Genomic DNA, 54973 nt, shown 5'->3' on the forward strand with positions numbered 1-54973 from the left:
GGATGCATATATTGCAGAAATTACTCAACGCTTGAATCATCGTCCAAGAAAAAGACTCGGCTTTAAAAGTCCGAGTCAGGTATTATGGCAACAACATGGTGTTGCACTTCAAATGCTAATCTAAGAAATCCAAACAATTAAAAAACCAGCAATTGCTGGTTTTTTTATCTTTTATTTTAAACACAGCCGGTGCATTTGCTTGCTAAAAATCCACGCACTCTACAAGATTTCTTAAAATTTTCTGCTAAGATGGAATGAACTTCAATGATAACATTAGATTGGAATAATACATGAGTAAGGCCTTACCGATTGCTGTCGCTGTTCTTCTGGGCGGTGCCGCGCTAGTACCTGTTTACTATGCATCTCAACACCCTGCGACCCAAACTACAAAAGCATCTAAAGATGCCTCTGCGGTTGCCAAAATCAGCTATGCACTCGGTTATGAAGTGGCCCATCAAACGCCACCTGAACTTGATATTAATAGCTTTGTGACCGGCGTACGTGAAGGACATGCCCGTACTGCGCCGGCTTATACAGAAGAAGAATTACAAGCGGCTTATGAGCAGTTCCAGAAAGAAATGCAGGAAAAACAGCTGAACAGTGCCAAAGAAGCCCAAGCTTCTAGCGATACTTTCCTGACTGAAAATGCAAAAAAACCAGGAGTCAAAACCACTGCTTCTGGCCTGCAATATCTGGTTACTCAGGAAGGTAACGGTAAATCTCCGGCAGCCAGCTCGGTGGTTAAAGTTCACTATAGCGGCAAACTGGTCGATGGTACGGTATTTGACAGCTCAGTTGAACGTGGTGAACCTATTGAGTTCCCTTTAAATCAGGTGATTCCAGGCTGGACCGAAGGCCTGCAACTGATGAAAGAAGGCGGGAAAGCGACCCTGTATATCCCTTCACAACTGGGCTATGGTGAACAAGGTGTTCCGGGCACCATTCCACCGAATAGCACCCTGATTTTTGATGTTGAACTGATCGAAGTAAAATAATACGGTTCAGGGAGGGCATTGGCTCTCCCTTATTTTTGAGATACTAGAATGAAAATACAATTTAGCCTTGCTGCCCTGCTGTTATGCTCGGGTAGCCTGTATGCCAAAGAAATTACAACAAAAAGTACCCAAGCCGAACAGGTCGGCTATAGCTTTGGCTATCTGATTGGACGTAGCAATATTGACGCCTTGCAAGGGATTGATCTAGATGCGTTTAGCCAGGGATTAAAAGCGGCGGCGGCTGGCCAGAATGCCAGTATCAGCGATGAAGAGATGGCACGAGTACTCAGCCAGTTCAAACGCCAGAGCGAGGCCAAAGAGCTGATTCAGCTAAAACAGCAGGCAGATGAAAATGCCAAGATAGGTCAGGCTTTTTTAAAAGAAAATGCGAAAAAACCCGGAGTGAAAACCACCAAATCCGGGCTGCAATATGTAGTGCTACAGGAAGGCAAAGGCAAGTCACCGACTGCCAACAGCAATGTCCGGGTGCATTATGAAGGCCGTTTACTGAATGGTACGGTGTTTGACAGCTCGATTGCCCGCACCCAGCCTGTGGTATTTCGAACGACACAAGTTATTACCGGCTGGACTGAAGGGCTACAGCTCATGAAAGAAGGTGCCAAATACCGCTTCTTTATTCCTGCGGAACTGGCCTATGGACAAGTAGGTTCAGGAGATGTTATCGAACCAAATAGCACCCTGATTTTTGATATTGAACTGATTGAAGTCATTAAATAAAAACGTCTGTACTTAAAAAATGAAAAGGCCGAGTTTGCATGATTGGGCCTTTCCCTTTGTTAAGCGTAGCCATGAATTAATCTGCTGTTTTCATGTCATCTTCACATTAGTTTTGCTATTTTTATGCTTTAATCAATGTACTTCACAAGAATAAAGGAGCTGAGTATGGCCACCATCAAGACTCGCGAAATTCACTATACTGCTCAGGATGGGCAGTCACTTATTGGTTATTTTGCTGCACCTGAGTCCGATATTCCTGTCGCTGGCGTTATTGTGGCACCCGAGTGGTGGGGACGGAATGCATATACCGAACAGCGTGCCCGCGAACTTGCAGAACATGGCTATGCGGCCTTGGCCCTTGATATGTACGGCGAGAAAAAAGTGACCACCCAGTCTGATCAGGCCTATGAATGGATGATGCAGACCTTTGAAGATCCAGATACCATTGTTAACCGTGCTGCGGCTGGCTTACAAGTACTGGCTGAACAGGCTGAAGTCAATCCAGAAAAACTTGCTGCGATAGGCTTCTGCTATGGGGGTAAAGTGGTGCTGGATCTGGCACGCTCGAATGCACCGCTCCAAGCAATTGCGACTTTCCATGCCAACCTTTCACCTAAGGCACCGGCGCAGCAAGGCCAGGTTCAGGCCGAAATTTTAGTCATGCATGGTGAGCTGGACAGCATGGTCACGCTGGATGATGTGGCAAGCTTTAAACATGAAATGCAGCAAGCCAAAGTAGTGCATGAAGTGATCGTGTTTGAAAATGCCAAACATGGCTTTAGCAATCCATTGGCTGATGAGCGTGCCAAAGCCAATGCTGTCGATCTGGGCTATAACGCAGAAGCAGAAAAGCAAAGCCTGGCTGCCATGTATGAGCTACTTGCGCGTCGTCTAGGCTAATACCTATTTTGCTAACGCTGTCCCTACCCGGCTTAAAACAGGATTAGGGAACCGGTCTTATGCTTGAAGAATATAAAATAAATCCGACCAGAGGAGATACTCATCATGACTGAAGTCCATTGCCCTTATTGTAATTATGATGAATATGATGTCATTGCCCAAAATGAATATAGTGTGGTCATTCCGGAGCCGCATTCATTGTCTAAAGGCCATTGTGTGATTATTCCACTGCGTCATGTCTCTTCATTTTTTGAAGTCACCGATAAAGAACGAAAAGCCATGATGTCTTTACTGGAACAGGCACGGAATGAGCTGAGAATTCGCTACCAGCCTACTGGTTTTCATATTGGCTTTAATGATGGTGAAGTCTTTCACGAAAAGGTGGATCATCTGCATATTCATATTATTCCACGTTATGAAGATAAGGCCTTAAAGCTGGATGAACGCTGGGGTATTGAAAAATAAAGCCCTAATCTCTGCTAAGTGAACGCTTCGCGAAGTGTTCACTTTGATTCTGCCTTTCATTGCTTTGCTTTGCTTCAAGCAGCACAGTTTCGCTGACTTTTCAATTTTTAGCTCCCGCTCTTCAGTTATACTAGGCACCATTTCCTTTCCCCTGTTTGTTTGCTTTCATGTTTGTATTTTCAAATGCCCTGTTAGAATGGTTTGATGTGCATGGCCGTCATGACTTGCCTTGGCAGACCGCAGATGATCCTTATAAGGTCTGGGTCTCTGAAATTATGCTTCAGCAGACTCAGGTGAAAACCGTACTGCAATATTTTGAGCGTTTTATTCAGCGCTTCCCGACTGTGCAGGACTTGGGTACAGCGTCTTGGGATGAAGTCGCGCCTTACTGGGCCGGGTTAGGCTATTATGCCCGCGCCCGTAATTTACATAAGGCAGCCGGCATGGTCACGGTACAGGGACATTTCCCCGCTACACTCGAAGAATGGATGGCATTGCCCGGAATCGGCCGCTCAACCGCCGGTGCCCTGATGTCTTTGGGCTTACGCCAATACGGCGTAATTATGGATGGCAATGTCAAACGGGTGCTGGCACGTTTTTTTGCTATTGAAGATGATCTGTCCAAACCCGTTCATGAACGTGCCCTTTGGCAACTGGCAGAACAGCTCTGTCCTGTCGAGCGGAATCATGACTATACTCAGGCCATTATGGATCTCGGTGCAACCATCTGTACCCCTAAAAAGCCTTTGTGTCTGTATTGCCCGATGCAGCAGCATTGCAAGGCGCATCAGCAGGGCCTGGAAAATGAATTACCCTTTAAAAAAGCCAAGAAACCCGTTCCTGTCAGATCGGCTCAGGTCCTGTTGATTCAGGCAGATGCAGAATGGCTCTGGCAACAGCGTCCTCATAGTGGGCTGTGGGGTGGACTCTGGTGTCTGCCAATTATTGAAACTGAACATGAACTTGAGCAGCGCTGCCAACAGCTTGGCTTAAAAAGTGTCATTCAAAAAGTCCGGATCAGTCATAGTTTTACCCATTTCACCTGGCAGCTTGAAGCAGTCATCTTTATGGTCGAAGCAGACCAGCAGGAACATCTGTCGCTTGAGCTGCAAGGTAGCTGGATGAGCCCCGAAGCGGCCATCAATGCGGGTATTCCGACCGCCATGAAAAAATTGATTTCTACCGTAAATCTATGACATAGTCTAAAGCAGGAAAAAACCATACTGGCCTTATTTAAGGATGAAGATCTTGCGCCACTCCCTTGCCTTCTGCTGGCTATTGCTGAGCATGTTATTTCTGGCGGCCTGTAGCAGTGCCCCGAAACACCCTTCTGCTGCACAGCTAAATCCTGCGCTGGTACAAAAGCTGAACGGTATGCCGCTGCCCGCCTCCTTGCCAATTCCGGTGGATCGAATCCGGGCATCTGAACTCCAAGATACTTGGGGGGCTTCTCGTAGTCGGGGTCGTCTGCATGAAGGGATTGATATTTTGGCTCCACGTGGAACCAAAATTCGCAGCACGACACCGGGGTTGATTGCAGATTTACGAAATAACAATTTGGGTGGTAAAGTAGTCTGGATTTTGGGTCCCAGCGGGACCTGGCATTATTATGCACATCTTGATGGTCATAAACGTGGCTTGAAAGTCGGTGATTATGTCAAAAAAGGCGATGTTATCGGTTATGTCGGTAATAGTGGCAATGCTCGCCATACCGCACCGCATCTGCACTATGGCCTTTATCTGAATGGCAAAGGGCGTGGTGTGGTTAATCCCTACCCCTATTTACGTTAATTTTAGGAAATTTACATGTCAGAAGCGTTGATCAACCGTCTGGTCGAATTTGCTGAGTCAGGCAATCAACAAAAAATTGTATTGAATGGTCAAAGCTATCAGGGCTGGGTCATGGAAATTACTGAAGAAGCGCTTCTGATCACTACCGGCTATGCAGACAAAGCCGGCAAAGACATGTGGATTCCGTTTGCTGATCTGGCACAGGCAGAACTGTCCTACTGGGATAATCAGCAAGATCAGTGGACTGCCTTTAAACTGTAACAATCCCTCAAATCACGGATAGGACCCGAATTTAACAATCCCAAGGACTAGAGCGCGCTGAAAGTGAGTATATTCAACCCGGAACTCTAGTTCTTATGTCTGATCAAACTCCCATATTCTGCTTCATCGCCGTTCAAGGATCTTCTTTAATACCAGAGCATGATTTTTCTCTTTATCTTGGGCAGCAGTAATTAAAGTGATATCTTTTTCTTGAGCTAGACTTCTAATTTTATCCAGCTGCGCAGTTTGATTTTCTAGTTCTTGCTGATACTTCTGTTGAAACTCATCCCAATGCTGCTCCATATCTTCATGAAACCATGTTCTCAAAGCATTCGATGGGGTGAGGTCTTTGGCCCAGATATCAATTTTAGCCTCTTCCTTTTTTACTCCTCGTGGCCACAATCGGTCAATCAAGACTCTTAAACCATCCTGAGCGGAAGCTTCGCTATAAATTCTTTTTATAAAAATTGCCATTTTATTATTCTCCCGAGGTTGTGCAGCGATTTATCAAAAAATGGAGGCTTCTATCGATAGCGTGCTTCAGCCAAGCAAACAGCATCGTTAAGGCGCTGTTCAAGTACAATGGGCTATCAATAAAAACGCTTATAATTGAAGCAATATCCCATTTCCTTAAGATGGGGATAAAAGAATTTTTTGTCAATTTCATTCAGGATACTGAAATAAAGTGCAGCAGACAGGAATGAAAGCAATAAAAAGTCGTATTTTATTGCTTAAGTTCTCAAAATGATTTAATCCTGAAAAGAAGTTTTACGCAGTTTAGTTAAAGTGTAGCCTATTGAATCATGGCCAAAGCAAGCCGGATTAAAGGCAATTTGGCAGGTATTTGGCAACGTTATTATAAAAATCAGGAGCGTCGCATGACCCTTCAACGCTGTAGCTGGTGTTCCAATGATCCGCTTTACATGGCCTACCATGATCAGGAATGGGGACAAGCGCTGTATGATGAAAAGCGTCTGTTTGAGATGTTGTGCCTGGAAGGCCAGCAGGCCGGTTTGGCCTGGATCACGGTGCTCAAAAAACGTGAAGCTTATCGTCAACATTTCTTTCAACATTCCATTCAGACTATCGCGTTGTTTACCGAGGAACAACTCCAGAGCAAACTTGCAGATGCGAGCTTGATACGGCATATCGGCAAGCTCACCGCGATTCGTGATAATGCCCGCGCCTGGCAACGCCTCTGCCAACAGGGCATCCATATGGTGGACTGGCTCTGGTCTTTTGCCGAGCCAGCGCAAATCAACCATGATGTTCCAGATTATCGACAAGCACCCGCACAGACCAGCCAAAGCCGGCAGATGTCCAAGGCCTTAAAACAGGCAGGTTTTAAATTTGTCGGCCCGACCACTTGTTATGCCTTTATGCAGGCTGTCGGCATGGTCAATGATCATGAAAATCACTGTGACTTTAAAATCCTATCTTCCCCTTCCAATAAGAGCTAAAAAATATGTCGAATACCATTCAAGCCTATGCTGCCATGTCTGCAGGTGCCGCACTGGAACCTTATCAGTTTGATGCCGGTGAACTGCAACCCCATCAGGTCGAAGTCCAGGTAGAATATTGTGGTCTCTGCCACTCTGATATTTCAGTGATCAATAATGACTGGGGTTCTTCCGTCTATCCGGTGGTGGCCGGACATGAAATCATCGGCACCATTCGTCAGCTGGGTGCTGAAGCCAAAGGATTAAAAATAGGCCAGCGCGTTGGCATTGGCTGGACCTCAGAAAGCTGCCAGTATTGTGATCCGTGTCTTTCAGGCCAGCAGGTCTTGTGTACGGGTGGACAGGTGGCGACCATCGTCGGTCATGCCGGAGGTTTTGCCGATAAAGTACGTGCCGGCTGGCAATGGGTGATTCCGCTTCCGCAGGATCTGGACCCGGAAAGTGCCGGCCCGCTGCTCTGCGGCGGTATTACGGTCTTTGACCCGATGCTCAAGCATCAGATTCAGGCCCTTCATCATGTGGGGGTGATTGGTATCGGCGGTTTGGGGCATATGGCAATCAAGCTGCTCAAAGCCTGGGGCTGTGAGATTACGGCCTTTACTTCCAGCCTGGATAAAATAGAAGAGCTGCATGCCATGGGCGCCGATCATGTAGTCAATAACCGTGATCCTGCCGCCATTAAAGCGCTGCGAGGTAAATTCGATTTGCTGCTCAGTACGGTCAATGTGCCCTTAGACTGGAAGGCTTACTTGGCGACACTGGCACCTAATGGCACTCTGCATATGCTGGGTCTGCCTTTGGAGCCGATGCAGATTTCTGCCAGTTCCCTGATTGGGGGGGCTAAATCCGTTACCGGTTCACCAACAGGCTCTCCGGCGGCCTTGCGTCAGTTGCTCCAGTTCGCTGCACGTAAAAATATTGCCCCCCAGATTGAACTTTTCCCGATGTCAGAAATTAATGCTGCAATCGAACGCCTGCATTCTGGTCAGGCACGTTACCGGATTGTAATCAAGGCCGATTTCTAATTATTTAGCGCAATAGGCCACGACAGAGTCATCTGACATACAGACTGGAATCATATCACTCGCCAAAGCGGATTGTGACAGCAGTGGTATATTCCAGCAGGCCTCGCACTTGAGTGGAGAGCAATTTAGTTCAATTTCACTCTTCGGCGAAAATGATCCATCACCTCTTCATTACATAAGGATCATCATATTCAAGGGCAATACAACATCCCCGTTGGATATGCTCACTCTGGGGCTGGCTGGGTGTTCCATATACCAGTTCTCTAAGCTATCAATTTATTTCAGAATGAGATTCAACTCTTCTATCTAAAGCCTGCTTCAAGCAGACTTTTTTATGGCCTGTTTAACGCAAAGCTTCGGGTAAAACAGAGCTGGATACAGGTTTGGCAAGCTCGGTTTTCATCTTGTGTAGCATCTGATAAGGCTGCTGCTGGACAAACATATTCACGAAAGTCAGAGGAATGGAACCTTCCGGATTGGCATAGCCATAAGTTGAAACCTTGACTTTATGATTGTCTAGCTTCTGGAAAGTCCAGTCGCCCTGATAATCAGTTAAACGAACATAGTTTGGATTTAGGGCATAGCCTGTTGAAATCGCCTTATTCCTGATGGTGATCTGACCATTGGCATTCTTGATCATTTTGCCCTGTACCACCAGGTCGCGGTCTTTGAGAGGAAAGGGAAAATCCAGCACCATATACAAGGTAAAATCACCTTTGATGTTGTCGCGTGACAAGAGCTTGATACTGCCCATATAGGGAACCCATTTTACTGCCTGCTCGACATCCAGAATCAGGGAAACTGCTTTCTCAATCGGTACATCATAGGAGGTTTCAGCTTTATACAAAAAGACCGGGTGACGTTCATCTTGATAAGTCCAGACCTTGATATTGTTTTTATGAATGGAGAGTTTGGCATTGTCTATAGATTTTGCCTGTGCCATGGCAATGAATGCCATAGCACAGCACATCAATATCATTTTTTGCATTGTAGGATTCATCTTATTTTAGTTTTAATCTTTTTATAAATGATTTTGACGGATTTTTAAACCTTTATATCGTTAAAACCCAGCACATCTTTCATATCATATTTGCGTGCTTCACGACCCACGACCCATGCTGCTGCACGTACCGCCCCTGAAGCAAAGTTCATACGGTTGGTGGCTTTGTGGGTAATTTCTACACGTTCCCCTTCGCCAATAAACATGGCGGTATGTTCACCAACAATATCACCGCCACGAATAGTCTGGAAACCAATACTTTGACGTTCACGCGGACCCGTATGTCCTTCACGATGATAAACCGCATCTTTTTTCAGATCGCGGCCTAAAGCATCTGCAATCGCTTCACCCATCATCAAGGCCGTACCTGACGGTGCATCGACTTTATGACGATGATGCGCTTCAATAACTTCGATATCTACGCTATCCCCAAAAACCTTGGACGCCAGCTCAAGGAGTTTAATAGAAACGTTTACACCGACTGAATAGTTGGCTGCATATACCACCGGTGTCTCTTGTGCCGATGCATCTAAGTAGGCTTTTTGCTCGTCATTCATCCCGGTCGTGCCAATCACGATGGCTACACCATGTTCACGGCAAATTTTTAAATGCTGGACTGTGGCCGCAGGCGCAGTAAAGTCAATCACGACGTCACAGTTCTGGACGACCTCTTCAAGATTGCCTACGACTTTGATGCCCAGGCGGCCCACACCCGCCAGTTCACCGGCATCCGCACCGATCAGCGAGCTTTCAGGGCGTTCTACGGCAGCGGCCAGTTGATAGCCGGCTTCATTAACCGCCTGAATAAGAATGCGTCCCATACGGCCGCCTGCACCTAAAATCCCAATGCGTGGTGTCGCTGACATAACCTAGTCCTGATGTTAAATTTAAAATTATTCTTACTATAGCAAAACTCGTCCCTAACACTAAGATTGATCGTATAAAAATCAATGAAAAGAATGCAAGAGACTTATAAGAGAGGGTAAGAGGTGGCAAATATAAAAATAGTTTAGGGAGCAGGGTAAAGAAAAACTGCATAAACCTGTCGAACAATGAGCAAAGAGTCAGTATGCAAGCTGATAAATCTATCAAAACACCCAGTCGGTCGTGACTGGGATTTTTTATTCACCTTAAGACTATGAGGTATATCTTAGCTCGGCATTTGCAGTGAAATACCCCGTGGTCGCCCTAATACCTGACCCGAACTTTTCAAGCTAAGTCTTTTTATTCGCCCATGATTGTTCTATTCTGAAACGCCACTTTTCTCAAACTGTTAAGCTCTCCCCCGTTATCAAAATCATGCCACACTACTTATGAGATTTGAGTTATTTTTTCCATCCAGTCAAGGCAGATACAGGGATTCGTTTTATTAATTCCACCGAGCTGGTTATTTGCCCTTATTTTCAAATGAAAAGACATCGTGGATTGAAAAACTTAGCCAGTCGGGAGAAAAGTACTGAGGGTGGGTTATACTGACTTCAATTATATAAAAATCTATTTCGGCATTACATCAAAAAATGTTCATGGTGTTGCGGTACTTAAGTCTCTACCTCAAGATTCAAGCCAAGACAAATAAAATCAACTTCCCTCTAGCTGAACCCTCTAAACTTATAATTGATGCATTTCATAGCTGAATACATCTGTTTTTAATGAGGGTTCATTTTAGCCTTATGGGTTAAAAATTAAAGTAAATGGCCTAATTTTTCACCCATTTTCACCAATGAATTAGCTTTAAAGGCGGCATCCCACTGCATTTTGTTTTCTTCAAACAGGATAATCGCTGTTGAGCCAAGATAGAAACGTCCCAGTTCAGCGCCTTTTTCCAGAAACAGGTTATGCTGGTTCAGCTCAATGCGGCCGGAAGGTTTCACTTTACCGGTCGCCACCGTTTCAATACCCGCCACAATCATGGCACCAACAAGCACCACTGCCATCCGGCCCACTTCGGTATCGAACAGGCAAACCATGCGTTCATTACGGGCAAACAGTCCCGGAATATTTTCCGCAGTCACCTGATTGACTGAGAACAGCTCGCCGGGGACATATAAGGTTTCAGTTAGAGTTCCAGCAAATGGCATGTGCACACGGTGATAATCGCGCGGTGACAGATATACAGTAGCAAATTGACCATCCTTAAATGGTCCTGCCAGTTGCGGATCAGCGATCAGGGTTTCGACGGTATATTTCTGGCCTTTGGCCTGAAACACATCGCCATTTTCGATTTTGCCCAATTGGGAAATGGCCCCATCCGCAGGCGATACAATACTGCGAGTATCGGTATCTACGGCGCGAATACCTGCTTTTAGGCCACGGGTAAAAAATTCATTAAAAGATTTATATTTCAAGGCATTGGCTTGCTCTGCAATACTCATATCAATGCCATATTGTGCCTTGAACGCCGCAATCGCGGCATTTTTCACAATCGGGTTTTCACTGGCGGCAATTTTACCCACCACGCGAGACAGACGATGCTGCGGCACCAGACCTTGTGCCTTAATAAATAATTGTTGCTTTAAACGCGATGTGATGCTCAAGACAGCACCTCCCCTGTAGCGATTGGACTATCGAGGCGGTTGCCCCATTCACTCCACGCACCATCATAGACTTGGATTTTCCAGCCCAGTAAACGGCCCAGAATATACGCCAAACCTGAACGATGATGTGACTGACAATACACCACAACCGGCTGATCCAGATCAAAGCCGAGTTGTTCCAGACGCTGTCGGGTACGTGGTAAGGGATGTAATTTTAAATGATTTTCACGGTTAAGGGCAGTACTCCATTCAAAATGACGTGCTCCCGGAATGTGACCGCCGCGTCGTGCAGCCAGACGCAAGCCAGTATATTCATCTTCTGTACGGCAATCCCAGATCTGAATCTTTTTATTTTCAACCAGTTGTCTTAAATCTTGATAGCCAATCTGAAAATCAGGCTTATTTCCCAGCTGAACCGGAAGCAAATGCTCAACTGTGAGAAATTGTTCCTGCCTAGAAGAAGTCGGTAAGCCAGCCCCCAGCCAGGCATGAATTCCGCCATTGAGCAGACTGGTATTTTCAAAGCCCAGACAATGCAAATCCCACAGCAGACGACCTGCCCAAGCACCGCCTTCATCATCATAAGCCACCACATGATGCTCTGGAGAGATATTCAGATAACCGATCAATGCTTTCAAACCTTCCAGATCTGGCAACAAGCCCATCGCATTTTCTTCCTGGCGCAGCAGAAGTTTAGGCAGCAAGTGCAAAGCATGCGGAATATGTAATTGTTCATATACCGAAGCCCGGCTCAAATCGACAATACGAAGTTTTTCATTACCCAGATGTGGAACTAAATCTTCAGCCTCAATCAGCAGGCCAAAATTAAATGCGGAAGCTGTCATGGTTATCATCAATAGAATTGATCAAATCTCTGTGATCTTAACACAGCTCACTTTTTCACTAATGTGGTTTTTCTAAAGATCCTTAGCATCATTTTAAATAAGCTACAGTTCAGGCAAAGCACCCCAATAAAAAACCGTCTGGGTTCAAACGGTTGTAGAAAATCTTAAGCAGGTTCTGCAATATCAAAGACCTGGCGCAAATAAGCCAGAAAAGTATCGTTATCGGTCATGGTCTTGCCCGGACTGTCAGAAATTTTAGCCACAGACTGACGATTACACTCCACCAGCTTCAGCACAATATTCAAGGGTGTCTGCCCCATATCATTGGTCAAGTTCGTCCCGATTCCAAAACTGACCTGAAAACGGTTCTTAAAGTACTGGTGCAATTTCCAGGCTTTTTCCAGATTCAGACCATCACTAAAGGTCAGCATCTTGGTTTTACTGTCAATTTTAAGCTGCTTATAATGCGCATACGCTTTATCGCCCCATTCATAGGGATCGCCACTGTCATGACGCAGGCCATCAAATAATTTGGCAAAGTACAGATCAAAATCACGCAGGAACGCATCCATGCCGACCACATCGGTTAAAGCAATGCCCAGGTCACCACGATATTCCTGTACCCAGGTTTCAAGCGCCGCTTTCTGGAAGTCACGCAGACGTACGTCCAGCGCCTGAAAGGCTTGCAGGAATTCATGCGCCATGGTGCCAATCGGGGTAATGCCGAGTTCTTTGGCCAGCAGCACATTACTGGTGCCACGGAATACATGCGGCGCAGCCTTATTAAATTCTTCGACCACATGCTTTTGCCAGGCAAAACTATAACGACGACGCGTACCAAAATCCGAGACCAAAAATGGTGGATCATTTGGGTCCTGTGCAGCATCGCACTGTTTTAACAGTTCAATTTTGGCGGTTAAGCGACGTTCACCTTCGGCCAGCACCTCAGCGCTACGAATACGGCTGAAATACAGTTCGTTGACAATGGCCAGTACGAAGATTTCAAACATCATCGCCTGTACCATCGGACCTTCTACAATAATGTCCAGACGGCCCTGACTGTCAATGCTGGCCTGAATAAAACGGCGTTTCAGCTGGAACAGTTCCAGATAGTCAACAAAGTCACTTTTGATAAAACGCAGGCCACGGAGATATTGCAGCTCATCTTCTTTAAATTTAAGCTGACACAGCAAATCCAGTTGATGATTCAGATCATCCAGAATATCCGTCAGTGGATATACCGTCTCTTCCAGATTACGACAACGGAAATGATAGACACTATGAGTTTGGGGAAACTTGTGCAATACCACTTGTAGCATCGTGAATTTGTACAAGTCAGTATCTAACAAAGATTGGATGATTGGCGCCATAATGAAGAGAAATATCGCTGTGCTTTTCTGCATTAAAGCATAAATATTTAGGCAAGATTGCAGGATTTACGTACAGCTAGCTGAATTATCGACAAAAGTTTAACAAAATAAAATGGCTCGGCAGCAGTTATCCAGCGCCGTTCTGTACTGTCTCCTGTTGCTGAATGACGCTCTGCAACTGCTGTTGCTGACCAATTCCTTTGGCAGATTCAGCCGCAGCTTTTGCTCCCGGTTGTTCAGTTTGAGCATTATAGTCGACTTGACGCAGCTGCCTAACAATCGCAAATTCCATTTTAAACAAGGCTTCCAGACAACAAGGTAAAGTCAAAAGCGAGCATACAATTAAAGAGTTTAAAACTCAGAATGGAGATTTTCATAGAGGCCATTCTTGCTACAATCACCTCACTTCATATAGTTATCGGTTTATAGGTGAAATGCGCGCTTTATTGCAACGGGTTCTGGAAGCCAAAGTCGTGGTTGAGGGGAAAATCACAGGTGAAATTGAACAAGGTATTCTGGTTTTTCTGGGTATAGGTAAAAACGACAATCTGGAAAAAGGCAAAAAGCTGATTGATAAAATATTGAAATACCGTTTTTTTGATGATGAACAAGGCAAAATGGGCTGGAATATCAGTCAGGCCAAAGGTGGTTTACTTCTGGTATCTCAATTTACCTTGATGGCTCAAACCCAGAAAGGTTTGCGTCCGGATTTTGGTCCGGCCATGCCGCCGACTGAAGCAAAAGTTTTGTATGAGCAACTGGTAGAATATGCCCAAAGCCAGTTTGACAATGTACAAACCGGTATTTTTGCGGCAGACATGAAAGTGCATCTGGTCAATGACGGACCAGTGACCTTTAATTTAGAAGTTGAATAATGTGCAGCATAAAGAAAGAACTCGCAGTTACCCCGGCTATGGATAGATCATTATCAACTTGGTTATCCTGATCTATTGTTCTTAATGTTTTTCCTTGAGAAACTCTGTTTCAGGATCGCGCTTGATTACTTTGATCTCTTCCACACTAGGGGACGAAGCTTTGCTTCTCAGCAAAATTTCTTTTAATATCAGCAACCCATATATAGACCGTAGAACTATTTTTGCTTATTCGGTCTCAAATGGTTGCCAATAAACCTTAGCCATCTTCAATATTTTTCAACGCCATAAAAAATGCCAGCCATTTTTAAATCGGCCAGCATTTCCTGTTTTTTAGAAATTTTTAAATCTTATTTACCAGTTTTCTCTTTAATAAACTGACGTGCCATTTTCACTTTTTCTTTAACAGGCTTTGGCAGTTTTGGTGGAATCATTTTCGCAACCTGGTTAAACCAGACCAACAAACTAAAATCACCTTCCATCTTGATGGTACCGCTTTGCATGCCGGTCATAAAGGCAGTAGGATCACCTTTCATCAAGGTTTTAACCCCCTGCTCGCTGTCAGCAAATTGCAGAACAAAATCCGCCTTTTCTGCATCACCTGAAACTGTATCAATCTGACCATTATTCACAATGATCTGACGTGCAAACCCTTCATCTGTGCCAATCTGGATACGGAATTGACGCTCATGGACCAGTTCAATAAATTTCGGGCTGGTACGGGCCAACTGCTTCATACGTAGCGCAAGACCGGCAACCAGCAAATCCAGGGGATCTGTACTGAGATCGACCAGAGGAAATTTGAGCACAGGAATGGAGGACAGTTTCATGGAGTTATGCCTATTTTAATTGTATGAAAATTGAAAAATATCCTAGCATACATCGAAGCCAGGCTGAGGAATGACTTTGTATCATATTTCTAACTTGACATCCTCTCCGCCTTAAAAGAGGGAGATTCCTACAGCTAGACGCTTATGCCCAAGCGCAAGAATGTTCTTTGCAGCATTAATGTCCCGATCATTTAGACTGAGACATTTTTTATTACTGCATTGCCATTCTCTTATTCGCAAATCTATCCTACCTTTCGGACTACCTGCGGTGATCTCACCGCAACACGAACAAATTTGGGAGGTGAAACTTTCATTGACTTCCTCAAACAATACGCCTGCGTTCTCGCATTTATACTTGAGCATTGTTTTTAGTGCTGAAAATCCTGTGTCTAAAACAGATTTCGCCATTTTAGTTTTTATAAGTTTCTTAGCACTCAGACCGCCAATTACAATCAGCGCATTTTCTTTAACAAGCATGGTGCTTGCCTTGTGCAAATGGTCTTTACGACAATTTGCAATCTTTGCATGTAATGCACGTACACGCTTTTTATTCTTTGCTCGTTGAGCAATACCTAGTTTCTGCTCATATTTTCGATAAAATTTAGGGTTTGAAATCACTGTACCATCTGAACACGTAGCAATACCTTTTAAACCAAGATCAATGCCTATGGCTTTGCTGACTGTCGGTTTATTTTGCTTCAGTGAATCCACCACAAGGCACACATACCAACGCCCACGACTATCTTCAACAAATGAGCCTGTTCTAACGCTGTATTTGCTTAACTCATAGCTATCCCAAATTTTGAATTGATGTTTACCATATTGAACATATCCATCAGCGTATTTGATCGCTACTTTCTTAAACGGTATCCATCCAAGTGATCTTCTTGCAGATTTCTTGTTACTCACACGCCATTTAAGTTTTGCTTTCTTGAACTGCTTTCTTCGGGTGACTAATTCTTCGGTGACAGCCTGAATAGTTTGGCTGTGCAAACCGCACTCTTTAGATGCGCCTTTGGTGTATTGGGCAATATCAAATGCAGATAGAAATTCATCTGTTCTTTTTAGGTGCTTAAAACTTAAATCATTCACATAATTCCAAACAAAGTTCACCTCAGATGCTAATTGAATCAGCACCTTTGCGTGTTGGTCTTTAATGCGAAGTTTAAGTGTTTTCATGTGCTTATTTTAATCACAATATTTTAAGTAGAAAACAGTAGGGATATTTGATACGACATCCCATGTCGTATGGCTTAAGCCAGTCGCTTATATTCTCGTGCTGAACCACGAGGTTTTACGTTCCTAGTGATAAAAAAATGCACCCAGCGGTGCATTTTTCTGTGTCTTTCTGGCGACTTAACGACTGGATAACTGCTGCTGGTCATCTTCATACACCGGCGTATGTTCGATATAGCGGCGTTTAGCCAGCGCACGTTCTGCACGGCGGTCCTCCCGCAACAGCAAGAGGGTGACAATGGCCATGACAATCGTCAGTGCAGTCAGGTAGCTATAGGTCATCGGGAGTTCAAACAGGGCTTGTGTCCCGCTGCGAATCATTTCGATCAGACCCCAGGTCAGCATGCCCGCAGCCATAAAACTTAACCAGCGACGATAAGGCGAGAAGAACACAGCAAGCACAGCTGCAGCGACTAAACTCAAGCCTACAATCGTTGCCAGATTCGCTGTTACCATAAAAACCCCTCCATCCAACAAGATAATGTATACGTTGACCAGCTCACACTTCTAAGCATTGAATTCTGTTAAGTCCATCAAGTGGAATATATTGATTTGAATTTCTATGTCAGCATTATGATGAGTTTTTAGCATAAGAAAAGTCCCATTCTTCGACTTTACGACATACTTTGTCGCGATATTCTTTTGTCATTACATTTTTTATTTCCATCGTTTTTGTGGATCAATGACTGTGCCAATGTTGGCGTGTCATTACAAAATCATCGGGGCTGTGCTTGGCTTAAAAAATTATTTTTTCCGTTTCAGCGGATTGCTGTTTTTCTATGCGTCAGGTGCAAAAAGCGGAAAAAAAGCCCCCGCGCAGAAATGCAAAACGCGGCCCTAAGGCCGCGTTGCTTAATAAAATTATTTAAGCACGGTTCAGATCTTTATCGTGCATGCCGAGTAAATACAGCACACCGTCCAGACCGACACTAGAAATGGCCTGTGTCGCATTCTGGCGAACAAGGGGCTTAGCACGGAAAGCCACGCCAAGACCTGCAATCGACAACATTGGCAAGTCATTGGCCCCATCACCCACCGCAATGGTCTGCTCTAAAGAAATCCCCATTTCATCTGCAATCTGCTTTAATAGCAGTGCTTTACGGGCACCATCTACAATATGGCCTTTGACTTCACCGGTAACCTTGCCATCCCGAACATCCAGACAGTTGGCATGTACTTCATCAATCCCCAGCTTGGCTTGCAGATATTCTGCAAAATACTGAAAACCACCCGACAGAATAGCCGTGCGATAACCCAAAGCTTTCAAGGTTGAAATCAGGCGTACTGCGCCTTCCGTGACTGTCAGGCGTTCGGCAATTTTCGGCAATACTGCTGCATCCATGCCTTCTAGCAGGGCAACACGGGCGCGGAAACTTTGCTGGAAGTCCAGCTCGCCCTGCATGGCACGTTCGGTAATTTCTGCAACCTGGGTGCCAACACCGGCTTCAATCGCCAGTTCATCAATGACTTCCTGTTCAATCAGGGTCGAGTCCATATCAAAGCAGACCAGACGGCGGTTACGGCGATAAGCATTATCTTCCTGTACCGCAACATCCACATTCAGTTCATTCGACAGGCTCAGGCAGGCTGCACGCATGGCCGCAGCATCCAGCATCTGCCCACTTAAACCGAACTGGATACAGGCACGTTTTGGACCTTTACTGGAGCCATCCAGCGCGGGACGGCCGGAAAGACGTGTGACCGTTTCAATATTAAAGCCCTGACTGGATACAATATGGGTCACAGCCTGAAGATGAGAGGCATTTAATTCCGGAGCCAATGCCGTTACGATATAACGTGTGCGTCCACCTTCTTTCACCCATTGCCCATATTCAGCAGTAGAGATCGGTTTAAAGCGCACTGTTAACCCGATATCATGTGCTAGAATCAGGATTTCCTTCATGGCTAATGCTGTTGCAGTCTGGTCATTAGACGAGACCACAATTCCTAAGGTCAGTTGATTATGAATGACCGCTTGTCCTACATCTAAAATTTGTAAGGAATGGGCGGACAAAACCTGCATTAATCGTGTAAATTGATTAGGCTGGTCGGGTCCTAAAAATGATATAAGAATGATTTCTTGCATGAATTGACTCGGGTCTGATCTGAGCGACAACAATTGTTAGAATCATAATCGAAATTGAACAGAATTGCCTTGGAAGTTTAAGTTGAATGCGCCTAGACAAGGGCTATTTGCTAGCCTACTGATTGTAAGTTTTGCTTTACATACCTTTTTACTGGTATTGGCAACCACTCACCAACTGAATGACAACCGGGCCAGTCAAGGGCAGCTGATGACCAGTCAGCTGGTCACTGACAGCCTGGCAGAGCTTGAACCCGCCAACCGTGTTTCCTTGGCGCTTCTGGCCAATCGCTATGCCACCAACCCCAGTGTAACCTCTATCCGTATCCTAGATGCGAATGGTCAGGTTCTGGCCACTGGCGGACTGACTAAAACTCGTGAGGGTGAAGTTTTTGTTCGTGATGCCCTGCAAAACGAGAAAAAAGTAGGGGTCATTGAAATCACCCTGATTGAGCCAAGTATTGGGGAAATCCTCCGTACCCAATGGCTGGCGATCCTGTTCTCTTTTGTCATTCATGGCCTGCTCTGGGTAGCTTATCGTGCAGTAGCGCGTCCAAGCCGGACCGAATATCTGGCGCGCATCAACAATGAATCCCGCCTCAAGTTTGAAATCCAGAGCCTGACCCAGGCACTGGAGCAGGAAAAGCACAATGCCGCTTTGGCGATTGCCCAGGCTCAGCAGGCTCTTAAACACAAACCCAAAGAAAAAGAGCAACCGGCGGTGGTGCTGGATCATGACAGTCTGTCTTTGAACATCCAGTTCTATGATCCAAAACAGTTACTGGATAGCGTCAATAAAACTGTGTCTGTGCCTTATTTCAATCTGTGCCAGATTTTCCTGAACAAGGCCACTGAGCTCTGTGTACAACATTACAAGCTGAACAGTCAGGATATTTCTACCGTACAGAAATTTAATGAAAAAGGCGCAACCATCAGTATTGCAGCAGACAAACCGGATGCCTTGGGTTGCCTGACCATGATCAGTGCTGTATTTCAGCTGCTTTCGGAGGTCTTGTATAAACGTTACCGTGAAGAAAAGCGTTTTGTCCTGCAAACCCGTAGTGCCATTTCATCAACTGTGGAGGAAATGCAGTTGAATTCGGTACAGGCAGCAGAACGTCTGGTCCAGCAACTGATGGCCAAAGAAAGCGCCCTGCATGTTCCAAATAGCTTACTGAAAAATATCTCAGATCATTTTGAACTGGTCAGCATGCCTAATCCAACCAATGTACTGACCCGTCATGCTTTTGTAGTCAATGGCATGGATGCTGAAACAGCCGAGCTGGCCCAAACGTTCAGGACTGAAATTCTAAAATCCAAGCAGTCCAAAGCATCATAATAGCGACTGAAATACTTCCTAAGAAAAGCCGTATAGCGTTGTATATACGGCTTTTTTAATGGGAATAAATACTTATCAGAAACTCAGGCTTCTTGAAAGGATGACGTTCATCTAGTCCAGCTTATGGGGGGTTGTTTCAGCCTGTCTTGACGCCCAGTAAGTCGCCAGAGCCGGTCCAGAAATATTGTGCCATAAACTGAAAATAGCACTCGGTACAGCAGTGACCGGAGACGCTGCAAAATGAGTAGCAGCCAAAGCCACGCCCAGCCCGGAATTTTGCATACCCACTTCAACGGCAACGGCGCGACAGTCTATTTCTGCCAGCTTAAACAGGCGGCTGGCCCAATAACCCAGTAAATAGCCCAGTCCGTTATGTAAGGCCACAATTCCTAAAATCATCAAGCCGGATTCCAAAATCTGGGTTTTACTACCCGCAATAATTGCAGCCACAATCGCCACAATCGCCAGTACTGAAACCAGTGGCATAACCTGAATATAGGCTTCGACCCTGGTCTTTAACACTGCCCGAACCATCAAGCCCAAGAAAATTGGAAATAACACCACCTGCAAAATTGAGATCAGCATCGACCAGGCATTGATCTCAATCCATTGACTTGCCAGCAGATAAAACATGATCGGTGTCAGAATTGGTGCCAATAAGGTTGAAACTGAGGTACAAGCCACCGACAGGGCCGTGTTGCCTCGGGCCATATAGGTAATGACATTCGAGGCCGTTCCTCCCGGACAGCAGCCGACCAGAATCACACCGACTGCAATTTCAGCAGGAAGCCGGAACAACTGACAGAGCAAAAAAGCCAGCCCGGGCATTACCAGAAACTGGGCCACAACGCCAATCGCCACAGCCTTCGGACTCTGCAAGACGCTTTTAAAATCGCCCAAGGTCATGGTCATGCCCATACCAAACATGATCAGCCCCAACATCCACGGAATATAGGCACGTAACCAGACAAAGAGATCAGGCAGCATCAAGGCAATCGCTGAAAACAGGATGACCCACAAAGCAAAGGTTTTTTGGACAAACTGGCTAAATTGGAGCAGTGCTGACATGGGCTAATCCCATCAATAACAAAGAGAAAAGGTATCGCTTGATACCTCGACATTACAGGCAGTCTATACAGATTCCCAGGCTACTTCTATACAGCCAAAATCAGGCAGCATCCAGTATATCTTTTAGATAAATCCGTTTAACGCCCTGTGCCAGCATGTCCTGCCAGGCATGTTGCAAGGAACCGTTCAGATCAATACCCTTGGTTGCATCAGCAATCACATAGGCATTAAACCCCAGCTTGCGGGCATCCATCGCGGTCCAGGCCACACAAAAATCTGTCGCAATCCCGACGATAAAAACCGTATCAATATGACGTTCGCGCAAATAACCCGCCAGACCTGTAGTGGTTTTTTGATCCGCTTCTAAAAAGGCAGAATAGCTGTCGATCTGGGGATGAAATCCTTTGCGGATAATCAGTTGGGCTTGAGGCAGATGTAAATCTGGATGCAGCTCCGCATCTGGAGTACCCTGCACACAATGACTTGGCCAGAGTACCTGAGGACCATAGTCCAGCTGAATGGTCTGATAAACCGCTTTGCCAAAATGATTGCTCGCAAAAGAAACATGATCTGCCGGGTGCCAGTCTTGGGTCAGGACAATATTGTCAAAATACTGTCCCAATCGATTGATATTTGGAATAATCTGATCTGCATGTGCAACCGCCAGATTGCCTCCCGGTGTAAATCCTCGCTGTACATCCACCACGATCAAAGCTGCATTGTGCATTATTTTTATTCCTTAAAAACTGAATTTGCACCCAAGCATAGCCCAAAACGAAAGATTTTTTTTACTCTCTTTACTAAAATAAAATAACGGCCGATGCTGAAAAAACTGCTGCTGGCAATGATTTAAATATGTAATCAATCCCTTGGTTTTATCCAGTCAAAATGAGCATAAAAAAGCCTGCATGTGCAGGCTTTTCAATAGGGGGCTGATCAAACTTTAGTGCGGTTGACCAGAATCAGCATACATACCGCCGAGATCAGAATACATGGAATCGCTGCCGAGATAACCCCTGCGGCACCAAAACCTGCTACCAGAAGCTGACCTGCAATCGCAGGCCCAAGCATTGCGCCAACACGGCCTACAGCAGAAGCCACTCCTACCCCTGTACCACGTACTTCAGTTGGATACACAATACTCCCGAAAGCATACAGTACACCCTGACAACCAATAACGAAGGCACCGGCCAAGGCTGCTGCTATATACATCTGGTTCAGTGAGCTGGCACCATTCAATGCCAGCAAACCTGCCAAAATGCCACCATACATCAATACAATCACATAGGCTTTCTTCCAGCGATCCGTCAACATACCTAGAATGATGGTACCAATGGTCGCAGTTACCATGAAATAGAACTGGGCTGTTGAACCATTCTTACGAGTAAAGCCCAGTTCCATAAACAGTGATGGCAACCAGCTCAGCATGATATACACCACCATCAGGGTAAAGAAGTAACTCACCCAGATACATACAGTACGAAACAGGTTATCCGAGTTAAACAGGTCCTTGAAGGAGCCTTGTGATGCTGTCGCCAGCTCTGTAGCCGTTTTGTGCTACGCTTTTAAATATTCCTTCGACTCCGGCAGAAACCCCATCATGAGTGGAATTGCAATAATCGGTAATAAACCACCCAGGTAGAATACGTTTTTCCAGTTCGCCCCAAATTCAGTTGCAGCCACTAAAGATAAAATGGCAGCGCCAACCGGCATACCGCAGTACATCAATCCCACCGCCCGACCACGATTTTGTGGCGATACAGCTTCAGATGCCAGAGTAATCAGAATCGGCATGGCTCCACCCAGACCAGCGCCTGCCAGAAAACGTACGGCCAGCAAGCTATGAAAACTGTTGACCCATACGGTACATAAGGTAAAGAGAGCAAATATTGCTGTCGACCAGATCAGGACTTTCTTACGGCCAATACGATCTGCAAACCGACCGCCGACCAGTGCACCCGGCAATAAGCCTAGAATCCCTGCACTGAAAAACACCCCCAATTGTGAACTATCAAGACCAAAATGCTCACGTATACCCGCTGCAGCAATCCCTGCTGCCTGAATATCTAAGCCTTCAATCACGGCAATCAGAAAACAGATCGCGACCGTGACGATGGCATGCTTATTGTCTGATTTTTCCATTGGAATATCCTTGTTTAATCAGCGTTCAAAAAGAGAGCCCATCATCTATGAGTGGCCAATTAGAATTAACTATCAAAAAGTTGAACGCTTTGGTTGGATTTCCGAACAGGAGAAATTTTGATGACTTTCGCATTGCTTGCAATAAAGTCTTAAAAACGATTAATTAAAGTTATATAAAATTCAGTTTCTTATCTATAAGACTTATAAATCAGCCCTAAGATTTAACCAGTTAGAAAAATAAATGATTTAAATTTAATACTTTAAACAGCTTAATCAGACGTTATTTTTATTTAACAGGCTCATTTTCCGCTCTATTTCTATATTTTTCACATCTCAATTCATCGAATATAAATATTAGTTCATATCCAAGTACAATTTTCTATTAAAAAAAACTTAAAAAATCAGAAGGTTGAATATTTTTATAGCAGTATTTTAGTCGCAGGGTTATAAAATAAATCGGTCAGAAAAAGCTTTATAGCAAGTTTTATTTACCTTCTATCTAGCTTGAATGGGCAGTCAAACACCTCTTCTCAGCTCTTGATTGTTTTACATAGGCTTTGTATAAAGAATCAGTGGCTTTGACTAAAGCATATTGTTCTTATGCGTTTGATCAGTCATAATTTGCATAAGCAATATTCAATTCAGCCCAGATTAATTGAATTTGTTCTCAATCAGAATACAAACCCATCCAAATTTATGTTTTCTCATTCTCTTCGGATGGACAAATAGGATAGTTTTTCAAAATGACTCAGCAAGCACAGACCACTCAGGGTTCCATTGTCGCAATCGTCACCCCAATGTTTGAAGATGGCAGCGTAGATTGGAAGAGCCTCGAGAAGCTGGTTGAGTGGCATATTGCAGAGGGTACAAATGGAATTGTCGCCGTAGGTACTACCGGTGAAGCCTCTACGCTCAGCATGAGTGAACATACGCAGGTGATCAAAGAAATCATCCGTGTGGCAAAAAAACGTATTCCTGTGATTGCGGGTACGGGGGCAAACTCGACCCATGAAGCCATTCAATTAACCCGTGAAGCCAAAGAACTGGGGGCTGATGCTGCCCTGTTGGTGACACCTTATTATAATAAACCGACCCAGGAAGGCTTATACCAGCACTATAAGGCGATTGCTGAGGCAGTTGATCTTCCACAGATTCTTTATAATGTGCCGGGCCGTACAGGCGTAGACATGGCCAATGAAACAGTGATTCGTCTGGCAGATATTCCGCAAATTGTGGGCATCAAGGACGCAACCGGTGATGTTGCGCGTGGTGCAGCCCTGCTTGAGGGCCTGACTGGCAAGAACATGACCGTCTATTCAGGCGATGATGCAACGGCTTATCAGCTGATGGGTCATGGGGCTAAAGGTAATATTTCGGTGACTGCCAATGTGGCACCCAAAGCCATGAGTGAAGTCTGCGCGGCTGCACTTCAAGGCGATATGGCACGTGCTGAAGAGCTGAATTCGCAGATTGCAAATTTACACAATATTTTATTTTGCGAATCGAACCCGATTCCTGTGAAATGGGCACTTCACGATATGGGCTTAATCGGTACAGGTATTCGCCTGCCATTAACCCCTCTTGCAGAACAATATCGCGCTCCGCTTCATGAAGCACTGGTTGTAGCGGGCGTCATTCAATAAAAGAGCACAATTATGCATTTACGTTTAGGACTTACCTTCGCACTTTCAGTATTGGGTCTGGCAGGTTGTAGTTCACTGGCCTTTAATAATGGCACTTTAGATTATAAAGAAACGACTACTCTCGAACCCTTACAATATCCTGAAGGTGCCATGGTACGTCCTGCAACGCCATTGTACCCTGCTCCTATTGTAGATCCGCTGGCGATCGAGCATGCGCCCAAGCTGGAAAACCAGCGTGCGAACCGTTTTGCCCTACCACGTCCACCTGCTCAGAGTATGGATTCAACCCAAACTGATGTAACTGAGACGGCTCCGATCGGAAAACCACAGCTGGTTGTGGATGGAAATCAAAATCCACTACTTAAAATCGATGGAAATTCTGCTACAATCTGGCAATACACACTTGCTACCCTCAGCAGCCTTAACTATTCCATCGTTGGCCAGAACCCAAATCGTCATGAAGTGACGATCAAAGTCGACCAGCAGACCTATGTATTAAGACTATCTCCTGTCGGTTCGAGTCATAACCTCGCTGTGTTCAATACCGATAACAGTTTTGCAGACCGTGAAAAAGCCGCAGAACTGCTCAATCAGATTTACCAAAATTGGCCAGCCTAGACAGTTCTAGGCATTTTTTTTTGTAGAAGGTTCCCTCATGTTAAAACAAACCTTGCTCTATACTGGTAAAGCGAAATCTGTCTATACCACGGACAGCTCAGACCACTTGATTTTAGTTTTTCGTGACGATGCGTCCGCATTCAATGGCGAAAAAATCGAACAACTAGATCGTAAAGGTAAGGTGAACAACCGTTTTAACGCCTTCATCATGGAAAAACTGGCCGAAGCGGGTATTGAAACCCATTTCGAAAAACTGTTAACACCGAATGAAGTTCTGGTCAAAAAACTGGACATGATTCCGGTAGAATGCGTCATCCGTAACTATGCCGCGGGTTCTTTATGCCGCCGTCTGGGTGTAGAAGAAGGTAAAGAGCTGACTCCACCAACATTTGAATTGTTCTTTAAAGATGATGCGCTGGGCGATCCAATGGTCAATGAATCGCAAGCGATTGCTTTGGGTTGGGCCAATGCTGAACAATTGGAAAAAATGAAAGAATTGACTTATCAGGTGAATGATGTGCTCAAAGCATTGTTCGATGCTGGCAATATGATTCTGGTGGATTTCAAGCTTGAATTTGGTGTTTTCCATGACCGTATTGTGTTGGGTGATGAGTTCTCTCCAGACGGTTGCCGTCTGTGGGACAAAGACACCAAGAAAAAACTGGATAAAGACCGTTTCCGTCAAGGTCTTGGCGGTGTTGTAGAAGCTTATGAAGAAGTTGCGGCACGTTTGGGTATCAATCTTGAAGATATCTAAGCCCTAGCTGAAGCTAAGCTTTAAAAAACCGGACGATCAGTCCGGTTTTTTTGGATAAGATGATCGGAAAAAATAATCCTGTTGATAAAAATCATTGTTTTTACTTTATATAACGTTTCCATTAAATTTTTTATAGCAAGCTAAACCAGAATTCTCAGAGCGTTCAATCGCTTTTTAGCCGACCAGATTTCCCCCTCCCCTCGAGGAGGTTATCTCCCCGAAAAAAACATCCTGTTTTCCGCCCAGTTCACCTCAAACTGGGCTTTTTTTAACTATTGCTGCTGTTCCTGCTGCCAGCGGCGTTGTTGCAAACGTTCCGCTTCCACTTCACGCTTATTACGTGCCGATTCATACAATTTGGTGCCTTTTAGCTCAGGCGGCAGATAGTCTTGCAGAACAAAATGTTCCGGATAATGATGCGGATAGAGATAATCCACCCCATAACCCTGGGCTTTCATCAGTTTGGTCGGCGCATTGCGTAAATGTAAAGGCACTGCAAGATTTGCGGTTTTTTCTGCCAGTTCCATAGCTTTGTTAATCGCCAGATAGGTACTGTTACTTTTGGCGCTGGTCGCCAGATATACCGCACATTGCCCCAAAATAATCCGGCCTTCCGGCATGCCAACAGCCTGTACCGAGCGGAAACATTCACCAGCCAGCAACAAGGCATTTGGGTTAGAATTGCCAATATCTTCTGAAGCTGCAATCAGCATACGGCGTGCAATAAAGACCGGGTCTTCCCCGCCTTTGAGCATGCGTGCCATCCAGTACAATGCAGCATCCGGATCACTACCACGGATCGATTTAATAAAAGCCGAGACCAGATCATAATGCTGCTCACCGGACTTGTCATAACGAGCAATATTCTGCTGTGCGACTTTGACCACCACTGCATTGGTGATGATATTTTCCTGCTCAGCTTCAAAAGTGCTGGCCACCAGATCAAGCAGGTTCAGTGCCTTGCGTGCATCGCCTGCGGCAAACTGGATCAGGGCATCAAATTCTTCAATCTGCAGATAACGTTCTTTCAGGAAACTGTCTTTTTCGATGGCCTGGCCCAGCAGGGTCTGAATCGCTTCAGGACTAAGTGCATTTAAGGTATAAACCTGACAGCGTGACAGCAAAGCACTGTTGACCTCAAATGAGGGATTCTCGGTGGTCGCACCAATCAGGGTAATCTTGCCTTTTTCAACCGCATTTAACAGTGCGTCCTGCTGGGATTTATTGAAACGGTGAATCTCGTCAATAAATACCACCGGTGTAAGCAGGTCTCCTGTTTCGGCAATCAGCTCCCGTAGTTCTTTGACTCCGGTATTCAGTGCAGACAAGCTAATAAATGGCCGATCAACTGCTTGCGCCAGCAGCAGGGCAATCGTGGTTTTTCCGACTCCTGGCGGTCCCCAGAAAATAATGGAAGGCAAATGCCCCTGATCAATCATTTGGCGTAAAGGTGCATTTTCCCCCAGCAGATGTTCCTGTCCGATAATTTCAGTAAGGTCACGTGGCCGTAGGCGTTCGGGAAGCGGAATATGGTGGTCTGACATCGGATAATAGGCTCAACATAAGAACTGATTTCATTCTAACATTCGCAGTTTTGAATCCAACATTCAACGTTAAAACTATAAAAGATTCGTCAGGGTCTGTTGATCTTCCATCAATAGATCGCGCGCTCTGCTAAAACTGGGGCAAATGAGGCGTGAAATACAGGGAATAACCAGACTGCCCAGTTTCATAACGTAATCTGAGCCAGTATCAGTGCTATAAGCGCAAATGAAGCAGCATCTTGTTCAAAGCCCAAGAGAAGTAATATATTTTTTAATTTCCAATCCACGCATCTATGGAAAAGCAAGCAAATTAAAGCTAGTAAATTATGAATTAATTACATTGTAACTTCCATATTGTTTTATTCTAATTAAAATAATCGGAGCAACCTCGCAGCACACTTTTTAGAGGTTATGGCGGTGAATGCATGAAGCCTGGCAAATCTAGATCAATACCTGCAGAAGCTACGGAATCCCGGGTTACTTCTGTTGGGCTATTGCATTCGTCCAATACCGTTGCCATACAGCAATTCATTGATGATCTGCCTCATCCCCTTTGGGTGATGAGCAAAGACCAGCAGCAGTATTTTAATACAGCCATGATCGAGTATCTGGGTATCAACCTGAATGACAGCCACCACCTCGACTGGCATCATTTTATCCATAGCGATGATTTGCAAGCTGTTCTCGATAAGTGGCATATAGCGCTCAACCAGCAGCAGAATATTGACATCCAATGCCGTATCCAGCAGCCTGAAGGCAATTACCGCATATGTAGGCTGAAGATAAAATACTGTCCTCAGCCTGAACATCTGCTGCAATGGTCCATTTCCCTGACCGATCTACAGGACTATGTTGAACTTCAGCAACAGCTCGCTCAGAGCGTACCTCGCCAGCACAACATGCCGGATGGCCCGGCAGGAAAAACCGGCCAGATCCATCATTCTGGCCATCAAATCCTGAGGATTGATCCGCTCCCGCAAAATGACCGGTGTACCCCGGCCAAGATCGGCCAGCAGACGTGGGCAGAACTGCAATTGAATAGCGTGAGTAAACGCGATGAATTAACTGGCCTATATAATCGTAATACCTTCTATCACACTTTCAAACAGGTCTTGTCTCAGGCCAAACACCAGAACAAGAAACTCGGCTTATTGCTGATTGACCTGGATTATTTCCGGCATATTAATGACACGCTGGGGCATCTGGCGGGAGATCATTTGTTGCATATTCTGGGTCAACGTTTCCAGAATTGTTTTGCTGCCAATACACTGGTTGCCCGTCTTGGCGGTGATGAATTTGCAGTGTTGGTCCAAGATCTGAAAAGTGAGGAACAGCTGATTGCGACGGCGCAGCTGGCCTATCAGCAGCTTAAGCAGCCGGTGGGTTATCTGGGACATAGCATGCGCAGTGCGATGAGTATCGGTTGCGCCATTTATCCGCGAGATGCCTTAAGTAGTTCCAATCTATTAAAGTCTGCCGACATTGCCCTGAATGATTTAAAAAATAGTGGTCGTGGCGGGATCCGTATGTTTAATCAGGAAATGTCGACCTCTCTAAACCAAATTACCCAACAGCTGACGCTGGCCCGCAAGATTATTCATGCCGATCAGATTGTGCCTTATTATCAGCCCAAAGTTCGGCTGTCAGATGGTGCAGTCATTGGTTTTGAAGCCTTGTTACGCTGGCAGGACCGGCACCAGCAGATCCAGCTGCCCTCGGATATTTTTGGTGCCTTTCAGGACTATGAGCTGGCTTCGCGGATTAGTGAAACCATGCAGCTTAAAGTCTTTGCAGATATGAGCCGCTGGCAGGCTCAAGGTCTAGAACTCTTGCCGATTTCAATCAATGCAGCACCAGTTGAGTTTCTGCGCGACAACTATGCCGAAAAACTGCTGGCGCGTCTGGCCAGATTTGATATTCCAACCGATAAGGTCGAACTGGAAATTACCGAACAGAGCCTGTCAGAAAGTGGTGCCCATTATGTGGTCCGTGCCTTAAACCTGCTCAAGCAGGCCGGGATTCATATTTCACTGGACGATTTTGGCACCGGACATTCATCGCTCACCCGCTTGCAGGAATATCCGGTCGATTGCATCAAGATTGACCGTAACTTTGTAGAACGCATGAACATAGATCCGTCTGCCTTGGCCATTGTCAAAGCCATTACCCAGATTGGTTCGAGCATCTCGCTGGATATTCTCGTGGAAGGCATTGAAAATACCGAACAGCTAGATACCCTGATGGGTTGTGATTGCCAGATCGGACAGGGTTTTTATTTTTATCGTCCCATGTCCGGCGAGTCAGCCCAGCTGCTGCTACGTTCCACTGGTTAAAAAGCTGAACCTTGCAGTCTAGCGTACCCAGCGGACTATATATTCTTCAATTTCATCTTCGTGTATCTCAGTCTCGCTCAGACAGCGACCCGCGGCAGATTTTCTGGCCTGCAGGATAGTTTGCCGTGAACCCGTATTCAGATAATGCCAGGACGGCAAACTCTTGCCTTCATTTACACGGCGATAGGCACAGCTGGACGGCAGCCAGTGAATCTCTTGCAATTTTTCAGGCGTGAGCTGAATACAATCTGGCACATAGTCCAGACGGTTGGGATAATCCGAACAACGTGCCGTCTGACAGTCCAGTAGCTTGCAAGCCACCTTGGTATAGGCGACTTCTGCCGTTTCCTCATCTTCCAGCTTGATCAGGCAGCAGAGTCCGCAGCCGTCACAGAGCGCTTCCCACTCGGCTGAGGTCAGTTCAGTCAGGGTATAATGTTTCCAGAAATGCGGACGCAGAACATCAGACATAAGCAATAAGTATGGTAAAAGTCAGCTTATTATACCAAGTCTCAACAGACGAAATGCAGCGGGCGTCTCTTATTATCAGCACGTAAACTATTGTTAAATCATAGACAGTTCATCAACAAAACACTAACAGTGCCAAAAATTGATTATTTCTATACTGATTTTGAGAATAAAAACACATGGAGAATATTATGTTTCGCTGGGCTATTATTTTTGCTGTGATCGCCTTAATTGCCAGTTTACTCGGTTTTGGTGGAGTAGCCGGCTTATCTAAGGATTTCGCGATTATCTTACTGGTAATTGCTGTTATTCTTGCCATTGTTGGTTTTCTTTCTCGCGGCAAGGTCTAGCGACTGAACAGTGCCAAGAAAAAGTAACTTCAAAAAAACAAGAGCCATTTGGCTCTTGTTTTTTTATAGGTTAAATGGACTTAGGGTTTAAGATGACGGGGTCTAAAGCCCACTGCTAATAGTGCTACTGCATAGGCCAGCATCCCCACCAGACAGAGGATAAGTACTTCCACCACCCGCATCCAGGCGGAAACATCCGCATCATACCAAGTCAATGCATAGCCCAAGGCCGCAATCATTACTGCATTGGCAAACAGAAATTGCAGGAAGATCTTTTTCCAGTGAGCGCCAAAGCGGAAAATATTGCGTTTGTGCAGGTAGAAATAGAGCAGGCCCGCATTTACCATAGCCGAACCAGTCGAGGCCAGTGCCAGCGCCATATGTTCAGCTTCCCAGTTAATCAGCTTGAACAGGCCAATAAACACCACGTTTAAAATCGCATTGGCTGCCACAGCCATCAGGCCAATCCGGACCGGGGTACGGGTATCCTGCTGGGCATAAAAACCAGGTGCAAAGACCTTGATCAGCATAAAGGCAATGACCCCACCACTCATACATTGCAGGGCCAGTGCGGTCATCTGGGTATCTTCAAAAGTGAACTGACCGCGTTCAAACAGGGCCTGAATAATCGGGGTCGACAGCATGAACAGCGCAATACTGGCCGGTAGACCCGCCATAACAATCACTTTGGCAGCCCAGTCCATCATTGCTTTGAATTTTTCCGGATTCTGCTCGCTATGCCGCGCCGATAAAGAAGGCAGAATAACCGTACCTATCGCCACACCAATTAGCCCCAGCGGCAGCTCGGTCATACGCTCGGCACTGTACAGCCAGGAGACTGAACCATCCTGCATAAAGGAAGCCCAGATGGTGTTCAGCAGCAGGTTAATCTGGGTGACAGAGACTCCAAACAAGGCCGGCAGCATCAGTTTCATGATGCGCTCCACACCTTCATGTTTAAAATCAACTTTAGGCGGAATCAGCAGCTTTTTACGCCATAGTTCTGGAATCTGCAGGGCCAGCTGTAAAATACCGGCAATAATCACGGCCCAGCCCAGTGCCATAATTGGCTCGGCCATATACGGGGTAAGCCACAAGGCACCGGCAATCATGGCCACATTTAATAAAACCGGTGCAAAAGCTGGCGTGGTAAAAGAACCATAGGTATTTAAAATACTGCTGGCAAATGCCGTCAAAGACATGAATAGCAGATAGGGAATAGTCAGCCGGAACATGTCGGTGGCCAGCGCGAACTTTTCCGGATCACTATGGAAGCCCGGTGCATAAACATACATCACTGCAGGAGCAGCAATAATTGCCAGCATAGTCAAGGTGGTCATTACTGTGGCCAGACAGCCAAAGACCCGGCTAATCAAAATCTGAACTTCAGCATGGGCCCGACCGGTTTTGTATTCGGTCAGGACCGGAATAAAGGCCTGGGAAAAAGCCCCCTCTGCAAACAGTCGCCTGAAAAAGTTCGGAATACGAAAGGCCACCACGAAGGTATCAAAATCTTTACCGGCACCAAATACATTCAGTAAAACCACATCCCGGATCAAACCCAGAACCCGTGACAACATGGTCATTGCACTGACAATCACGGTCGAACGCCAAAGCGCCATCCTATTCACCTAATCTTAATTTGTGGCTATTGTAATCAAACTCAGGAAAGAAGTTTATGACTTAATCCCCTGACTCTGCAGCGTTGATTGCTGTTTTATAATACTGGAGCTGACTGCGGAACCCAGCCCAGTCAAAATACGGTCCCGGATCGGTCTTACGGCCTGGGGCTATATCTGAATGCCCGGCAATATGCTGCTGGATTTTAGGATAATGGGCTTGCAGACACGCCGTAACCTGCACCAGAGCAGCATACTGTACCGCTTCAAACGGCAGGTCATCGCTGCCTTCCAGCTCAATTCCGATTGAATAATCATTGCATTCTTTTTTGGCCAGATAAGTCGAGCGCCCGGCATGCCAAGCCCGATCCTTAAAATTGACAAATTGCAGTACTTCACCGGAACGTAAAATCAGCAGATGGGCCGAAACCTGCATCCCTTCAATGGTTTGAAAATACGGATGCACAGAGCAATCCAGTTGATTCTGGAAAAACTGTTCAATATAAGTACCGCCAAATTGCGACGGCGGCAGGCTGATATTGTGAATCACCACCAGCTGAATCTCGGTCTGCTCGGGGCGTCGGTTAAAATTCGGAGAAGCCAGCTGACGTGCGCCCAGCAATTGCCCATCCTTGATGTGAAACTCAGCCGCCTGTTGCATAATCCTGTCCTGTTACAAAATAAAACCTGCAATACCAGGATTGCAGCCCGCCTAATGCTAAAACTTTCAAAGGCAAATCTCAATTCATCCTCATGGCGGGGAGGAAAAATCGCTTATTTTTATGTAACAGTGTTAAGATAATGCGCAATTTTTCACGGCTAAAAAAGATACGGAAATACTCATGAGCATATCTCAGGCTTTGCTAGAACAGTCGATTCAGATCAATATCCAACAGGCCTTATCGGAAGATATCGGAGACGGCGACATTACGGCCCTGCTCACTCCTGAAGATGAACAGGCCACTGCCACCATCATTAGCCGTGAAGATATGGTACTGGCTGGTCAGCCGTGGGTGAATGCCCTGATTCATGCCTATGACCCAAAGGTTGAAGTGACCTGGCTGAAAAATGACGGTGAACGGGTAGAGGCCAATGAAGTCTTTTTAAAGTTGGCCGGTTCGGCACGCAGCCTGCTGACCGTGGAACGTCCTGCCCTTAACTTCATCCAAACGCTTTCTGCTGTGGCGACCAAAACCGCTTTATATGTCAAGGAACTTAAGGGTTTAAATACCAAATTGCTGGACACCCGTAAAACCTTGCCCGGCTTACGGATTGCTCAAAAATATGCCGTTACCATTGGTGGTGGGCAGAACCATCGTCTGGGTTTGTTTGATGCCTTTCTGATTAAAGAAAACCACATTATAGCAGCAGGCGGCATTGTTCAGGCCATTGCCAAAGCCCACAAGATTGCCCCAGGTAAATTGGTAGAAGTCGAAGTGGAAACCTGGGATGAACTCAATCAAGCCTTGGAAGCCAAAGCGGATATTGTGATGCTGGATAACTTTAGCCAGCAGCAGATGATTGAGGCGGTGCAACATGCCGCAGGTCGTTGTAAGTTGGAAGCTTCAGGCAATATTACTATTGAAAATTTACGTGAAGTGGCCAGTACCGGCGTGGATTATATTTCTATGGGCGTTTTAACCAAAGATGTGAAAGCCATTGATTTATCCATGCGCTTTAATGCCTAATTCATAATACAACAAAAGGGGCCTAGGCCCCTTTTATTGTTCTTAAACTTCTATTGTCGATATAAGCGTATCCATAAGATGGCACGATACTGGATGTTTTAAATGGCACTTCCCATAAATGGATCAGAATAGCTGTCTTTGCCAATCTCCAGACGGCCAGCAAAACGACGCTGGAACTGCTCATCCCCCACGATGCTGACACTAAAGTCATACCAGCCATATACAGCCGACATATCTAAAATCAATTCGTTCTCAGTCGCGGTAGTAGGGATTTTCCAGGTTTGTCCATCCAGATAAGCATTGGCTTTGACCAGCAGATCTACCGCCTGCTGACCATCATGTCGTACTTTAAGATAAATTTTCGGGTCACATTCCTCGACACAGATCCGAATCTCAGGCAGGGAATTTTTTTGTGCAGGCTGCTTGAGATCCCCCACGAAGGCCCGATGGAAACCATTTGGCCCCAAGACCCATAAGTCATATGCTCCATCGACCAGCGCCCAGTCATCATCCAGCTGCTTGCCTGCTTCGACCATATAACGTCGTGGAATCGCGTTTAAATCCAGTTTGTTATAGACATGGAATACTGCCGCTTGCTGTCCGGTGTTGGAAAATAGCAGTTTCACTTTATTTTCACTGGCCAGGACTTTGGCACTGCTGTGTAAAATATAAGGCAATGCCCGAGAATAGCGGATACCCAGCTCCTGCTGAGGGAAGTTTTGTGTAGATGGCACCGGAACTTGCGGCAATTTTTGCTGTATTGCCCGAATCGCATCTGCTTCCGCCTTGGTCTTTTGCCCAGCCAATTTCGGCAAAATATCCATATTCGGGGTTTTAAAGTTAAATGCAGAGGTCAAATCTCCACACACCGCACGGCGGTAAGGACTGATATTGGGTTCTTCTACCCCAAAACGCTCTTCAAGAAAACGAATAATCGAAGTATGGTCAAAAACTTGGGAATTTACCCATCCTCCTCGACTCCATGGAGATATGACATACAAGGGCACACGAACCCCAGGTCCATAGACGCCATGCCAAAAGTTTTTATTTTCACCATCTACATATTGCAGCAGCGGCTGACGGGTTGAACCTTCAATGCGTGGATGGTTGAAGTATTCAGAAGAAATCAGATCATCATCTAGGGTAGTTTTACCATGGACTTTAATAATTTCCCCGTGCTCATTAATTTCACGTGAAGGCGCAGAAGGCGAAGGCATATGGTCAAAAAAACCATCATTTTCGTCAAAATTGACCAACAGTACGGTTTGACTCCAGATCTCAGGATTTTCAGTCAAAGCATTCAGCAATTCCTGAATATACCATGCCCCTTGTACTGGGCTGGAAGGCCCCGGATGTTCACTATATGCAGCCGGTGCCACGACCCAACTTACCTGAGGTAGTTTTCCATCCACAATATCCTGCTTCAATTGTCCCAGTAACCCTCCATCATGGGGCATGGTATTGGCAATGCCTTTATATAACGGCTCCTTGGCATCAATGGCTTCATCATAGGCAGGACAGACAGGGTCAGAGTGGCTGACGGGCTTGCCCGACTGCTCATTGGCGCGGCGGTATTGTTTAAATCCGGCCAGCGGGTTGTCTGTAAAGTTGTCCGGCATATTTTGATAGACTTTCCAGCTCACTCCGGCTTCTTGCAGGCGTTCAGGATAGGTTGTCCAGTCATAACCCTGTGCAGATGAACCTATCCCATCAAATTCATTGACTACACTGGCGACCCCTGCCCCGGTAGGCCCATTGGTTCCTGTCCAGATAAACTTACGGTTTGGATTGGTTCCCGCATGCATGGCACAGTGATAAGCATCACACAGAGTAAAAGCATCCGCCAAAGCAAACTGGTATTCCACCTCTACCTTTTTATAGTAGCCCATTGACTGGGTCTGTTTATGTTCTACCCAGTTGCCCATCCGGCCTGTATCCCATGCCGCTTGACCATCTACCCAAGAGTGTGGTGTGCCTGAAACCCGCTGTGCATTTCCCAGACTGCTATCCAGATGATAAGGCAATACTTTATTTTTTTTCTTGTCATACTGTTCCCAGACTTTACGACCATCCGCCAGTGGAATCGTAAAACGGTCGCCAAATCCCCGGACGCCTTTTAAGGTACCAAAGTAGTTGTCAAATGAGCGGTTTTCCTGGGTCAAAATGATCACATGTTTCACATCTTGAATGGTTCCGGTTTCAACTTTGGCATCTACCGCCAACGCTTTTTGAATACTTAAAGGAAAACTGGATAAGGCAGTTGCCCCTAATAATGTTTTTGCTGAATGAGTTATAAAGTCACGACGGTTCATTTTCACTTTCCTCTGATTTATTTTAATTAAGGCGCGCAATGCACTTTGCAGCTTGGTTGCGGTGATGGAGGAGAGTTGCTCTGACTGTCTTCATCATTATTACAGGCACTGAGCAGGAAGCCCAAACCCAGCAAAAAAGTGAGAGAAAGTAAACGCATGGAAAATTCCTTATATTTTATGCGCCCCCAGAGATAAACAATAATTGTGACCCCAAGATGATACTTTGCTTACAGAACCATGACAGATAAAAAAAGCACACCCGAAGATGTGCTTTTTATTGAATAAAATAAATAACTTACCAGCCCAGTGCTTCCTGCTGTTTCTTGACCAGTTCCTGGATGCCTTTTTCGGCCATTTCCAGCATGGCATTGGATTGTGCACGGGTAAACGGTTTATCTTCCGCAGTTCCCTGAATCTCAATAAACTCACCAGCCTGAGTCATTACCACGTTTAAATCGGTCTGGCAGTTAGAATCTTCTTCATAGCACAGATCGAGCAGGACTTCATCTTTATAGATGCCCACTGAAATGGCAGCCACCAAACCTTTGAGCGGATCTTGCTTGATTTTTTTATTTTCCAGCAAAACATTCATGGCATCCACCAAGGCGACCGCAGCACCGGTAATTGCAGCTGTACGTGTACCGCCATCCGCCTGAATCACATCACAGTCCAGAGTAATGGTATTTTCACCCAGCTTTTTCAGGTCAACCATAGAGCGTAAGCTGCGTCCGATTAAACGCTGGATTTCCTGAGTACGGCCGCTTTGCTTGCCACGCGCTGCTTCACGGTCACTACGGGTATGGGTCGAACGCGGCAACATGCCATATTCAGCAGTGACCCAGCCTTGTCCCTTGCCTTTCAGGAAACGAGGTACTGAATTATCAATACTGGCCGTACACAGCACCTTGGTATGACCAAATTCAACCAATACGGAGCCTTCCGCATAACGTGTATAGTTACGGGTAATTTTTACTTCACGTAATTGATCTAAAGCTCGCTGGTCGATACGCATAATAAGTCCTGCTGTTGGCTAAAAATAATGGTGGTCCAGTATAACAGAAGCCTTCTCCCAAGATCAGGACAGCAAAGTAATCATTTACAAAATCAAATTATTAGCAGTATTTCAGCCTGAATCGGCTCTGATTGGGCAGATGCGGATAACCCTATGATTGAATTTTATTTTTGCTACACTGCACGATCCGCCCAGGAAGTTTTCTATGTCTTTACGTGAAGAACGCAAGCAGCAAAGTCGTCAGGCGCTGCTGGACGCCACCTTAGTATTGAGCAGTCAAGGCCGTGCTTTTAGCAGTATCAGTTTGCGTGAAATTACGCAGGCTGTGGGACTGGTTCCGGCCGCGTTTTATCGACATTTCAAAAACATGGACCAGCTCGGACTGGAATTGCTGGATCAGGCTGCACTGCATATTAAAGGGGTGCTGCACCAGCTCGGACCGACTGATTTTTCCCTGAACCAGCTAGCTGACAAAGTCGAACTGTTTTTTCAGAAGGTCGATGCGTATCCCCAAGCCTGGATATTTTTAAGTGCAGAACGTTGGGGGGGCTGTATGTTTTTACGTCAGGGAATCGAACGCGAGATTCATTATCTGGTAGAAGATTTGCTGCATGGCCTGCAACAGATTCCAGCGCTACAGCCGCTCCAGTCGCCGGTTGAACTGAGGGCGCTGGCCCAGATTCTGCTGCCTTTGGCACTCAACTGGGCCATGGACTGGATTCATCTCCAGACCCAGATCCATCCAGCATCAGATCAGGCAGCATTCGCGCATTTTAAAGCCCAATGCCTGACACAGCTGCAGTTATTGTTCTGTGGCGTTTTATCCAGTCCGTCTACGCGCACAACAGACCTTCAATAAAATATAAATTTTGGAAGATCTAAAAAAACCTGCATCTGGATGCAGGTTTTTCAATTCAATCAGGACCGGCTTATTTGGCCTTACGTTCCTTGTCTACCAGGTAGTTCACCACTTGAACCACTTTTTCACTATCGCCTTGCACCACATATTTACCATTCACGGTTACGGCAGGCACACCACTCAACTGGTAAGCAGCAGCCAGATTTTTAGCCTGAGCGATTTTTGATGAGATCGGGAATGATTTATAAGTGCTGTTAAATTTTGCTTCAGGAATACCATAACGGGTATAGAATTTTGCCAGCTGTGCCTGTTCCAGAATTGGCTGTTGCTTGGCGTGAATATCATGAAACAGCTGCAAATGCGCTTTCTGGCGAACCCCTAAAGCCTCAGAGGTATAATAAGCACGTGCGCCCTGCTCCCAAAGCGGATTCATAGCCGCCGGAGTACGTACAAAACGCACATCTTTAGGTAGTTTTTTCAACCAGGCTTGCAGATGCGGCTCAAGCGTATAACAGTGACCGCAGCCATACCAGAAGAATTCACGTACTTCAATTTTCCCCGGTTTTTCGACTTTGACTGGATTTGCCAGAACTTGATAGTCCTGACCTGCCACAAAATTGGCCATGGCACTGCCGGAAAATGCCAAAACAGATGCGGCTACAGTACCTAAAATAAATTTTTTCATTGGGATTATCGTCCTCTAAATCATTATCTTTAGTTTATGGGTTCACTATAAAGCAATTATGCCGTGTTCGTTTTTATTCTGTGAACTTTTTTACGGCTTTTATCGCTTTTTTTGCCAGAAACGCTACACTAAACAAGTGTACTGATTTACAAGAATTTAAATCAGTTTATCTGGCCCTATGGCGAATTAAATTTTTACATAATCACAACTGATTGAGGTAACACCAATGTCGCAATTGAATGTTGATCCACAAGAAATTGCCAAGTTTGAAGCATTTGCAGCTATATGGTGGGATCAGCATTCCGAGTTCCGCCCGCTGCATATGATCAATCCCCTACGTTTGAACTGGATTGATGAACATGCGGGCGGACTAAGTGGCAAGAAAGTGCTGGATGTGGGCTGTGGTGGCGGAATCCTGTCCGAAAGCATGGCACGCCGTGGTGCTGAAGTGTTGGGAATTGATATGGGTGAAGCCCCGCTAAATGTAGCGCGCATTCATGCCGAGCAGGAAGGTGTCAGCAATATTGAATATCGCCAGATTCCGGTGGAACAGCTGGCCGATGAGCAGGCAGGTCAATACAACATCGTGACCTGTATGGAAATGCTGGAGCATGTGCCGGACCCGGCTTCGATTATTCAGGCCTGCCACAAACTGGTCAAACCAGGGGGTCATGTATTCTTCTCGACCATCAACCGCAATCCGAAATCTTATCTGTTTGCCATCATTGGTGCAGAATATATCCTGCGTATGCTGGCCAAGGGCACCCATGATTACAGTAAATTCATCAAGCCGTCTGAACTGGCTCATGACATTCGTAACGCGGGCTTAAAGCTCAAAGACATGACCGGTCTGCACTATAATCCGCTGACCAAGCGCTACTGGCTCGCACCAAATGTCGATGTAAACTACATGGTATATACAGTGAAAGAAGCGGCTGAGGCGACCCCATGAAAGCAGTTTTATTTGACCTGGATGGCACCCTGATTGATACGGCTGCTGACTTTATCCGCATTATCCAGCAGATGTGCCATGAGGCAGGCCGTCCATTGGTCGATGCCGAGCTGATCCGGGCGCAGGTATCAGAAGGCGCCCGGGCCATGGTCAAGCTGGTTTATCCGGAACTGCAAGTGGAAGATCCGCTGCTTCAGCAACATCGCCAGCGTTTTCTGGACAGCTATGGTGCAGAAATTGCCGTCGACACCGATCTGTTTGCAGGCATGTATGCTCTGCTGGAAGAGCTGGAAGAACATGAGATTCCGTGGGGCATTGTGACCAACAAACCGCGCTGGCTAAGTGAAGCGCTGCTCAAGGCACTCAATCTGACCGAACGCTGTGCCGTACTGGTCTGCCCGGAAGATGTGACCCGGACCAAACCGGATCCGGAGCCGATGTATCTGGCAGCCCAACAGATTAATATTGCGCCTGAAGACTGTATCTATGTCGGGGATCATCCTCGTGATATTGATGCTGGCCGTCATGCCCGAATGTATACTATTCTGGCGGCCTATGGCTATTTACCACTGCAATACAAAGATGACTTAACAGCCTGGCAGGCGGACTATATAGTGAATGATGTGCCTGAATTACATCAGCATATCCAGAAACTGGTATTGCAACAGCACAGTATGCTGTCCTGAGGGCTAAACATCTCTAAAACGCTGAACAATAACAAATAAGGAGGTAGATCATGAAATATTCAGAATATCAACCTCGCCCCGATCTGCTGAAAGATCGTATTATCCTGATTACAGGTGCGGGCGATGGCATTGGTCGTGCAGCCGCAATCAGCTATGCCTTGCATGGCGCGACGGTGGTACTGCATGGACGTACCCTGAACAAGCTTGAAGTCATTTATGATGAGATTGAAAGCCTGGGTGCACCACAGCCAGCCATCCTGCCCCTACAGTTATCCAGTGCCTCCGAACGGGATTATGAAGTGCTGGTCAATACCTTGGACCGCCAGTTTGGACGTCTCGACGGCATTCTGCATAATGCCGGTATTCTAGGTGAACGGGTAGAACTGGCGCACTATCCGCAAGAAGTCTGGGATGACGTGATGGCCGTGAATCTGCGTGCGCCTTTTGTCATGACTCAGGCGCTGCTGCCGCTGCTGGCCAAATCCGAACATGCTTCTGTGGTCTTTGCCAGTTCAGGAGTGGGACGTGAGGCACGTGAACGCTGGGGCGCTTATTCAGTCTCCAAGATTGCCATTGAAGCGGTCAGCCAGCTATTTGCCAAGGAACAGGTTCATCCCAATATCCGCTATAACTGCATCAACCCGGGAGCAACCCGCACTGCAATGCGCGCCAAAGCCTACCCGTATGAAGATCCGAAGACCTTACCTACACCGGACTCTATCATGCCGGCCTATCTGTATCTGATGGGTGATGACAGCTTGCACATGAACGGTCAAAGCATTGATGCCCAGGACTGAGCAGGAATAGCTATTTTCTGAGAAGCCAATGCCTGCATTGGCTTTTTTTATTCTAAGATGAGTATTTAAACTTAGCCTGCTTCTGAGCTTAATTTAAGCTCCCCCACATTCGGGCGATTATCTTATTGACCGGTCTGGCAGCATCCTCCTCTGACCTGTTTTTTCAAATTAAGTCGAAACTTGCATCATATTTCTACCCAAACCTTGCCCTACAACAGGAAGTCGATCCGGAACACCCGATCTTCTGAGCAGTATCCTGACGCCGATTTGCTGCAAATTCCCCTATACTAGGCCGAACAGATTCTGATGTGAGTATTCCATGACTGACTTAAGCAATATTACCGTGACCCCCCTGGAAGATGGCATGGTCACTCTCCTGATTGACCAGCAGCCAATTTCTGCCAAATATGGCATGAAGTTTGAAGCCAGTATTGTTGACGATATTCAGGCGCTCCAAAACGGCCAAAAGCTGAAACTGTTCGACCAGTTTGTGTTCTCGCATACCGATCTGAATTTTGAACATTCTTATCATTACGTCACTGGCCTCGAAAAACAGGAGGAGCGTTATCAGGTGGCCAAGCATTTTGTGTACCGCATTAAAATTGAAGGTCAACCGGACATTGAGCATGTGATCAGCAATCAGGGCAAGGCCATGACGGCGGAAGATGTACGGACTTTTATTCAGGCCCATATTCAGAAATCTCTGAATGATTATACCGATTTAAACTATGCCTATTGAGCCGGATCAACCCTGAGTTAACACAAGAGTACTTATCCCGATAAGGACTCTTTTTTTTGCTTTCCTATTTTCATTATCTATAAATCGTATTTTTAAATTAATTTTATAAATTTAAATGGTTTTACAAATAATTATAGACCTTATACACTGTTTTTATTGAAAATTAGTTAAGAGATCAAAGCAGATGAAAGATCCAAAATCGAAGATCGAGATGATTCGTCATATTGAAAGCTTACAACTATCTGACGCCTTGATTGTGGCGCTAGAAGATACAAGACAGGCCGAGTCGATTGCGGAAGCAGTGCAGTTTCTGCAAGGTTTAAGCCAACAATGGAACTGATCAGCTCAATGAATTAAATACAGCGAAATCGAAGTCCCCTGGCTAGATTTTACTGGGTTGAATCAGCAGATAGAAGGAGTAGATCTATGCGCATTTGCCTTGTTCCAGAGGAGATGTTAGGGTGTGAATATCTGAGCTACCAGACAACTATAAGCTATTCTAATATGAAGCAAAATCACGGCATGATCATAATTTCTCAGCATTTGTTATAAAACATCTGCCTGGTCTTCACAGTTTCTCTGCAATTTTTCCGTACATTAGTCACTATAGAAAATGAACAAATTAAGTGAGGGTTCAACATGAAAAAGGTTTTGGTAGCGTTCGCGATCTCCTGCTGTACATTCATGCTGACCAATATTGCCCATGCAGCCCCTCATTTTGATGATGAACCACGGACAGAATCACGCGGCCATGGCAAAAAGGCGCGTCAAGATAAGCATGAACAGTATGATAAACGCCGTATGCGTGAAGAGCGTGGCGTACAACGCCTGCAGCAATTACGCTGGCAACCGGGTTATGTGATGCCGCAGCATTATCGAGGTAATGGTTATAAAGTTGAATACAAAAATCATAGCCTGCCCAAACCGGACCGCAAGCAACAATGGTACAAGGTAAATGACGATTATATTTTGGTAAATTCTGAAACCAACAGTATTATCCGGATCATTACTGACTGATCGAAGATAGCCTACTAATCTTCTAAAAATCCCAACCCTGTTGGGATTTTTTTATTTGATTGGGCTTATATTTTGAGGGGCTGTAAGGTTTGCCGGTTTTTTATCTGTTTTTCTTCTAAATTTCTTCATCAATTTAACAATTTCACTCAATGAGCCTCACGCTTTCTATCCACTTATTCGTTAATTTAACTTCATCGAAAACAGATATAAATTCTTTAGGTAAAAGCCATGAAAAAAGTTTTAACTACCCTCGCGTTATCCCTTAGTGCTCTGGTTGCAACTTCTGCAATGGCAGCACCATCCCATTATGATTCACCTTACCATTCGCAGCCGTCTAAACCGGCACCGCACTGGAATTCAAAAGACCATAGAAAATGGCAGGATGATCGCCGTCACCATAACCGTATGGTCAACCCGAGCCGTGACTGGCGTGTAGGTCAAACCCTGCCACGTCAATACGATTCAAAACGTTTCCAGATCAGCGACCGTGAAGCACGCCGTCTGCCTAATACCGGTCGTTACCAGCAATGGTACAAAGTAAATAATGACTATGTACTGGTGAATGAACGCAATAACAAAATCGTCCGAATTATTGGCTAAACGCGCTCCATTTTCTGCTCGTCTTGCAGACACCTGAAGCCTGGCTTCAGGTGTTTTTTTGTCTCTCTACTTCCACTTCATTTTTTTTTCATTAGAATCAAAGAGAATTGTATATTGAAATAGGCCCGGGCATGAACTCAGCAGACACTTCGCAAAGTACCACATTGCAATATGTGCACTGGTTTCGCCATTCTGCGCCTTATATCAATGCCCATCGTAACAAGACCTTTGTGATCATGTTTGATGGCGAAGCAGTTCTGGATAAAAATTTCCAGCATATTATTCATGATATTGCCCTCTTACACTCTTTGGGCATTCGTCTGATTCTGGTACATGGTGCACGTTCACAGATTAACCAGAATCTGGCCAGCTGTGGCCTGCATACACCTTTTTATCAGCAGCGTCGGGTCACTACCCGCGAATCCTTAAATTGTGTCCTGAATGCGGTGGGGTCGATCCGTTTACAGATTGAAGCTCTATTGTCGATGGGTCTGGCCAACTCGCCTATGTATGGTGCCCGGATTGACACGGTGTCAGGTAACTTTGTGACCGCCAAGCCCTATGGTATTCGTGAAGGGGTCGATTTTCAGTTGACCGGTGAAGTCCGTGCCATCGATACCGATGCCCTGCAACGCCATCTGGATAATCATAATATTGTGATTCTAGGCCCAACAGGTTATTCCACCACAGGCGAGGTTTTTAATCTGCTGGCTGAAGAAGTCGCCACTAACACTGCTATCCGTTTAAAGGCGGACAAACTGATTATTCTGGGAAAACAGCATGGTCTGCTCGATAGCCAGGGTCAGCTGAAACGTGAAGTCACCCCGCAGCAGCTAGATGACTACCTTGTTCCGGCCAGTCAGGATGAACAAAGTATGGCCATGGTACTGCAATTAAAAGCCGCACAGGAAGCTTCCAGAAATGGGGTCAAGCGTGTCCATCTGATTTCCTATAGTTATGATGGTGCCCTGTTGGAAGAATTGTTTACTCGGGATGGCTCGGGCACCATGATTACCGATGCACATTATGAAGAGGTTCGGATGGCCAATATTCAGGATGTTGGTGGTCTGATTCGCCTGCTACGCCCCCTGGAAGAAGAAGGGATTCTGGTTTACCGTTCCCGCGAACGTCTGGAAAATGAAATTGGACAGTTTGCCGTGATTGAACGGGATGGCATGATTCTGGCCTGTGCAGCCCTCTATCCGATTCCGACCACAGGCAATGAATTACGTTCTGCAGAAATTGCCTGTGTCGCGGTAGATCCAGCGTACCGGCAATCCAACCGGGGCAGTCAGATCCTGCATTATCTGGAAGGTAAAGCCAAAGCTCTCGGAATCCAGCAGCTGTTTATTCTGACCACCCGTACAGCCCACTGGTTTCTGGAACACGGTTATGAACCGGCCTCAGTGGATGATTTACCGGACGCACGGCAGGCTTTTTATAATTATCAGCGTAGCTCCATTGTTTGCAAAAAGTCACTTTAAGTGGCTTTTTTATTGCAGCTATTGACTACTAGTCATCATTTTATTTCCAGGATAACCAGCAAGAAATCGCATTTTCATTCAAAAGAACACCGGAAAATGGAGATGAACTCTCGACTACGGCCAACAGCCAGCAAGTCTCAATGTCGTCAGCTTCTCTGTGGCTCAAGCACGGCCTATTTTGCTCAGACCTAGGGGGGGGTAAATCAGTCAAACGCTCTCAAAGCTAAGCTAGTTCTGGTATCGAAAAGGGGTTAGCATCCAGTCAGTTTAGGAACTAAAGTTACATCAAGGCTGAAGTCCATGATCTGTTATTAAATGACAGAAGCGAATAGTCGAGCTTAGCGCCAGACACCCCCCAAAAAAAGTATCTGGCTGACTAAACTGGAACCGCGGATACCACATATGCTGCTGATCTTTTTAACCCGAGTTTCTGTCCTAAAATTCAAACTGATGTTGAGTGTTTAAATGTATTTTAAGAGAGTATTTAATAATATTGGCCGAGTATTTTAAACAGGTTTCATGATTTGATTTACACTTTTTTCTTAATTAATTTTAAATAATCTTTCCCATAGCGGCTTAAATCAAACTATTATATTAATTAAGTGATAATTTAAATAATTTCATACCCTTAGTATTTTAATCATTGGCGCGCGAGTCGATGCTGATTACATCGCTTATCTACAGAATAAATCATCATGATTCAAAAAATTAGCATTGTAGTTGATGCACAAATCTGATGATTTGACGTACAATGAAAAATCCCCCTTTTTAATTGTTTTAATATTACTGATGGAACAAAAAAAGAGTACTCAAAAACGCAACCAGCTGCTGAATGCTGCACTCGATGTCTTTTCCTTATATGGTTTCAATGGCGCAAGTCTGGATGAAATCGCACAAATTGCGGAAATGCATAAGTCGAATATTTTCTACTATTACGAAAATAAAGAAGCACTGTATGTTGAGGTGTTAACTACAGTTTTACAAAAATGGCTCGCACCCCTGCAAATGCTGGAGGCTGATCTGGAACCAGAAGAAGCGATCACCAATTATTTGATGCAAAAAATTGAGGTATCGCGTACTCAACCCAAAGCCTCGCGCTTATTTGCCTTGGAAGTTATTCAGGGAGCACCGCATATTCTGGAAATTCTGAAAGGACCGCTAAAAAAGCTGGTCAAGCGCAAAGCCAAAGTCATTTCAAACTGGCAGGAACAGGGCAAAATTTCTAAAGATATTGATCCTGAATTACTGATTTTGAATATTTGGGCCTTGACGCAAAACTATGCTGATTTTGCCACCCAGATAGAAATGATCACAGGCAAAACCCTGCGGAATCGTAGCATGCACCAGCGTGTGGTCCAGCATACTGTCCACATGATGCTGTATGGCGTAATTCCCCGTAATGAAGCCTGATTGTCAGGGCTTGAATTGATTGGCATACGACCATAATAATTATGGTCGCCGACCTGCCGTTTATTTGATTTTTTGATATAAAGATAATAACTTTTGAGCACCGAGCAATAAGTTGTCTTCCCAGTCGAGCGGTGCTGCGTCATTGGCACCATCAGTAATGTATTTCACCGAAATCAGGCGTACGTCCAGTTTTTTGCACACTTTGGCCAAGGCATAGCCTTCCATATCGACCAGTTGACAGGCAACTTTAGGCTGTCCTGTTGCAAAGCTGTCTCCGGTTCCGCAAATGCCCTGCGGTAAATCGGTGAAAAAAGGTGCCAGCTTGATTGCACCTGGAAAGTGCTGATCCATGGGGGTAATGCCCACTTCAAACCCGAGTGGCGATACATCCATATCGCGCTGTACAAAGTGGCTGACTTCCACCAGTTCATGGGCATCAAAATGGGAACTGCCCGCTGTCCCCAAATTGATTAAAGTCTTGCAGCCGGTTGTCTGAATCACCTCAAAAGCTTTAAATGCCGCATTGACCTTACCAATACCGCTGTAATGCACCTCAATTCCTTCTGCCTCAAACAAACCCTTGGATTCGCTTGGCAAGGCCATAACCAACGCATGCTCGGACATAAAACACTCAATTTCAGTTTCTATAGATGGCCGCTATTAAAAAGTAAATACTTGAACGCTGCAAATAAAAAAGCTGCACCTTTTCCAGACCATTTTTTATATTTGGGTCAGGTGAGATGAATGAACGCTTGGGGAGACCAAAATGTGTGATTCCTGATCCTCTTTTAATGCAATGTTCAGCCATCACATCTAGACCCGGGTAAAGCAGACTTACTCTCAGGCCAGCGTCATAGCAGCAGGCGCAATATTCTGTCTAAAGATGTTCAACAGGTCAGAATAAAAATCCGCTTAATCGCTGATGCTATCGGTTGAAGCAAGCGTGATATTTGAAGGGCTATATATGGGCATTGAGATTATTTTCAGCATCATCCGTTCTAAGAAAAATGGAGTGGATTGTTGAAATACAGCGATTTAACTTATTTCAAAAGAATTTTAACGAAAAACTTTGCCTAAAAACACAACAAGACGAAAGCTAAAGATTATGGCAATATATAGCCTCTTCACATTTTAAGCACCTGATTTGCCCATGAAGCTGCTCCGTCTTAATGCCTTAACGCCTCGAACTGAATTAGCCAAAACTGCCGTGACCATTGGTAATTTTGACGGCGTGCATTTGGGGCATCAGGTCATGATCAGGCAGCTCAAAGCTGTCGCAGAACAGCACCAGCTTAAAACAGTGGTAATGATTTTTGAGCCACAACCTCTTGAATTTTTTAAAGGTTATGAGGCTCCACCGCGTATTTCCTCCTTACGTGAAAAGGTTGAGTATCTAACTGAACTTGGGGTCGACTATATTGCGGTGGCGAAATTCGATGAACGCTTTCGCAGCCTGAGTGCAGAAGAATTTGCCACGATTTTAAAAGACAAACTCAATGCCGATCATCTGGTCTTAGGTGATGATTTCCATTTTGGTAAAAACCGTCAAGGTAATAGTGAGTTTTTACGTGAATTTGGTTTTGAGGTAAGCAATCTCGATACCGTCGTGCTGGATGGTGAACGTGTCAGTTCCACCCGCATCCGTCAAACGCTACAAGCTGGCGATCTGGCACAGGCAGCCAAACTCTTGGGACGTCCCTATAGCATTAGCGGACGGGTGCAATATGGCGATCAAATCGGCCGTACCATTGATTTTCCCACGATTAATGTCCGCCTGAATCGGCATAAGCCGTGTCTGCATGGTATTTATGGTGTAGAGGTGGTGTGTGAAACAGAATCCCTGAAAGCCAGAGTCCAGGCAGCAGATGCCAGCAAAACCGGTATTACCGGCTATAACCCGACAGCTCTGTTTGGCGCAGGTCATGTCGGCACCCGTCCAGCCATCCAGCAAGCAGATCCGGAATGGCGATTAGAAGTACATTTCCCTGATGTTTCTGCTAATCTGTATGGCCTGTTAATGCGGGTGACATTCTTAACCTATTTACATGGCGAAAAGAATTATCCTTCGCTTGAAGCCCTAAAAGCTGGAATTGATGATGATGTCGAGAAACTGCTTGAGTTTCGTCGAAATCACCCCACATTTTCCTTTTAATATCTCATATTTTTATTGTAAAACGTGTCTGTTAAAACAACGGATTAAATTGGAAGACAACTTGCATGAGCGATAAGCAAACTCCTGAAAATGCAGTGGATTATAAAGCCACGCTAAACCTCCCAGGTACTGACTTTGCAATGAAGGCAAATCTGGCAGTACGTGAAGCGAAATGGTTAGAAGAGTGGTATGCCGACAACATTTATCAGCAGATTCGTGCGTCGCGTATTGGCAAGAAAAAATATGTGCTTCATGATGGCCCTCCTTATGCCAATGGCCAAATTCACTTGGGCCATGCGGTCAACAAGGTCCTGAAGGATATTATCGTTAAAAGCCGTGTAATGGACGGCTTTGATGCACCGTATGTACCGGGCTGGGACTGTCACGGCCTGCCGATTGAACTCAAAGTCGAAGAAAAAGTCGGAAAAGTCGGCGTCAAAGTTGATGCGGCAACCTTCCGTAAACACTGCCGTGAATATGCGTATACCCAGGTCGAATTACAGAAAAAAGACTTTATCCGTATGGGCGTGTTTGGTGACTGGGACAATCCGTACCTGACCATGAACTTCAAACAGGAAGCCGATATTGTTCGTTCACTCGGTGCGATTGCCAAAGCCGGTCACATCGAACCGGGTCTGAAACCGGTGAACTGGTGTCTGGACTGCGGCTCAGCATTGGCTGAAGCTGAAGTTGAATACGAAGATAAAAAATCTGACGCCATTGATGTCGGTTTTACCGTAGTGGATTTAGCAGATTTGTCTGCACGTTTAGGCATTGAAGTTGCTGATACAACTGATATCGTCATCTGGACCACCACACCTTGGACACTGCCGGCCAACCAGGCGGTGGCAGTGCATGCCGAAATTGAATATCAACTGGTCAAAGCCCGCGGCGAAGAAAAAGCAGATCAAAACTTCATTCTGGCAAAAGACTTGGTGGAGTCTGCAACAGAACGTTATGGCTTTGGCACAGTGGAAGTTCTGGCAGACTTTGCCGGTGCAAAACTGGAAAACCTGCAATTACAGCATCCTTTAATTGCTGAACGCCAAGTACCGGTTATTTTAGGTGAACACGTGATTGCCACCAGCGGTACCGGTGCAGTACATACTGCGCCTGGCCACGGTGTAGACGACTATAAAGTCGGCTTGCAATACAATCTGAAAGTGGATAACCCGGTGGGCGGCAATGGTGTGTATTTACCTACTTCACCTATTTTTGCAGGTGAACACATCTATAAAGCCAACCCAAAAATTATTGCTGCCCTTGCTGAGAGCCAGCAACTGTGGGCCCATGTACCGATCAAACACAGCTATCCGCACTGCTGGCGTCATAAAACCCCAATTATCTTCCGTGCTACACCGCAATGGTTTATCAGCATGGATGCCAAAGGCTTGCGCTCAAAAGCATTGAATGCAATTGAAAATGAAATCAGTTTCGTGCCGGACTGGGGTAAGAACCGGATTGAAGCAATGATCGAAGGCCGTCCAGACTGGTGTATTTCACGTCAGCGTACCTGGGGCGTGCCAATTCCATTCTTCGTGCATAAAGACACCAATGAACTGCACCCACGTACGCCTGAGCTGATTGAGGAAGTGGCTCAACTGATCGAAAAAGAAGGCATTGATGGCTGGTATAACCGGGATGCTTCTGAATTCATCGGCGCCGATGCAGAACATTACAATGCAGTTCGCGATACCCTAGACGTGTGGTTCGATTCTGGTACAACGCACTTTGCCGTGCTACGTGAACGCGAAGAACTGACTGATCCTGCTGACTTGTATCTGGAAGGTTCAGACCAGCATCGTGGCTGGTTCCAGTCTTCATTGCTGACCTCGATTGCCATCAATGAACGTGCACCCTACAAAGGTTTGTTGACGCATGGTTTCGTAGTTGATGAGAAAGGCCGCAAGATGTCCAAATCTTTGGGCAACATCATTACCCCACAAGACATCATTAAAGATATGGGTGCAGACGGCTTACGTTTCTGGATTGCCTCTGCCGACTACCGTTATGAAATGACTGCCGGTAAAGAAATCTTTAGCCGTGCATCTGATGGTTACCGCCGTATCCGTAACACCCTGCGTTTCTTATTAGCCAATCTGAATGGCTTTCAACCGTCAACAGATGCCTTGCCTGTCGATCAATTGATCGCGCTGGATCAATATATTCTGCAACGTGCGACGGACGTGCAAAAAACTATTCAGCAAGCCTATGAAGATATGAATTTCCATATCGTGACCAGTGCATTGACTAACTTCTGTATCAATGACTTGGGTGGTTTCTATCTCGACATCATCAAAGATCGTCAGTACACCACCAAAGCCGATTCACAGGCCCGTCATTCGGCGCAAACTGCGTTGTACCATCTGGTCCAAGCCTTTGTACGCTGGATGGCACCGATTTTAAGCTTTACTGCGCAAGAGGCGTGGCCTCTGATTCCTGAGCAGGCAGAAAAATATGTGTTTACAGCAGAATGGTATGAGATTCCAGTGGCATCAACTGCGAACCTGATAACAGAAGCAGAATGGCAGACCCTGATTTCAGTAAAATCTGCGGTGAACAAGTTTATTGAAGCTGCACGCGGCGCCAAAACTGTAGGTTCAAACCTGTCGGCCAAAGTTGAGCTGTGGGCCAATGATGAACTGAAAGCGGTCCTGGATAAACTGGATGATGAACTGCGTTTTGTTCTGATTACCTCACAAGTGATCGTCAACGACTTTGATGCTGCACAGGGCGAAGCTTCTGATCTGGCAGGGCTGAATGTAAAAGTTTCAGCTGCCGATGGAGAGAAGTGTGTACGCTGCTGGCATGTACTGCCTGATGTGAATACCCATGTGTCACATCCAGGTCTCTGTGGTCGTTGTATTATTAACCTTCCAACAGGCCAAGGCGAAGAGAGAAAATATGCCTAATCCACAGCATAAAAAGGGCTTATTCCAGTTCTATCCGCACAATTTGTGGTGGATCGGACTGGCAATTCTGGCCATTATTCTGGATCAATGGACTAAATGGATTGCCGTTACGCATCTGAATTACGCAGATCCGATTCCGGTGCTGCCCTTTTTAAACTGGACATTACTGCATAACTATGGCGCTGCCTTTAGTTTTCTGTCCGATGCAGGCGGTTGGCAACGTTATTTCTTTACTTCACTGGCAGCTTTGGTGTCTATCATTTTCGTGTTCTGGCTGATGCGTATGCCTAAACACATGAAGGTATTACCCTTGGCTATTGCCCTGATTCTAGGCGGTGCCATTGGGAATCTAATTGATCGTATCTATTTGGGTTATGTGGTCGATTTTATTCACGTGTATTACCAAAATAGCCATTTCCCTGCTTTTAATATTGCAGATAGTGCCATTACTTTGGGCACGATTCTGATGCTGATCGATACGTTTTTCCTGGAAAAACACCGAATTCAACGTGCACAGGCGCAACATGACTGATTTTATTCATCCTAACGAGGAAACTCGTGTTGAAGACGGCTCTAAAGTCGAGCTTCATTTTTCGGTCGCTATTGAAAATGGCGTAGAAATTGACAATACCCGCAGCCGTGAAGCACCGGTAAGCCTAACGATTGGAGATGGCAACCTGTTACCAGGCTTTGAAAAGGCCTTGTTTGGTCTGCGTGCCGGTGACCGCCGTACGGTCAGTTTGCCACCAGAGGATGCTTTTGGTCCATGGAACCCGGAAAATGTACAGAAATTCGATACAGTCAAGTTTGGCGAACGTCCAATCGAAGGCCATATGATCGAGTTTGAGGACAAGGCTAAAACTACCCTGTACGGTGTAGTAAAATCGGTCAATGATGATATTACCGAGGTGGATTTCAACCATCCACTGGCTGGCAAAAATATTACGTTTGAAGTGGAAATATTCAAGGTCACACCTGCAGGCCAGCAGGGTGTCAAATTGATGTAAAACTTCCCTCCTTCTCTAATATTTAAAAAAAGCTCCTGAAGGAGCTTTTTTTAAAATCCATACAAACTTCTGCTACTGCATCTTGGTAAAATCGATTAGGGTGGCACTCTCTCCTCATAAGAAAAGGAAAAACCATGAAAATCTATATTATTGTGGGCAGCATTCGTGAAAGCCGTACCGCCATTAAAGTCGCTCACTGGGCCTTAGAGGAAATTAAAAGCCAAGGGTTTAGCACGGTAGAAGCTGAAATTGTCGATCTAAAAGAATGGGATTTACCTCTGTTTGCTGGTGCCAATCTGCCTTTGACCGGAATTTATGACCAGCCTAAACAGCAGGATTGGGCCGATAAGATTGCACTTGCTGATGCCTTTATTTTTATTAGTCCGGAATATAATCATGGTTATAGCCCTGCCCTGAAAAATGCACTGGATTATCTCGCTAAAGAATGGCAAGGCAAACCTGCTGCCTACGTGAGTTATGGTGCCACCAATGGTTCACGATCGATTGACCAGATTCGCCAAGTGGCCACCCAGCTCGGTATGATAGATACCAATGCTGTGATCGAAATCCGTGACATCTTTAACCGAAATAAGGATTATTCTTTCCAAGGCAATCAGTTTGATACTAAAAACCTGAAATCTGCACTGGATAAGCTGATTCAATATGTCAGTGCTTAAGTGAATGGTCGATGCCGAACTCTGCTCTGACCTACCACAGTATTTACCAAACTGCAGTATTTAGCAGAGTAAGCAGAGACTTATATTGAGAACCTACCAAGACAAGGCGTCTTGCAATAACAATAAAAATAGCACTAGCAAAAGGCTATGCAGTATCACAGCAGTGATCCTTCAAAATCTGAAAAGGCCCTAACAACAGTAAGGGCCTTTTTCTTTGATCTTGAGAGTAGAAAAGGTATTTTCGCCTTCAACAGGAATAAGTTGAGTGGTGAAGCAGATAGCTGATACTTGAGTATCGAAAATATCATTAGTTTTAAAAAAATTAAGGTGTTTTCATCTTGAGCAGGCCCGCTCGCTGACCATCTTCAATTACCCACAAATGACCTGCCTTAGCCTGAATAACACCGCGTATACGCTGTTTCATATCCAGACGTTGGACTTCCTTCACTGGAGACTGTGCAGTATCTACCACAATAATGGCTTTAGAAGACAAACCACTAATAATGGCTTTATTTTTCCAGGCTGGAAACATATTGCCTGTATAAAACAGCAGATCTGAAGGAGAAATCACAGGCGTCCAGTCCAGCACAGGGGCTTCAAATTCCGGACGGGTATGGTGATCAGGGATCGGCTTACCATTATAATGGTCGCCATTCGAGACCAGAGGATAACCGTAGTTTTTACCTTTGATCACTTTATTCAGCTCATCTCCCCCCTTAGGTCCCATTTCAATCACCCAGAGTTTCCCTCGTGGGTCAAATGCCATACCTAAGGGATTACGATGCCCTAAGCTCCAAATTTGTTGTGCAATCGTTCCCTGACTCATAAATGGATTATCTTTAGGGATAGATCCATCATCATTCAGGCGAATTATTTTGCCAGCATTGGATTGCAGATCCTGTGCGGGATCAAATTGCTGGCGCTCACCAGAACTGATCCAGAGTTTACCATCCGATCCGAATAACAGACGGTGCGCATAATGCCCCTGTCCTTTAAATTTAGGTACTTGAGTCCAGATACGCTTCACTTCTGTCAGCCGGTTTTGATTTAAATCCAGCCGGCCACGAATCACCACTGCACCATATCCGCCCTGTCCATGCTCGGCATAACTGAGATATATCCACTGGTTCTTGGCAAAATCAGGATGCAAGGCAACATCGCCCAAACCACCTTGTCCACCATAAGCGACCTTGGGAAGATCTTGAATCGTTTGGCTGTTACGATTTTTTGGATTAAACAGCTTTAATTGTCCTGCTTTTTCAGTGATCAATAAACGCTGATCGGGCAATTCAACCAAGGCCCAAGGTTCATTAAACTCCGCAATTTTTTCGACTGTGTAGGACGGGGAAACCGTAATGGGATGAGCAGATTGAGCAGCATTGGACCTTACGGTAGCAGAATCAGTAGCTCTGCCTGAAGGTGAAGGATTCTCTGCATGGCAGCCTACCAATACTAAAGCACAGCAACTGATCAGACATTTTCTGTAAACCTGTACCGACATTTTATATTCCCTCTTTTAGTTTTTATCTTGGCTTTTAACTTAACACTGAAAATAAAAAAAGAGCAGCGAGAACGTTAATTAGAAGACCTGGCAGATTGATTTTTATTTTTCTTTTTATAAAAAAAGAAATCCCCCTGCTTTTTAGCAGGGGGATTTTGAATAATGAGCTGGCGATGACTTACTCTCACATGGGTAAC

At 45.5% G+C, this 54973-nt stretch carries 56 protein-coding genes and 1 pseudogene; 33 read left to right on the top strand and 24 right to left on the bottom strand.

From position 1 onward, the window contains the following. The first annotated feature begins 290 nt into the window (after positions 1–290). From NI461_RS08380 to NI461_RS08410, 7 genes are all read left to right on the top strand, one after another. The gene (locus NI461_RS08380; protein WP_253157018.1) at positions 291–995 is read left to right on the top strand and encodes an FKBP-type peptidyl-prolyl cis-trans isomerase; all 705 of its coding nucleotides are present in this window, start codon (positions 291–293) and stop codon (positions 993–995) included. 48 nt (positions 996–1043) lie between these two features. Then, positions 1044–1733, top strand: coding sequence for an FKBP-type peptidyl-prolyl cis-trans isomerase (locus NI461_RS08385; RefSeq protein WP_253157020.1), 690 nt, complete (start codon positions 1044–1046; stop codon positions 1731–1733). A 165-nt stretch (positions 1734–1898) separates the two neighbouring features. Next, entirely contained in the window at positions 1899–2633 is a 735-nt protein-coding gene (locus NI461_RS08390; protein ID WP_253157023.1) for a dienelactone hydrolase family protein, read from the top strand. Between the two features lie 105 nt (positions 2634–2738). Then, positions 2739–3098 carry an HIT family protein gene (locus NI461_RS08395; RefSeq protein WP_151204293.1) on the top strand — a complete coding sequence of 120 codons (360 nt, stop codon included), beginning with the start codon at positions 2739–2741 and terminating at the stop codon, positions 3096–3098. Positions 3099–3265: 167 nt separating this feature from the next. After that, positions 3266–4294 carry an A/G-specific adenine glycosylase gene (gene mutY, locus NI461_RS08400; protein ID WP_253157025.1) on the top strand — a complete coding sequence of 343 codons (1029 nt, stop codon included), beginning with the start codon at positions 3266–3268 and terminating at the stop codon, positions 4292–4294. A 91-nt stretch (positions 4295–4385) separates the two neighbouring features. After that, positions 4386–4889 carry a M23 family metallopeptidase gene (locus NI461_RS08405; protein WP_253157052.1) on the top strand — a complete coding sequence of 168 codons (504 nt, stop codon included), beginning with the start codon at positions 4386–4388 and terminating at the stop codon, positions 4887–4889. Positions 4890–4904: 15 nt separating this feature from the next. Beyond that, positions 4905–5150 (top strand): hypothetical protein, encoded by a 246-nt coding sequence (locus NI461_RS08410; protein ID WP_253157027.1) that lies wholly within the window; start codon positions 4905–4907, stop codon positions 5148–5150. 123 nt (positions 5151–5273) lie between these two features. Here NI461_RS08410 and NI461_RS08415 read toward each other — a convergent pair whose 3' ends face one another. Then, complete coding sequence (locus NI461_RS08415) at positions 5274–5624, bottom strand: DUF488 domain-containing protein (protein WP_253157028.1); 351 nt, start codon at positions 5622–5624, stop codon at positions 5274–5276. Between the two features lie 404 nt (positions 5625–6028). Between NI461_RS08415 and NI461_RS08420 the strand changes: the two genes are divergently transcribed. After that, the gene (locus NI461_RS08420) at positions 6029–6610 is read left to right on the top strand and encodes a DNA-3-methyladenine glycosylase I (RefSeq protein ID WP_151204313.1); all 582 of its coding nucleotides are present in this window, start codon (positions 6029–6031) and stop codon (positions 6608–6610) included. 5 nt (positions 6611–6615) lie between these two features. Continuing rightward, entirely contained in the window at positions 6616–7635 is a 1020-nt protein-coding gene (locus NI461_RS08425) for an NAD(P)-dependent alcohol dehydrogenase (protein ID WP_253157030.1), read from the top strand. Between the two features lie 343 nt (positions 7636–7978). On the opposite strand, the gene NI461_RS08430 is transcribed toward NI461_RS08425, so the two are convergent. Together NI461_RS08430 and dapB are read right to left on the bottom strand one after the other, a co-directional pair. After that, positions 7979–8623 carry a hypothetical protein gene (locus NI461_RS08430; protein ID WP_253157032.1) on the bottom strand — a complete coding sequence of 215 codons (645 nt, stop codon included), beginning with the start codon at positions 8621–8623 and terminating at the stop codon, positions 7979–7981. 56 nt (positions 8624–8679) lie between these two features. Next, positions 8680–9501 carry a 4-hydroxy-tetrahydrodipicolinate reductase gene (gene dapB / locus NI461_RS08435; protein WP_253157034.1) on the bottom strand — a complete coding sequence of 274 codons (822 nt, stop codon included), beginning with the start codon at positions 9499–9501 and terminating at the stop codon, positions 8680–8682. A gap of 454 nt (positions 9502–9955) precedes the next feature. Here dapB and NI461_RS14290 point away from each other — a divergent pair, with 454 nt between their 5' ends. Next, positions 9956–10111 (top strand): transposase, encoded by a 156-nt coding sequence (locus tag NI461_RS14290; protein WP_151205342.1) that lies wholly within the window; start codon positions 9956–9958, stop codon positions 10109–10111. A 206-nt stretch (positions 10112–10317) separates the two neighbouring features. Here the strand turns inward: NI461_RS14290 and asd are convergent, their stop codons facing one another. From asd to NI461_RS08455, 4 genes are all read right to left on the bottom strand, one after another. Then, complete coding sequence (gene asd / locus NI461_RS08440) at positions 10318–11169, bottom strand: archaetidylserine decarboxylase (protein ID WP_151205343.1); 852 nt, start codon at positions 11167–11169, stop codon at positions 10318–10320. Then, positions 11166–12014: a sulfurtransferase gene (locus NI461_RS08445; protein ID WP_253157036.1), complete on the bottom strand. Its 849-nt coding sequence runs from the start codon at positions 12012–12014 to the stop codon at positions 11166–11168. Before NI461_RS08445 ends, asd begins: the two co-directional genes overlap by 4 nt. A gap of 164 nt (positions 12015–12178) precedes the next feature. Next, the gene (pncB, locus tag NI461_RS08450; protein WP_151206949.1) at positions 12179–13384 is read right to left on the bottom strand and encodes a nicotinate phosphoribosyltransferase; all 1206 of its coding nucleotides are present in this window, start codon (positions 13382–13384) and stop codon (positions 12179–12181) included. Positions 13385–13511: 127 nt separating this feature from the next. Beyond that, the gene (locus tag NI461_RS08455; protein ID WP_253157037.1) at positions 13512–13676 is read right to left on the bottom strand and encodes a hypothetical protein; all 165 of its coding nucleotides are present in this window, start codon (positions 13674–13676) and stop codon (positions 13512–13514) included. Positions 13677–13818: 142 nt separating this feature from the next. Between NI461_RS08455 and dtd the strand changes: the two genes are divergently transcribed. Next, positions 13819–14259 (top strand): D-aminoacyl-tRNA deacylase, encoded by a 441-nt coding sequence (gene dtd / locus NI461_RS08460; RefSeq protein ID WP_253157039.1) that lies wholly within the window; start codon positions 13819–13821, stop codon positions 14257–14259. 347 nt (positions 14260–14606) lie between these two features. On the opposite strand, the gene NI461_RS08465 is transcribed toward dtd, so the two are convergent. From NI461_RS08465 to serB, 4 genes are all read right to left on the bottom strand, one after another. Next, a complete protein-coding gene (locus tag NI461_RS08465) occupies positions 14607–15086 on the bottom strand; it encodes an SCP2 sterol-binding domain-containing protein (protein WP_151205347.1) in 480 nt (159 codons plus the stop codon). A gap of 111 nt (positions 15087–15197) precedes the next feature. After that, positions 15198–16265 carry a transposase gene (locus NI461_RS08470; protein WP_253157041.1) on the bottom strand — a complete coding sequence of 356 codons (1068 nt, stop codon included), beginning with the start codon at positions 16263–16265 and terminating at the stop codon, positions 15198–15200. 177 nt (positions 16266–16442) lie between these two features. Continuing rightward, positions 16443–16778 (bottom strand): ciprofloxacin tolerance protein AciT, encoded by a 336-nt coding sequence (aciT, locus tag NI461_RS08475; RefSeq protein ID WP_151205349.1) that lies wholly within the window; start codon positions 16776–16778, stop codon positions 16443–16445. 409 nt (positions 16779–17187) lie between these two features. After that, a complete protein-coding gene (gene serB / locus NI461_RS08480; protein WP_151206952.1) occupies positions 17188–18408 on the bottom strand; it encodes a phosphoserine phosphatase SerB in 1221 nt (406 codons plus the stop codon). Positions 18409–18490: 82 nt separating this feature from the next. On the opposite strand from serB, the gene NI461_RS08485 reads away from it, so the two are divergent. Continuing rightward, entirely contained in the window at positions 18491–19744 is a 1254-nt protein-coding gene (locus NI461_RS08485) for a hypothetical protein (RefSeq protein ID WP_151204630.1), read from the top strand. 111 nt (positions 19745–19855) lie between these two features. Here NI461_RS08485 and NI461_RS08490 read toward each other — a convergent pair whose 3' ends face one another. The 3 genes and pseudogenes from NI461_RS08490 to mhpT form a co-directional block, all read right to left on the bottom strand. Next, positions 19856–20812 carry a bile acid:sodium symporter family protein gene (locus tag NI461_RS08490; protein ID WP_151204631.1) on the bottom strand — a complete coding sequence of 319 codons (957 nt, stop codon included), beginning with the start codon at positions 20810–20812 and terminating at the stop codon, positions 19856–19858. Between the two features lie 100 nt (positions 20813–20912). Further along, a complete protein-coding gene (gene pncA / locus NI461_RS08495; protein WP_151204632.1) occupies positions 20913–21542 on the bottom strand; it encodes a bifunctional nicotinamidase/pyrazinamidase in 630 nt (209 codons plus the stop codon). A gap of 206 nt (positions 21543–21748) precedes the next feature. Then, a pseudogene (gene mhpT / locus NI461_RS08500) lies at positions 21749–22954 on the bottom strand (3-(3-hydroxy-phenyl)propionate transporter MhpT). Between the two features lie 743 nt (positions 22955–23697). Here mhpT and dapA point away from each other — a divergent pair. Genes dapA through purC form a run of 3 tightly spaced genes read left to right on the top strand, consistent with a single transcriptional unit; the run spans position 23698 to position 25972 of the window. Beyond that, positions 23698–24597: a 4-hydroxy-tetrahydrodipicolinate synthase gene (dapA, locus tag NI461_RS08505; RefSeq protein WP_151204634.1), complete on the top strand. Its 900-nt coding sequence runs from the start codon at positions 23698–23700 to the stop codon at positions 24595–24597. A gap of 12 nt (positions 24598–24609) precedes the next feature. Next, on the top strand, positions 24610–25215 hold the full coding sequence (locus NI461_RS08510; protein ID WP_151204635.1) for a lipoprotein-34 precursor (NlpB): 606 nt from the start codon (positions 24610–24612) through the stop codon (positions 25213–25215). 37 nt (positions 25216–25252) lie between these two features. Then, on the top strand, positions 25253–25972 hold the full coding sequence (purC, locus tag NI461_RS08515) for a phosphoribosylaminoimidazolesuccinocarboxamide synthase (RefSeq protein ID WP_151204636.1): 720 nt from the start codon (positions 25253–25255) through the stop codon (positions 25970–25972). A gap of 272 nt (positions 25973–26244) precedes the next feature. Here the strand turns inward: purC and NI461_RS08520 are convergent, their stop codons facing one another. Further along, entirely contained in the window at positions 26245–27516 is a 1272-nt protein-coding gene (locus NI461_RS08520; protein ID WP_151206956.1) for a replication-associated recombination protein A, read from the bottom strand. Positions 27517–27941: 425 nt separating this feature from the next. Between NI461_RS08520 and NI461_RS08525 the strand changes: the two genes are divergently transcribed. After that, positions 27942–29849 (top strand): EAL domain-containing protein, encoded by a 1908-nt coding sequence (locus NI461_RS08525; protein ID WP_174660500.1) that lies wholly within the window; start codon positions 27942–27944, stop codon positions 29847–29849. An 18-nt stretch (positions 29850–29867) separates the two neighbouring features. On the opposite strand, the gene NI461_RS08530 is transcribed toward NI461_RS08525, so the two are convergent. Further along, the gene (locus tag NI461_RS08530; protein WP_253157043.1) at positions 29868–30320 is read right to left on the bottom strand and encodes a YcgN family cysteine cluster protein; all 453 of its coding nucleotides are present in this window, start codon (positions 30318–30320) and stop codon (positions 29868–29870) included. A 188-nt stretch (positions 30321–30508) separates the two neighbouring features. Between NI461_RS08530 and NI461_RS08535 the strand changes: the two genes are divergently transcribed. Beyond that, positions 30509–30667, top strand: a complete 159-nt coding sequence (locus NI461_RS08535; protein WP_004647174.1) for a DUF1328 domain-containing protein — start codon at positions 30509–30511, stop codon at positions 30665–30667. An 80-nt stretch (positions 30668–30747) separates the two neighbouring features. Here the strand turns inward: NI461_RS08535 and murJ are convergent, their stop codons facing one another. Beyond that, the gene (gene murJ, locus NI461_RS08540; RefSeq protein ID WP_174660502.1) at positions 30748–32298 is read right to left on the bottom strand and encodes a murein biosynthesis integral membrane protein MurJ; all 1551 of its coding nucleotides are present in this window, start codon (positions 32296–32298) and stop codon (positions 30748–30750) included. 52 nt (positions 32299–32350) lie between these two features. After that, complete coding sequence (gene ampD / locus NI461_RS08545) at positions 32351–32947, bottom strand: 1,6-anhydro-N-acetylmuramyl-L-alanine amidase AmpD (protein WP_174660503.1); 597 nt, start codon at positions 32945–32947, stop codon at positions 32351–32353. A 181-nt stretch (positions 32948–33128) separates the two neighbouring features. On the opposite strand from ampD, the gene nadC reads away from it, so the two are divergent. After that, positions 33129–33974: a carboxylating nicotinate-nucleotide diphosphorylase gene (gene nadC, locus NI461_RS08550; RefSeq protein ID WP_174660504.1), complete on the top strand. Its 846-nt coding sequence runs from the start codon at positions 33129–33131 to the stop codon at positions 33972–33974. A 98-nt stretch (positions 33975–34072) separates the two neighbouring features. Here nadC and NI461_RS08555 read toward each other — a convergent pair whose 3' ends face one another. The 3 genes from NI461_RS08555 to rph all read right to left on the bottom strand — a co-directional run bounded on the left by NI461_RS08555 (position 34073) and on the right by rph (position 37298). After that, positions 34073–36286: a phosphocholine-specific phospholipase C gene (locus tag NI461_RS08555; protein ID WP_151204643.1), complete on the bottom strand. Its 2214-nt coding sequence runs from the start codon at positions 36284–36286 to the stop codon at positions 34073–34075. Positions 36287–36312: 26 nt separating this feature from the next. After that, positions 36313–36444 carry a hypothetical protein gene (locus NI461_RS14210; RefSeq protein WP_257234944.1) on the bottom strand — a complete coding sequence of 44 codons (132 nt, stop codon included), beginning with the start codon at positions 36442–36444 and terminating at the stop codon, positions 36313–36315. Positions 36445–36581: 137 nt separating this feature from the next. Further along, complete coding sequence (gene rph, locus NI461_RS08560) at positions 36582–37298, bottom strand: ribonuclease PH (protein WP_151204644.1); 717 nt, start codon at positions 37296–37298, stop codon at positions 36582–36584. A gap of 205 nt (positions 37299–37503) precedes the next feature. Here rph and NI461_RS08565 point away from each other — a divergent pair, with 205 nt between their 5' ends. Continuing rightward, entirely contained in the window at positions 37504–38157 is a 654-nt protein-coding gene (locus tag NI461_RS08565; RefSeq protein ID WP_151206963.1) for a TetR family transcriptional regulator, read from the top strand. A 70-nt stretch (positions 38158–38227) separates the two neighbouring features. On the opposite strand, the gene NI461_RS08570 is transcribed toward NI461_RS08565, so the two are convergent. Continuing rightward, complete coding sequence (locus NI461_RS08570) at positions 38228–38842, bottom strand: thiol:disulfide interchange protein DsbA/DsbL (protein WP_151204646.1); 615 nt, start codon at positions 38840–38842, stop codon at positions 38228–38230. A 226-nt stretch (positions 38843–39068) separates the two neighbouring features. Here NI461_RS08570 and ubiG point away from each other — a divergent pair, with 226 nt between their 5' ends. The 9 genes from ubiG to NI461_RS08615 all read left to right on the top strand — a co-directional run bounded on the left by ubiG (position 39069) and on the right by NI461_RS08615 (position 46527). Beyond that, positions 39069–39794: a bifunctional 2-polyprenyl-6-hydroxyphenol methylase/3-demethylubiquinol 3-O-methyltransferase UbiG gene (gene ubiG, locus NI461_RS08575; RefSeq protein ID WP_253157044.1), complete on the top strand. Its 726-nt coding sequence runs from the start codon at positions 39069–39071 to the stop codon at positions 39792–39794. Beyond that, positions 39791–40480, top strand: coding sequence for an HAD family hydrolase (locus NI461_RS08580; RefSeq protein ID WP_253157046.1), 690 nt, complete (start codon positions 39791–39793; stop codon positions 40478–40480). The genes ubiG and NI461_RS08580 overlap by 4 nt, the downstream gene beginning before the upstream one ends. A 50-nt stretch (positions 40481–40530) precedes the next feature. Next, positions 40531–41277: a YciK family oxidoreductase gene (locus NI461_RS08585; protein WP_253157048.1), complete on the top strand. Its 747-nt coding sequence runs from the start codon at positions 40531–40533 to the stop codon at positions 41275–41277. Between the two features lie 319 nt (positions 41278–41596). Then, positions 41597–42016 carry a hypothetical protein gene (locus NI461_RS08590; RefSeq protein WP_151205542.1) on the top strand — a complete coding sequence of 140 codons (420 nt, stop codon included), beginning with the start codon at positions 41597–41599 and terminating at the stop codon, positions 42014–42016. Between the two features lie 184 nt (positions 42017–42200). Then, positions 42201–42356 carry a hypothetical protein gene (locus NI461_RS08595; protein ID WP_171478868.1) on the top strand — a complete coding sequence of 52 codons (156 nt, stop codon included), beginning with the start codon at positions 42201–42203 and terminating at the stop codon, positions 42354–42356. 299 nt (positions 42357–42655) lie between these two features. Next, positions 42656–43033, top strand: coding sequence for an RcnB family protein (locus NI461_RS08600; RefSeq protein WP_151205541.1), 378 nt, complete (start codon positions 42656–42658; stop codon positions 43031–43033). Positions 43034–43261: 228 nt separating this feature from the next. Then, complete coding sequence (locus NI461_RS08605) at positions 43262–43633, top strand: RcnB family protein (RefSeq protein ID WP_151205540.1); 372 nt, start codon at positions 43262–43264, stop codon at positions 43631–43633. Between the two features lie 131 nt (positions 43634–43764). Then, positions 43765–45117: an amino-acid N-acetyltransferase gene (argA, locus tag NI461_RS08610; RefSeq protein WP_151208184.1), complete on the top strand. Its 1353-nt coding sequence runs from the start codon at positions 43765–43767 to the stop codon at positions 45115–45117. Positions 45118–45897: 780 nt separating this feature from the next. After that, a complete protein-coding gene (locus tag NI461_RS08615) occupies positions 45898–46527 on the top strand; it encodes a TetR/AcrR family transcriptional regulator (protein WP_174660611.1) in 630 nt (209 codons plus the stop codon). Between the two features lie 60 nt (positions 46528–46587). Here NI461_RS08615 and NI461_RS08620 read toward each other — a convergent pair whose 3' ends face one another. Beyond that, positions 46588–47151 carry a 5'-methylthioadenosine/S-adenosylhomocysteine nucleosidase gene (locus NI461_RS08620; RefSeq protein ID WP_151205320.1) on the bottom strand — a complete coding sequence of 188 codons (564 nt, stop codon included), beginning with the start codon at positions 47149–47151 and terminating at the stop codon, positions 46588–46590. Between the two features lie 526 nt (positions 47152–47677). On the opposite strand from NI461_RS08620, the gene ribF reads away from it, so the two are divergent. The 5 genes from ribF to NI461_RS08645 all read left to right on the top strand — a co-directional run bounded on the left by ribF (position 47678) and on the right by NI461_RS08645 (position 53275). Then, positions 47678–48679 carry a bifunctional riboflavin kinase/FAD synthetase gene (gene ribF / locus NI461_RS08625; RefSeq protein ID WP_151205319.1) on the top strand — a complete coding sequence of 334 codons (1002 nt, stop codon included), beginning with the start codon at positions 47678–47680 and terminating at the stop codon, positions 48677–48679. Between the two features lie 65 nt (positions 48680–48744). Then, positions 48745–51591 (top strand): isoleucine--tRNA ligase, encoded by a 2847-nt coding sequence (gene ileS / locus NI461_RS08630; RefSeq protein ID WP_253157050.1) that lies wholly within the window; start codon positions 48745–48747, stop codon positions 51589–51591. After that, positions 51584–52123: a signal peptidase II gene (gene lspA, locus NI461_RS08635; protein WP_151208186.1), complete on the top strand. Its 540-nt coding sequence runs from the start codon at positions 51584–51586 to the stop codon at positions 52121–52123. Before ileS ends, lspA begins: the two co-directional genes overlap by 8 nt. After that, positions 52116–52598 carry a peptidylprolyl isomerase gene (locus NI461_RS08640; RefSeq protein WP_151205317.1) on the top strand — a complete coding sequence of 161 codons (483 nt, stop codon included), beginning with the start codon at positions 52116–52118 and terminating at the stop codon, positions 52596–52598. Before lspA ends, NI461_RS08640 begins: the two co-directional genes overlap by 8 nt. A gap of 134 nt (positions 52599–52732) precedes the next feature. Continuing rightward, positions 52733–53275: an NADPH-dependent FMN reductase gene (locus NI461_RS08645; RefSeq protein WP_151205316.1), complete on the top strand. Its 543-nt coding sequence runs from the start codon at positions 52733–52735 to the stop codon at positions 53273–53275. Positions 53276–53597: 322 nt separating this feature from the next. Here the strand turns inward: NI461_RS08645 and NI461_RS08650 are convergent, their stop codons facing one another. After that, the gene (locus NI461_RS08650; RefSeq protein WP_174660514.1) at positions 53598–54776 is read right to left on the bottom strand and encodes a PQQ-dependent sugar dehydrogenase; all 1179 of its coding nucleotides are present in this window, start codon (positions 54774–54776) and stop codon (positions 53598–53600) included. Positions 54777–54973 lie beyond the last annotated feature (197 nt).

Origin of the sequence: Acinetobacter sp. S4400-12 (genome assembly GCF_024129495.1) — a bacterium.
GTDB lineage: Bacteria > Pseudomonadota > Gammaproteobacteria > Pseudomonadales > Moraxellaceae > Acinetobacter > Acinetobacter lwoffii_C.

What these genes read in the sequence shown, in the direction of transcription:
- NI461_RS08525 (WP_174660500.1), top strand. Translation starts at nt 27,942, where the DNA reads ATGAAGCCTGGCAAATCTAGATCAATACCTGCAGAAGCTACGGAATCC.
- NI461_RS08620 (WP_151205320.1), bottom strand. Translation starts at nt 47,151, where the DNA reads ATGTCCGAGCATGCGTTGGTTATGGCCTTGCCAAGCGAATCCAAGGGT.
- NI461_RS08465 (WP_151205347.1), bottom strand. Translation starts at nt 15,086, where the DNA reads ATGAAACTGTCCTCCATTCCTGTGCTCAAATTTCCTCTGGTCGATCTC.
- ampD (WP_174660503.1), bottom strand. Translation starts at nt 32,947, where the DNA reads ATGCAACAGGCGGCTGAGTTTCACATCAAGGATGGGCAATTGCTGGGC.
- NI461_RS08590 (WP_151205542.1), top strand. Translation starts at nt 41,597, where the DNA reads ATGACTGACTTAAGCAATATTACCGTGACCCCCCTGGAAGATGGCATG.
- NI461_RS14210 (WP_257234944.1), bottom strand. Translation starts at nt 36,444, where the DNA reads ATGCGTTTACTTTCTCTCACTTTTTTGCTGGGTTTGGGCTTCCTGCTC.
- NI461_RS08565 (WP_151206963.1), top strand. Translation starts at nt 37,504, where the DNA reads ATGTCTTTACGTGAAGAACGCAAGCAGCAAAGTCGTCAGGCGCTGCTG.
- NI461_RS08600 (WP_151205541.1), top strand. Translation starts at nt 42,656, where the DNA reads ATGAAAAAGGTTTTGGTAGCGTTCGCGATCTCCTGCTGTACATTCATG.
- ileS (WP_253157050.1), top strand. Translation starts at nt 48,745, where the DNA reads ATGAGCGATAAGCAAACTCCTGAAAATGCAGTGGATTATAAAGCCACG.
- NI461_RS08425 (WP_253157030.1), top strand. Translation starts at nt 6,616, where the DNA reads ATGTCGAATACCATTCAAGCCTATGCTGCCATGTCTGCAGGTGCCGCA.
- NI461_RS08645 (WP_151205316.1), top strand. Translation starts at nt 52,733, where the DNA reads ATGAAAATCTATATTATTGTGGGCAGCATTCGTGAAAGCCGTACCGCC.
- argA (WP_151208184.1), top strand. Translation starts at nt 43,765, where the DNA reads ATGAACTCAGCAGACACTTCGCAAAGTACCACATTGCAATATGTGCAC.
- dapB (WP_253157034.1), bottom strand. Translation starts at nt 9,501, where the DNA reads ATGTCAGCGACACCACGCATTGGGATTTTAGGTGCAGGCGGCCGTATG.
- rph (WP_151204644.1), bottom strand. Translation starts at nt 37,298, where the DNA reads ATGCGTATCGACCAGCGAGCTTTAGATCAATTACGTGAAGTAAAAATT.
- NI461_RS08510 (WP_151204635.1), top strand. Translation starts at nt 24,610, where the DNA reads ATGCATTTACGTTTAGGACTTACCTTCGCACTTTCAGTATTGGGTCTG.
- NI461_RS08445 (WP_253157036.1), bottom strand. Translation starts at nt 12,014, where the DNA reads ATGACAGCTTCCGCATTTAATTTTGGCCTGCTGATTGAGGCTGAAGAT.
- mutY (WP_253157025.1), top strand. Translation starts at nt 3,266, where the DNA reads ATGTTTGTATTTTCAAATGCCCTGTTAGAATGGTTTGATGTGCATGGC.
- NI461_RS08395 (WP_151204293.1), top strand. Translation starts at nt 2,739, where the DNA reads ATGACTGAAGTCCATTGCCCTTATTGTAATTATGATGAATATGATGTC.
- NI461_RS08385 (WP_253157020.1), top strand. Translation starts at nt 1,044, where the DNA reads ATGAAAATACAATTTAGCCTTGCTGCCCTGCTGTTATGCTCGGGTAGC.
- NI461_RS08410 (WP_253157027.1), top strand. Translation starts at nt 4,905, where the DNA reads ATGTCAGAAGCGTTGATCAACCGTCTGGTCGAATTTGCTGAGTCAGGC.
- NI461_RS08555 (WP_151204643.1), bottom strand. Translation starts at nt 36,286, where the DNA reads ATGAACCGTCGTGACTTTATAACTCATTCAGCAAAAACATTATTAGGG.
- NI461_RS08420 (WP_151204313.1), top strand. Translation starts at nt 6,029, where the DNA reads ATGACCCTTCAACGCTGTAGCTGGTGTTCCAATGATCCGCTTTACATG.
- NI461_RS08535 (WP_004647174.1), top strand. Translation starts at nt 30,509, where the DNA reads ATGTTTCGCTGGGCTATTATTTTTGCTGTGATCGCCTTAATTGCCAGT.
- dtd (WP_253157039.1), top strand. Translation starts at nt 13,819, where the DNA reads ATGCGCGCTTTATTGCAACGGGTTCTGGAAGCCAAAGTCGTGGTTGAG.
- NI461_RS08390 (WP_253157023.1), top strand. Translation starts at nt 1,899, where the DNA reads ATGGCCACCATCAAGACTCGCGAAATTCACTATACTGCTCAGGATGGG.
- ubiG (WP_253157044.1), top strand. Translation starts at nt 39,069, where the DNA reads ATGTCGCAATTGAATGTTGATCCACAAGAAATTGCCAAGTTTGAAGCA.
- aciT (WP_151205349.1), bottom strand. Translation starts at nt 16,778, where the DNA reads ATGGTAACAGCGAATCTGGCAACGATTGTAGGCTTGAGTTTAGTCGCT.
- NI461_RS08570 (WP_151204646.1), bottom strand. Translation starts at nt 38,842, where the DNA reads ATGAAAAAATTTATTTTAGGTACTGTAGCCGCATCTGTTTTGGCATTT.
- NI461_RS08415 (WP_253157028.1), bottom strand. Translation starts at nt 5,624, where the DNA reads ATGGCAATTTTTATAAAAAGAATTTATAGCGAAGCTTCCGCTCAGGAT.
- purC (WP_151204636.1), top strand. Translation starts at nt 25,253, where the DNA reads ATGTTAAAACAAACCTTGCTCTATACTGGTAAAGCGAAATCTGTCTAT.
- nadC (WP_174660504.1), top strand. Translation starts at nt 33,129, where the DNA reads ATGAGCATATCTCAGGCTTTGCTAGAACAGTCGATTCAGATCAATATC.
- NI461_RS08430 (WP_253157032.1), bottom strand. Translation starts at nt 8,623, where the DNA reads ATGCAAAAAATGATATTGATGTGCTGTGCTATGGCATTCATTGCCATG.
- NI461_RS08380 (WP_253157018.1), top strand. Translation starts at nt 291, where the DNA reads ATGAGTAAGGCCTTACCGATTGCTGTCGCTGTTCTTCTGGGCGGTGCC.
- ribF (WP_151205319.1), top strand. Translation starts at nt 47,678, where the DNA reads ATGAAGCTGCTCCGTCTTAATGCCTTAACGCCTCGAACTGAATTAGCC.
- NI461_RS08520 (WP_151206956.1), bottom strand. Translation starts at nt 27,516, where the DNA reads ATGTCAGACCACCATATTCCGCTTCCCGAACGCCTACGGCCACGTGAC.
- NI461_RS08530 (WP_253157043.1), bottom strand. Translation starts at nt 30,320, where the DNA reads ATGTCTGATGTTCTGCGTCCGCATTTCTGGAAACATTATACCCTGACT.
- NI461_RS08585 (WP_253157048.1), top strand. Translation starts at nt 40,531, where the DNA reads ATGAAATATTCAGAATATCAACCTCGCCCCGATCTGCTGAAAGATCGT.
- dapA (WP_151204634.1), top strand. Translation starts at nt 23,698, where the DNA reads ATGACTCAGCAAGCACAGACCACTCAGGGTTCCATTGTCGCAATCGTC.
- NI461_RS08490 (WP_151204631.1), bottom strand. Translation starts at nt 20,812, where the DNA reads ATGTCAGCACTGCTCCAATTTAGCCAGTTTGTCCAAAAAACCTTTGCT.
- NI461_RS08595 (WP_171478868.1), top strand. Translation starts at nt 42,201, where the DNA reads ATGAAAGATCCAAAATCGAAGATCGAGATGATTCGTCATATTGAAAGC.
- NI461_RS08640 (WP_151205317.1), top strand. Translation starts at nt 52,116, where the DNA reads ATGACTGATTTTATTCATCCTAACGAGGAAACTCGTGTTGAAGACGGC.
- pncB (WP_151206949.1), bottom strand. Translation starts at nt 13,384, where the DNA reads ATGGCGCCAATCATCCAATCTTTGTTAGATACTGACTTGTACAAATTC.
- NI461_RS08470 (WP_253157041.1), bottom strand. Translation starts at nt 16,265, where the DNA reads ATGAAAACACTTAAACTTCGCATTAAAGACCAACACGCAAAGGTGCTG.
- lspA (WP_151208186.1), top strand. Translation starts at nt 51,584, where the DNA reads ATGCCTAATCCACAGCATAAAAAGGGCTTATTCCAGTTCTATCCGCAC.
- NI461_RS08455 (WP_253157037.1), bottom strand. Translation starts at nt 13,676, where the DNA reads ATGGAATTTGCGATTGTTAGGCAGCTGCGTCAAGTCGACTATAATGCT.
- NI461_RS08605 (WP_151205540.1), top strand. Translation starts at nt 43,262, where the DNA reads ATGAAAAAAGTTTTAACTACCCTCGCGTTATCCCTTAGTGCTCTGGTT.
- serB (WP_151206952.1), bottom strand. Translation starts at nt 18,408, where the DNA reads ATGCAAGAAATCATTCTTATATCATTTTTAGGACCCGACCAGCCTAAT.
- NI461_RS08405 (WP_253157052.1), top strand. Translation starts at nt 4,386, where the DNA reads ATGTTATTTCTGGCGGCCTGTAGCAGTGCCCCGAAACACCCTTCTGCT.
- NI461_RS08650 (WP_174660514.1), bottom strand. Translation starts at nt 54,776, where the DNA reads ATGTCGGTACAGGTTTACAGAAAATGTCTGATCAGTTGCTGTGCTTTA.
- NI461_RS08580 (WP_253157046.1), top strand. Translation starts at nt 39,791, where the DNA reads ATGAAAGCAGTTTTATTTGACCTGGATGGCACCCTGATTGATACGGCT.